At 57.9% G+C, this 57,671-nt stretch carries 41 protein-coding genes (1 of these 41 running past the window's edge); 25 read left to right on the forward strand and 16 right to left on the reverse strand.

Annotated features, from left to right (window positions below; genetic code table 11):
- Nucleotides 1–575: 575 nt before the first annotated feature.
- Nucleotides 576–1,475 carry a LysR family transcriptional regulator gene (locus KMP13_RS08380; RefSeq protein WP_215265408.1) on the reverse strand — a complete coding sequence of 300 codons (900 nt, stop codon included), beginning with the start codon at nucleotides 1,473–1,475 and terminating at the stop codon, nucleotides 576–578.
- 125 nt (nucleotides 1,476–1,600) lie between these two features.
- Between KMP13_RS08380 and KMP13_RS08385 the strand changes: the two genes are divergently transcribed.
- Nucleotides 1,601–1,879 carry a DUF1330 domain-containing protein gene (locus KMP13_RS08385; protein ID WP_215265409.1) on the forward strand — a complete coding sequence of 93 codons (279 nt, stop codon included), beginning with the start codon at nucleotides 1,601–1,603 and terminating at the stop codon, nucleotides 1,877–1,879.
- A gap of 267 nt (nucleotides 1,880–2,146) precedes the next feature.
- Here the strand turns inward: KMP13_RS08385 and fdhF are convergent, their stop codons facing one another.
- The 4 genes from fdhF to KMP13_RS08405 form a co-directional block, all read right to left on the reverse strand.
- Nucleotides 2,147–4,921: a formate dehydrogenase subunit alpha gene (gene fdhF / locus KMP13_RS08390; protein WP_215265410.1), complete on the reverse strand. Its 2,775-nt coding sequence runs from the start codon at nucleotides 4,919–4,921 to the stop codon at nucleotides 2,147–2,149.
- Nucleotides 4,922–4,924: 3 nt separating this feature from the next.
- Nucleotides 4,925–6,613, reverse strand: coding sequence for an NAD(P)H-dependent oxidoreductase subunit E (locus KMP13_RS08395; protein WP_215265411.1), 1,689 nt, complete (start codon nucleotides 6,611–6,613; stop codon nucleotides 4,925–4,927).
- Between the two features lie 97 nt (nucleotides 6,614–6,710).
- Nucleotides 6,711–7,595 (reverse strand): LysR family transcriptional regulator, encoded by an 885-nt coding sequence (locus KMP13_RS08400; RefSeq protein WP_215265520.1) that lies wholly within the window; start codon nucleotides 7,593–7,595, stop codon nucleotides 6,711–6,713.
- A gap of 93 nt (nucleotides 7,596–7,688) precedes the next feature.
- Nucleotides 7,689–8,210: a winged helix DNA-binding protein gene (locus KMP13_RS08405; RefSeq protein ID WP_215265412.1), complete on the reverse strand. Its 522-nt coding sequence runs from the start codon at nucleotides 8,208–8,210 to the stop codon at nucleotides 7,689–7,691.
- A 1,020-nt stretch (nucleotides 8,211–9,230) separates the two neighbouring features.
- On the opposite strand from KMP13_RS08405, the gene KMP13_RS08410 reads away from it, so the two are divergent.
- Entirely contained in the window at nucleotides 9,231–10,823 is a 1,593-nt protein-coding gene (locus KMP13_RS08410) for a methyl-accepting chemotaxis protein (protein ID WP_251363742.1), read from the forward strand.
- A 48-nt stretch (nucleotides 10,824–10,871) separates the two neighbouring features.
- Here KMP13_RS08410 and KMP13_RS08415 read toward each other — a convergent pair whose 3' ends face one another.
- Nucleotides 10,872–11,429 (reverse strand): hypothetical protein, encoded by a 558-nt coding sequence (locus KMP13_RS08415; protein ID WP_215265414.1) that lies wholly within the window; start codon nucleotides 11,427–11,429, stop codon nucleotides 10,872–10,874.
- 27 nt (nucleotides 11,430–11,456) lie between these two features.
- Nucleotides 11,457–15,014: an apolipoprotein A1/A4/E family protein gene (locus KMP13_RS08420; protein ID WP_215265415.1), complete on the reverse strand. Its 3,558-nt coding sequence runs from the start codon at nucleotides 15,012–15,014 to the stop codon at nucleotides 11,457–11,459.
- Nucleotides 15,015–15,395: 381 nt separating this feature from the next.
- Here KMP13_RS08420 and nadA point away from each other — a divergent pair, with 381 nt between their 5' ends.
- From nadA to KMP13_RS08470, 10 genes are all read left to right on the forward strand, one after another.
- On the forward strand, nucleotides 15,396–16,448 hold the full coding sequence (nadA, locus tag KMP13_RS08425) for a quinolinate synthase NadA (RefSeq protein ID WP_215265416.1): 1,053 nt from the start codon (nucleotides 15,396–15,398) through the stop codon (nucleotides 16,446–16,448).
- An 8-nt stretch (nucleotides 16,449–16,456) separates the two neighbouring features.
- Nucleotides 16,457–18,028, forward strand: coding sequence for an L-aspartate oxidase (locus KMP13_RS08430; RefSeq protein WP_215265417.1), 1,572 nt, complete (start codon nucleotides 16,457–16,459; stop codon nucleotides 18,026–18,028).
- Complete coding sequence (gene nadC, locus KMP13_RS08435) at nucleotides 18,025–18,870, forward strand: carboxylating nicotinate-nucleotide diphosphorylase (RefSeq protein WP_215265418.1); 846 nt, start codon at nucleotides 18,025–18,027, stop codon at nucleotides 18,868–18,870. The genes KMP13_RS08430 and nadC overlap by 4 nt, the downstream gene beginning before the upstream one ends.
- 396 nt (nucleotides 18,871–19,266) lie before the next feature.
- Entirely contained in the window at nucleotides 19,267–20,322 is a 1,056-nt protein-coding gene (locus KMP13_RS08440; protein ID WP_435370348.1) for a UDP-glucuronic acid decarboxylase family protein, read from the forward strand.
- The gene (gene galE / locus KMP13_RS08445) at nucleotides 20,322–21,314 is read left to right on the forward strand and encodes a UDP-glucose 4-epimerase GalE (RefSeq protein WP_215265419.1); all 993 of its coding nucleotides are present in this window, start codon (nucleotides 20,322–20,324) and stop codon (nucleotides 21,312–21,314) included. Before KMP13_RS08440 ends, galE begins: the two co-directional genes overlap by 1 nt.
- Nucleotides 21,304–23,178, forward strand: coding sequence for a glycosyltransferase family 2 protein (locus KMP13_RS08450; RefSeq protein WP_215265420.1), 1,875 nt, complete (start codon nucleotides 21,304–21,306; stop codon nucleotides 23,176–23,178). Before galE ends, KMP13_RS08450 begins: the two co-directional genes overlap by 11 nt.
- The gene (locus KMP13_RS08455) at nucleotides 23,165–24,091 is read left to right on the forward strand and encodes a glycoside hydrolase family 26 protein (RefSeq protein ID WP_215265421.1); all 927 of its coding nucleotides are present in this window, start codon (nucleotides 23,165–23,167) and stop codon (nucleotides 24,089–24,091) included. Before KMP13_RS08450 ends, KMP13_RS08455 begins: the two co-directional genes overlap by 14 nt.
- A 291-nt stretch (nucleotides 24,092–24,382) precedes the next feature.
- Nucleotides 24,383–24,709, forward strand: a complete 327-nt coding sequence (locus KMP13_RS08460) for a hypothetical protein (RefSeq protein WP_215265422.1) — start codon at nucleotides 24,383–24,385, stop codon at nucleotides 24,707–24,709.
- A 19-nt stretch (nucleotides 24,710–24,728) separates the two neighbouring features.
- On the forward strand, nucleotides 24,729–25,595 hold the full coding sequence (locus KMP13_RS08465) for a glycosyl hydrolase (protein ID WP_215265423.1): 867 nt from the start codon (nucleotides 24,729–24,731) through the stop codon (nucleotides 25,593–25,595).
- Between the two features lie 260 nt (nucleotides 25,596–25,855).
- A complete protein-coding gene (locus tag KMP13_RS08470) occupies nucleotides 25,856–26,377 on the forward strand; it encodes a DUF995 domain-containing protein (protein ID WP_215265424.1) in 522 nt (173 codons plus the stop codon).
- A 79-nt stretch (nucleotides 26,378–26,456) separates the two neighbouring features.
- Here the strand turns inward: KMP13_RS08470 and KMP13_RS08475 are convergent, their stop codons facing one another.
- Nucleotides 26,457–30,767: a choice-of-anchor I family protein gene (locus tag KMP13_RS08475; RefSeq protein ID WP_215265425.1), complete on the reverse strand. Its 4,311-nt coding sequence runs from the start codon at nucleotides 30,765–30,767 to the stop codon at nucleotides 26,457–26,459.
- Between the two features lie 185 nt (nucleotides 30,768–30,952).
- Here KMP13_RS08475 and KMP13_RS08480 point away from each other — a divergent pair, with 185 nt between their 5' ends.
- A complete protein-coding gene (locus tag KMP13_RS08480; protein WP_215265426.1) occupies nucleotides 30,953–31,363 on the forward strand; it encodes a group III truncated hemoglobin in 411 nt (136 codons plus the stop codon).
- Between the two features lie 120 nt (nucleotides 31,364–31,483).
- Here the strand turns inward: KMP13_RS08480 and KMP13_RS08485 are convergent, their stop codons facing one another.
- The 3 genes from KMP13_RS08485 to KMP13_RS08495 are packed head-to-tail and all read right to left on the reverse strand — an operon-like array spanning nucleotide 31,484 to nucleotide 34,412.
- Nucleotides 31,484–32,500, reverse strand: a complete 1,017-nt coding sequence (locus KMP13_RS08485) for a YcjF family protein (protein ID WP_215265427.1) — start codon at nucleotides 32,498–32,500, stop codon at nucleotides 31,484–31,486.
- Nucleotides 32,497–33,003, reverse strand: a complete 507-nt coding sequence (locus KMP13_RS08490; RefSeq protein ID WP_215265428.1) for a GNAT family N-acetyltransferase — start codon at nucleotides 33,001–33,003, stop codon at nucleotides 32,497–32,499. The genes KMP13_RS08485 and KMP13_RS08490 overlap by 4 nt, the downstream gene beginning before the upstream one ends.
- A complete protein-coding gene (locus tag KMP13_RS08495; RefSeq protein WP_215265429.1) occupies nucleotides 33,000–34,412 on the reverse strand; it encodes a YcjX family protein in 1,413 nt (470 codons plus the stop codon). Before KMP13_RS08495 ends, KMP13_RS08490 begins: the two co-directional genes overlap by 4 nt.
- A gap of 132 nt (nucleotides 34,413–34,544) precedes the next feature.
- Here KMP13_RS08495 and truA point away from each other — a divergent pair, with 132 nt between their 5' ends.
- The 5 genes from truA to KMP13_RS08520 all read left to right on the forward strand — a co-directional run bounded on the left by truA (nucleotide 34,545) and on the right by KMP13_RS08520 (nucleotide 38,752).
- Entirely contained in the window at nucleotides 34,545–35,318 is a 774-nt protein-coding gene (gene truA, locus KMP13_RS08500; RefSeq protein WP_215265430.1) for a tRNA pseudouridine(38-40) synthase TruA, read from the forward strand.
- A 153-nt stretch (nucleotides 35,319–35,471) separates the two neighbouring features.
- A complete protein-coding gene (locus KMP13_RS08505) occupies nucleotides 35,472–36,263 on the forward strand; it encodes an IclR family transcriptional regulator (protein ID WP_215265431.1) in 792 nt (263 codons plus the stop codon).
- Between the two features lie 121 nt (nucleotides 36,264–36,384).
- Nucleotides 36,385–37,215, forward strand: coding sequence for a bifunctional allantoicase/(S)-ureidoglycine aminohydrolase (locus KMP13_RS08510; protein ID WP_215265432.1), 831 nt, complete (start codon nucleotides 36,385–36,387; stop codon nucleotides 37,213–37,215).
- Nucleotides 37,216–37,325: 110 nt separating this feature from the next.
- The gene (locus tag KMP13_RS08515) at nucleotides 37,326–37,643 is read left to right on the forward strand and encodes a hypothetical protein (protein ID WP_215265433.1); all 318 of its coding nucleotides are present in this window, start codon (nucleotides 37,326–37,328) and stop codon (nucleotides 37,641–37,643) included.
- A 125-nt stretch (nucleotides 37,644–37,768) separates the two neighbouring features.
- The gene (locus KMP13_RS08520; RefSeq protein WP_215265434.1) at nucleotides 37,769–38,752 is read left to right on the forward strand and encodes a type I glyceraldehyde-3-phosphate dehydrogenase; all 984 of its coding nucleotides are present in this window, start codon (nucleotides 37,769–37,771) and stop codon (nucleotides 38,750–38,752) included.
- Nucleotides 38,753–38,863: 111 nt separating this feature from the next.
- On the opposite strand, the gene KMP13_RS08525 is transcribed toward KMP13_RS08520, so the two are convergent.
- The 3 genes from KMP13_RS08525 to puuE form a co-directional block, all read right to left on the reverse strand.
- A complete protein-coding gene (locus KMP13_RS08525) occupies nucleotides 38,864–40,222 on the reverse strand; it encodes a uracil-xanthine permease family protein (protein WP_215265435.1) in 1,359 nt (452 codons plus the stop codon).
- 82 nt (nucleotides 40,223–40,304) lie between these two features.
- Nucleotides 40,305–40,799, reverse strand: a complete 495-nt coding sequence (locus tag KMP13_RS08530) for an ureidoglycolate lyase (protein WP_215265436.1) — start codon at nucleotides 40,797–40,799, stop codon at nucleotides 40,305–40,307.
- The gene (puuE, locus tag KMP13_RS08535; protein ID WP_215265437.1) at nucleotides 40,796–42,229 is read right to left on the reverse strand and encodes an allantoinase PuuE; all 1,434 of its coding nucleotides are present in this window, start codon (nucleotides 42,227–42,229) and stop codon (nucleotides 40,796–40,798) included. Before puuE ends, KMP13_RS08530 begins: the two co-directional genes overlap by 4 nt.
- Nucleotides 42,230–42,393: 164 nt before the next feature.
- On the opposite strand from puuE, the gene uraH reads away from it, so the two are divergent.
- The gene (gene uraH, locus KMP13_RS08540) at nucleotides 42,394–42,750 is read left to right on the forward strand and encodes a hydroxyisourate hydrolase (protein ID WP_215265438.1); all 357 of its coding nucleotides are present in this window, start codon (nucleotides 42,394–42,396) and stop codon (nucleotides 42,748–42,750) included.
- 65 nt (nucleotides 42,751–42,815) lie between these two features.
- Here the strand turns inward: uraH and KMP13_RS08545 are convergent, their stop codons facing one another.
- Nucleotides 42,816–43,760, reverse strand: a complete 945-nt coding sequence (locus tag KMP13_RS08545; RefSeq protein ID WP_215265439.1) for a LysR family transcriptional regulator — start codon at nucleotides 43,758–43,760, stop codon at nucleotides 42,816–42,818.
- A gap of 131 nt (nucleotides 43,761–43,891) precedes the next feature.
- Between KMP13_RS08545 and KMP13_RS08550 the strand changes: the two genes are divergently transcribed.
- The 4 genes from KMP13_RS08550 to KMP13_RS08565 all read left to right on the forward strand — a co-directional run bounded on the left by KMP13_RS08550 (nucleotide 43,892) and on the right by KMP13_RS08565 (nucleotide 51,457).
- A complete protein-coding gene (locus KMP13_RS08550) occupies nucleotides 43,892–45,127 on the forward strand; it encodes a urate hydroxylase PuuD (protein WP_215265440.1) in 1,236 nt (411 codons plus the stop codon).
- A gap of 112 nt (nucleotides 45,128–45,239) precedes the next feature.
- Nucleotides 45,240–47,048, forward strand: a complete 1,809-nt coding sequence (locus KMP13_RS08555) for an autotransporter assembly complex protein TamA (RefSeq protein ID WP_215265441.1) — start codon at nucleotides 45,240–45,242, stop codon at nucleotides 47,046–47,048.
- Nucleotides 47,045–50,491, forward strand: coding sequence for a translocation/assembly module TamB domain-containing protein (locus KMP13_RS08560; protein WP_251363743.1), 3,447 nt, complete (start codon nucleotides 47,045–47,047; stop codon nucleotides 50,489–50,491). The genes KMP13_RS08555 and KMP13_RS08560 overlap by 4 nt, the downstream gene beginning before the upstream one ends.
- A 9-nt stretch (nucleotides 50,492–50,500) precedes the next feature.
- Entirely contained in the window at nucleotides 50,501–51,457 is a 957-nt protein-coding gene (locus tag KMP13_RS08565) for a glycosyltransferase (RefSeq protein ID WP_215265442.1), read from the forward strand.
- Here the strand turns inward: KMP13_RS08565 and KMP13_RS08570 are convergent.
- Nucleotides 51,427–52,209, reverse strand: a complete 783-nt coding sequence (locus tag KMP13_RS08570) for a WecB/TagA/CpsF family glycosyltransferase (protein ID WP_435370349.1) — start codon at nucleotides 52,207–52,209, stop codon at nucleotides 51,427–51,429. The two genes, KMP13_RS08565 and KMP13_RS08570, sit on opposite strands and share 31 nt — an antisense overlap.
- A gap of 302 nt (nucleotides 52,210–52,511) precedes the next feature.
- Between KMP13_RS08570 and KMP13_RS08575 the strand changes: the two genes are divergently transcribed.
- Together KMP13_RS08575 and KMP13_RS08580 are read left to right on the forward strand one after the other, a co-directional pair.
- Entirely contained in the window at nucleotides 52,512–53,855 is a 1,344-nt protein-coding gene (locus tag KMP13_RS08575) for a hypothetical protein (RefSeq protein ID WP_251363745.1), read from the forward strand.
- 251 nt (nucleotides 53,856–54,106) lie between these two features.
- Nucleotides 54,107–57,671, forward strand: the 5' portion of a protein-coding gene (locus KMP13_RS08580) for a type I polyketide synthase (RefSeq protein WP_215265445.1). The gene runs 2,882 nt beyond the window's last position; the window shows 3,565 of its 6,447 coding nt (coding positions 1–3,565); the start codon lies at nucleotides 54,107–54,109; its stop codon lies beyond the right edge, outside the window.

The raw sequence follows: 57,671 nt of genomic DNA on the forward strand, positions 1-57,671 counted from the left end.
ACATGTAAAAGAGGACGACTGAGAATTCCAAGACCAGAGGCCAAAAACAAGACCGTTGCGCAAAATCTTCCTGCGCCACCGCCTCAGTCTTTATCCAAATGCCCCTGTCTCTCCAGAGCGTCCCTCAGTCTTTCCTAAGCGTCACCCCAGTCTATCCTGAGCGTCAAAGCCGTCTTTCCGACCCGTCACAACCGTCTCTCCGGTGTGTCCCGCAGCGTCTCCGCCGCGCCCCGTAGCGCCTCAGCGCCGCCGGTGAAGGGGGTTCTAGTCCCAACCCAATATACCCGCAACCCCTAAATCACAAAAACATAAAAGAAATCACACAAAACATAAAAAAATAAACAACATCAATGACTTAACCGTAATAAGTTTCGCAGAAATACACAAAACCAACAGGCCAAACCACCGTGAGGCCAAACCAACGAAACCCCCAAATCACCGAAGAACAACATAAAACAAACATACCAACATACTTATCCACAAAACAGACGGGAAAGCGCAGGAATCAAACCAAACGCCCGAGTCAAAAAGCGTCCAATCCGGTCAGCATCGGCAAAGGACTGCGGAATCGCCCTCTACTCCTCGCCCCCTACGTCTTTGCCTCCTTGGAATTGATGACGGTGAGCTCGAAACCAGGGGATCAATGTCTCTTTCAGGGCGACGACCTTTGGATTGCGCTGGAGGTCTCGGTGATTCAACAACCAGACCGGCGCATAGGGCGTGGCCGGAAGATCGGGCAGCCGCACGATGCCATCTGTTATATGCCCTAGGTACAAAGGCATCCGTAACACGCCCATGCCAGCACGTGCCGCCGCGACGAGCGTGCTCATGTCATCAAAGCGGGCGCGGATGCGGATGTTGGGGTGCACAGCCTGCGCGATTTCAGGGACATTTGGTTGATGGGCGAACAAGAGCCACTCTATCGGAGCTTCGGGATTGTCAGACGCGGCCTGGGCGATCTCGGGCGTGGCAAAAAATGCGCTGCGCTGATCGCACAGCCGACGCCCGACCAGTGCGCTTTGTGGTTCGTGGCTGATACGCAGGGCAAGGTCGGCCTCGCGGCGGCTGAGGTCCAAGATGTCATAGCTCGCCTTCACCGTCAGATCGATATCCGAGTAACGGGCCGTGAAATCGGCAAGGACGGGGGCGAGATGGGACTGGATCAGCAATTGCGGCGCCGTAAAGGTGAGCGGGCCGGCGAGATCGGGTTGTTTTCCCGCCAGGCGTCGCATCAGGCTGAGCTCTTCTTGCTCCATCCGTTCTGCGGTGCGTGCAATCTCATGCGCTTCGGGCAAGGGCACATAGCCATCGGGGTGGCGCTCAAACAGGGGGTGACCGATTGCATCCTCGGCGCGTTGGATCCGGCGTGCGACTGTTGTGTAGTTCAGGCCGAGACGCGCCCCCGCTTTGGAGAGGCTGCCAGATTGCACCAGTGCCAGGATGGATCGGATATCGTCCCAATTGAGATGTGCCATGCAAATTTCCAGTTATCAAAACACTCCACATGCACAAACGCACAAATGATCTGCGAAATCACGTATTTTCGCATGTGGCTGCCTTGGGTCATAGAGAATGCATCTTTCATACGCGGAGTTATCCAATGGCCTTTGCTTACGTAAACCTGATCGTCACCAACCCTGAAAGCTTTGCAGCTTATCGTGAAAAAGCAGGCGAAGCTCTCGCCCGTCACGGTGGCAAAGTTGCCGCTGCATCGCCAAACCAGACCGTTCTGGAAGGCGAAGCAGAAACAGGTCTGGGCGTGATCCTGGATTTTGAAACGGTTGAAGGCGCAAAAGCATGGATTGCTGACCCTGATCTGGCCGATGTGCATGCGCTGCGCACCGGTGCCGGCAGCAGCACCATCACCTTGATCGGTTAACTGGCCACAGCAGGCGGCTCCCGCCCGCTGCACCAGTTTTGAAAAACTGCCCCATCCGTTGGGCCAAGCGGCGCGCTCCCGAAGGGAGCGCGCCGCCGGTCGTTTTGAGCTCTGCCCAAAACGAAATCCCTCATCGCACGGCCTGCACTCTAGAACGCCCTTCGGGCACCCACGACCGCGCCGCGCGTCAGCGTGGCGCTACGAGAGGAAACGGGCGCGCAGACAAGTGTCTGCGCGCCCGCCCTACCCGTGAATTTCAGAAAACACCTATTCTGCGGCGATCTGGTCATGCACTTTCTCGACCCGGACTGCCGCAAACTTGAACTCTGGGATTTTCCCGTATGGATCCAGCGCCGGATTGGTCAGGATATTGGCCGCCGCTTCGACATAGGCAAAGGGTACAAACACCATATCCTCTGCCACAGCACGGTCTGCCCGCGCCATAATCTCTATCGTGCCGCGTCGGGTCGACAGGCGGACACGCTCACCGGGCGCAACACCCAGCGCGCGCAGGGTTTTGGGGTGAAGTGAGCAGTTAGCTTCTGGCTCCACCGCATCCAGTACCCGCGAGCGTCGTGTCATGGAGCCCGTGTGCCAATGTTCCAACTGGCGCCCAGTGGTCATCACCATCGGGAACTCTGCATCCGGTGCTTCGTCCGGTGCAATCACGCTGGCGGGCGTGAACCTCGCCACACCGCCCTCGCGCGGGAACCCGTCGCCAAAGACGATGGATTGCCCCATATCGTCCTCATCCAGCGCAGGATAGGTCACGGTCTGGGTCTCCAGCCGCGCCCAAGTGATGTTGTCGAGCGACGGCATGGTGCGCGCCATCTCGTCATAAACCTCGGACACCGCGTGGTAGGTCCAGGGCAGACCGATCCGCTTGGCAAGCTCTATCGTGATCGACCAATCCTCACGCGCTTCACCGGGAGGCGCCACAGCCGGGCGCACCCGCTGGACCTGGCGGTTGGTATTGGTGACCGTGCCGTCCTTTTCATAGAGAGCAGAGGCCGGCAGGATGATATCGGCGTAGTTCGCGGTTTCCGTGAGGAAGATGTCCTGCACCACCATCAGGTCCAGATTGGCAAAGGCCGCACGGGCGTGATCGGCGTCGGGATCCGACATCGCCGGGTTCTCACCCATGATATACATGCCGCGGATCTTACCCGCGTAGGCTTCATCGACAATCTCGGTCACGGTGAGGCCTTTTTCAGCCGAGAAGTCTTCGCTGCCCCATAGATCGGTAAAGCTCTTTCGAACCTCATCCGATGTCACTGTTTGGTAGTCGGGCAAGAACATCGGGATCAGCCCCGCATCCGAGGCACCTTGCACATTATTCTGTCCCCGCAGCGGGTGCAGACCTGTGCCCGGGCGCCCAACATTGCCGGTCATCAGCGCCAGCGAAATCAGGCAGCGGGAATTATCTGTGCCGTGAATATGCTGGCTGACGCCCATGCCCCAGAAAATCATCCCCGCATCCGCAGTGGCAAACAGGCGCGCAACTCGGCGCAGCTGTTCGGCGGAGACACCGCAGATCTCGCTCATTGCTTCGGGGGAGAACTGGCGCAGGTGATCTTTTTCCGCCTGCCAGTTTTCGGTCCAGCGGTGGATATATTGGCTGTCATAAAGCTCTTCTTCGACGATCACATGCATGATCGCGTTCAGCATCGCCACATCGGCGCCGGGACGGAATTGCAGCATTTCGTCGGCAAAGCGGCGTAGGCCCACGCCGCGCGGGTCCATCACGATCAGCTTGCCGCCGCGTTTGGTGAACTGTTTGAAATAGGTCGCCGCGACCGGATGGTTTTCAATCGGGTTGGCCCCGATGATGATCGCCACATCCGCATCCTTGATGTCATTAAAGCTGGCCGTCACCCCGCCCGAGCCGATGTTTTCGATCAAAGCCGTCACAGAGGACGCGTGGCACAGTCGCGTGCAGTGATCCACATTGTTATGGCCAAAGCCTTGGCGGATGAATTTCTGAAACAGATAGGCCTCTTCGTTGGTGCATTTGGCCGAACCAAAGCCTGCCACGGCTTTTGGGTCGTCTGCGCGCAGATCCATAAACCCTTTGGCCGCAAGATCGAGCGCCTCGTCCCAGGTGGCTTCGCGGAAATGTGTGTCCAGATTGCCGGGATCCACATTCAACCCTTTGGGCGGCGCATCTGCGCGGCGGATCAGCGGTTTGGTCAGACGGTGCGGGTGGTGGATATAGTCAAAGCCAAAGCGACCCTTGACGCACAGACGCCCTTCATTGGCGGGGCCGTTGATGCCCTCGACATATTTGACCTTGCCGTCTTTGACTTTCAGGCTGACCTTGCAGCCCACACCGCAGAACGGGCAGACGCTTTCGGTGACGCTGTCATAGTCTTTGCTGTCGCCGCGTTGATCGGCGTCCACCACAGTTGCGGGCAACAAGGCCCCGGTTGGGCAGGCCTGCACGCATTCACCGCAGGCCACACAGGATGACGCGCCCATGGGGTCGGCAATATCAAAGGTCGGATAGGCATCATGCCCCCGGCCCGCCATGCCGATCACATCATTGACCTGCACTTCACGACAGGCCCGAACACAGAGATTACACGAAATACAGGCGTCCAAATTGACGCTCATCGCGACATGGCTGTCATCCAGCAGCGGGATACGGCCCTTGTCCAACGTGGGAAAGCGCGATTCCGAAACCCCGTTCAGATCCGCCATCTCCCACAAATGCGAGGACTTGTCGTGGGCATCCTCTTGTGCGGGCTGATCCGTGACCAGCAGTTCCATCACCATTTTGCGCGCGCCTTCCGCACGGGCGGAATTGGTGGTGACCACCATGCCCTCAGCCGGTTCGCGAATACAGGAGGCCGCCAGCGTGCGCTCTCCCTCGATCTCAACCATACAGGCGCGGCAATTGCCGTCGGGGCGATAGCCCGGTGCAGGTTTGTGACACAGATGCGGGATCTTTAGCCCGCGCCCATTGGCGACTTCCCAGATGGTCAGGCCGGCTTCGGCGGTGACCTCTTTCCCGTCCAGGGTGAAGGTAATGATCTCGGACATCGTTTAAACCTCCTCGGGGAAATGTTTGATCGTCAGGCGAATGGGGTTCGGCGCGGCTTGGCCCAGACCGCAGATGGAGGCGTCAATCATCACGGTGCTCAACTCCTCCAGCAGATCTTGGTTCCAGGTCTCGGCCTGCATCAGCTTGACCGCTTTTTCACAACCCACCCGGCAAGGGGTGCATTGGCCGCAGCTCTCATCTTCAAAAAACCGCAGCATATTGAGCGCGGCGTCGCGGGCGCTGTCGTGTTCGGACAGAACAACAACCGCCGCCGAACCGATAAAGGTGCCATGGGGTTGCAGCGTGTCGAAATCGAGCGGGATGTCATTCATATGGGCCGGCAACAGACCAGAGGACGGACCGCCCGGCTGATAAGCCTTGAACACATGGCCGTCCAACATACCGCCGGCAGCCTCGATCACATCGAGGATGGTTGACCCGGCAGGCAGCAGATGCACGCCCGGCTGTTTGACCCGACCAGAGACCGAATAAGAACGCAGCCCGGTGCGACCGTTCTTTTCAACCGTGTTCAGACATTCCGGCCCTTCGCGGTTGATCTTGGCGACCCAATACAGCGTCTCGACATTGTGAACCAAGGTTGGACGGCCAAAGATGCCGACCTGCGCCACAAACGGCGGGCGATGGCGGGGCTCGCCGCGCTTGCCCTCGATGCTTTCAATCATCGCGCTTTCTTCGCCACAGATATAGGCCCCTGCCCCACGGCGCAGATCGATGTAACCGGGTGCGACCAGACCTGTGGTTTCCAGCGCGGCAATTTCACGGCGCAAAATTTCCAGCACCGCCGGATATTCATCACGCATATAGATAAAGGCTTTTTCCGCCTCTACCGCCCAAGCGGCGATCAGCATCCCTTCGAGGAAGAGATGCGGTGTACGCTCCAGGTAATAGCGGTCTTTGAAGGTGCCCGGCTCGCCCTCGTCGCCGTTCACCGCAAGATAGCGCGGGCCGTCGTTCATCCGAACAAAGCCCCATTTCTTGCCCGACGGGAAGCCCGCCCCGCCAAGTCCGCGCAGGCCAGCGGTCAGCACTTTGTCCTGAACCGCTTCCCAGTCTCCATCCGCGCGCAGCGCTTTCAACGTGTCATAGCCACCACCTGCGACATAGGCGTCATAGGTTTCATAGTCGGGCACATGGGCGTGGGTGTCACCGGCGGCAATCGCCGCCTCGACCTTTTCCACGGTGGCGTGGTCAATATGGTTGTGGCCGATCTCCAACACCGGGGCCGTATCACAACGGCCCATGCAAGGCGCGCGCAGCACCCGGACGTCGGCCGGATCCATGCCCTGTTCCAACGCGGATTTCAGCTGTTCGGCACCGGCAAGCTCACACGACAGGCTGTCACACACCCGAATAGTCAGCGCAGGCGGCGGCACCTCCCCTTCGCGCACCACATCAAAATGGGCGTAGAAACTGGCGACCTCATAAACCTCGGCCTGCCCGACGCGCATCACCTCCGCAAGAGCGCGCATATGGGCGGCGCTCAGATGACCGTAAGCGTCTTGGATCAGATGTAGGAATTCGATCAGAAGATCCCGGTCACGGCGCCGATCGCCAAGCAGCGCAAGAACCTCGGAATGGGCCTGGTCATCCAATTGACGACCCTTAGGGGTTTTACGCCCTTTGCCACGGGCGGATTTCCAAACGCCTTTGTCCTGATCCAATGGTGCCACAAGCGCCTCCTGATACTACGGTGCCTTTATCAGGAAATGTCATCACCAAATCAGATCGTCAAATCGCTAATGTGAATTACACGATAAGGTTTCGTGATCAAGCAAGGCTCTCGATGGCCGCGCGCAGGACTTTTACGGTGGTCAGATCCGGCGTGCGGTGCAATGTCGCCAGACAAATGGGACGCGTCGGCTCCGGATCCACCAACCGCAAGACACGCGTGCCTTCGATGGGGCCCAAGGCCTCAACCAAGGCGCGCGGCAGGATCGTCGCAACCGAGCCTTCGCGCGCCATGATCATCGCCGACATAAAGCCGCTGGATTCGGACATGACGGTGGGCCGTATCCCCTGCTCCTCCAACAGCCGATCGAGGATCCGCCGGTTCTGCATCTGAGGCTCCAACAGGCTCAGCGGCAGCGGTTCCAGCTCGACCCAGGAGATGGTATCTTTGAAATCGCGCACCATGGCTTCGGGCGCCATCAGCACATAGCCTTCGTCATAAAGCGAAAGCACATCCACCAACTCGCGACCAATGCTGTCGGCATAGGTGATGCCCGCATCCAGTGAACCATCGTAAAGCTGCTGCTGGATGGCTTGGGCGTTTGTCACCTCAAGCCGTGTCAACAAACGGGGATGGGTTTCATGGAGCGCATTCACCACCTTGGCGGCAAAGGCCGTCGCCGTGGGCACCACCCCAATGGTCAAGACACCGGTTACCTGCCCCTTGAAGGCAGAGATTTCCTGTTCAAGCGCGCGCGATTCATCCAGCAGACGCCGTGCGCGGCGCACGATCATCTCGCCCTCTTCGGTCAAACCTTGAAAGCGATTGCCGCGCCGCACCAAAGACAGCCCCAAGCGTTCCTCAAGATTGCGAATACGCATCGAGAACGCAGGCTGAGACATATTGCACTCCTGCGCGGCCCGCGCGAAATGGCGATGTCGTGCCAGAGCCGACAAAATGCTGAGGTCGCGCAGTTCAATCATATCACAGACAGTGCCCACATTCCGTTGGAGCACCCATTGTGTCCGAATTCCACGCGGTTGGCACGCCCAAAAGCGTACCAGACCCTTTGTGGTCTACCGCCGTGCTGCGATGTCGCGCACGGTGTCTTCAAAGGCGCTGGTCAAACGGTTCAAAACCGACTGAGACGCGTCCAGCTCGCCGCTGAAGCCACCAAACTCCAACAGTGCTGAAATCAACTGCTCGCGCCGGTTCGCAGACAGCTCATCCGTCAACTTCACGCCGTCAGGTGTAGTGGCATAGCTTACCCCAGTCCGTCCGGACCCGGATTTGCTGATCAGTCCAGCCGCTGCAAGTTTGCGCAACGAATACTGAATATTGGGAATGTCATCCCGGTTGGTGAGCCGCGCCAGCTCTTTGATTGATTTTGGGCGGTCATGCATGCGGATAATGCGCAGCAAAGCCCCCTCAGCACCCGACAAAGGCGTTTCACTTGCAAAAGCGACGCTTTGCTGCTGCCAGCGATCCAAGCCATTATAGGCGCGAATGAGCGCCAACTCGAACTCGTTCAATGATGCTTCGACAGTCTCTTGGGCGGTCACGGATTGTAATGTCTTAAGTGTATGATCGTCAGTCATGGCAATAGAGTTCAAGAAAACTTCTCCAAGGGATGGATCTATCTGCCCCATAGGCCGCCGCAGCAAACAGGACAAATTCGCATGCAAATTTGCGTTGTATTGCGACGCGATGTCAACTTACTAGTTGTAGATAGGCGTCTTGCAAACGTTGTATGCGCCTCTTGCGGTATCGTGTGACCGAAATGTTGTTCGGACAATCGAATCACACCAGCTTTGGTTTATTCAAATCCAAGAGCCCTGCGAAACCTCAAAGAGCGATGGGTATCGCAGGCGTGGAATTCATCAAAGTTTCCTTAAATCACAACACTTGAGCGCTGAAATCACGCCAAAAATTGCACAGCATTGATTTTTGCTGCCTTTTTAGATCGTAAAGTCACCTAATCACTCGCCCGCAGATTAAGGAAAAAGAAAACATTCCCCCCTCTTAATGACTGCCATATAGCGCATCATCTTGGGTTCAAAATGCTCCAATTCATTCACGAAAAATTTGATTTTGCCGCTCGAATTGTAGCCGCGTTTTGCTCCCACAGGCTGCACCACAACGTTTCGGCATCAAAAACCCGTCCAGATCGTAAAAACGAGTGGTGCCCCCAAAAATTCCTCAGCGCTTCACTGCTTATCTTAGGTTTAAATGAGTGGGATCGCGCCGTACCCGCAGGCGGAAGAAACGACAGAATATCTTGCCGATTATGGCTCAGATGATCTCCTCCAGCATCTCAGATTCTCACTCACAACGGTCTGCACAGACCAACGCTAGAAAGTACGACCACCATGATTAATCGTATGTCGCGTGGCCAAAATGGGTTCTCGCTCTTCACAAAATGTCTCACACTGATCGTAGCGAGCACTCTGACACTCGCAGCCTTGATGTTTGTGTCCTCGGAATCGTTGCTCAACAAATCGGTGGTAAATGGTGTGAACAACCTCGGCCGGAGCGTGACCTTTACTGTCGCATCACGCAGCGGAGGCGCCATCCGATTTGGAGATGCCAACCGCCTGGGCCGCGATATGGAGGAGATCATGTCGCTTACGGAAGACCGCGCAGTCTATGGCGCGGCCTTCAATCAGGAGGGCGAAATTGTTGCAGAAGCCGGGGAAGCGACGGACGCACAGAGAGAGTCCCTGCGTGCGGCATCCGCAAGCGCCGTTGAAACCAAGGTCATGACCGAAGCTTTGGATGGCTTGGCAACAATCGCACCCGCTTTGGCAGGCGCGGACAAAGACGTTGCTATTGGCTCCGTCGCCTTTATCTGGTCGCCCGAGAAAGACTTGGCGCATGTGGCAAATGACAAGCTTTTGGCGCTGGCGATTGCGGCCGCAGCCTTTTTGGCGATGGCGGGTGGCTCCGCGTTTATGCTGCGCCGCTTGATGGGCGTCCCCCTGGCGAAAGTCGCGACGGAACTTTCGACCATCGCGGCGGGGAATTACCAATCGGACGTACTCTACCCCACGCGTCGCGACGACATCGGCCTGATCTGCCGCAATATCGACTCGTTGAAAGAGAAACTTCTGGACGGTCAAAAAGCAGAAGCCGAACGCCTGGCAGCCCAGGAGCAACAGAGCGACGTTGTGACCAAACTGTCCGATGGGCTCAAAAACCTGTCCGACGGCGACCTTACACAACGGATCGACCAACCATTTACGGATGAATACGAAGGTCTGCGCAGCAACTTCAACAATACAGTGGACAAGATGACCACCATCATCGGCTCCGTTGTGGAAAATGCCTCCCGTATCCGGTCAGGCGCAACCGAGATCAGCCAGTCTTCTGATGATCTGTCGCGCCGCACCGAGAGCCAGGCGGCCACCCTGGAAGAAACGGCTGCTGCCATGGAAGAGCTGACCGTCAGTGTTCGTTCGGCCGCTGACAGTGCGCGCTCGGTCGAAACCATTGTGAAAGACGCCAAAACTACTGCGGAAAACAGCGACACAGTTGTGACCGACGCCGTCTCGGCCATGGGCAAGATCGAAACCTCCTCCAGCCAGATCTCACAGATCATCACTGTGATCGACGATATCTCGTTCCAGACCAACCTGTTGGCGCTGAATGCCGGGGTTGAGGCGGCGCGCGCGGGTGAGGCCGGTCGTGGGTTTGCGGTTGTGGCCTCTGAGGTCCGCGCCCTGGCGCAAAGATCCTCGGATGCCGCGGGTGAGATCAAAGGCTTGATCTCGGAAAGCGCGCAGCACGTGCATCACGGTGTGGATCTGGTGGGGCGTGCAGGTGGCGAGCTGAAAAAGATCACCGAGCGTGTGAGCGAAATCTCCGACCACATCTCGGGCATTGCGGCGGGAGCCGCCGAACAGGCGACAACCTTGGCCGAGATCAACACCGGCGTGTCGCAATTGGATCAGGTCACGCAGCAAAACGCGGCCATGGTCGAACAAGCGACCGCTGCCAGCCAGCTGTTGAACAATGACGCGGTCTCGCTTGCGCAGCATGTCTCGGTCTTCAAAACAGACGGGGCTGCCATTGCCGCCCCATCCGCTCCAAAGGATTGTTTTGATGAACCTGCGGACAACGGCTTTGACAGCGAGATTAACGCCTTTGGGGAAGCCGCTGCCGCACCTATGGAGTCCCCGCTGAAAGCCGCTGTTGGCTGGGACGACTTCTAGTCTCCCCAGCACGCAACCCATACTACACAGATCGATCGCAACCGGCCCCTAATCGGGGTCGGTTGTTGTCTCTAGGCTCTCATAAAAAGCTTTGTCCTCGGCCGACATCTCTTCTTCGGCAAATGGATCCTCGTCCTCGCCAATCGCTTCCAGGTCGAGCGCTTTGTAGTCCCCTTCCCCAACTGATGTTGTGGAATTGAGCGCGACTTCGACACGGTAGGGTAACCCGGTGAAACCATCGCGCGCAAAGAAGACCAGCGTTTCACCAGTCAGCGTTGGCACCGTGATCTCGGCAAAATCCGGAACCCCAAAATCGGTGAGGCGAATGACGCCTTCCTGCCAGGGGGCGTTTGGATCTTCTTTGGCGAGCTGCGCTTGGTAAGCCGTCGCAAACGCCTCTGGGTCATCGATCACCGAAAACCCATGTCCTTGTGCAATGTGGTTCACGGCTTGCGCCAGAACCAAGGCCGCCTCGGGATCCATCAACCCCGGCGCCAAGGACAAAAGCTGTTTCAGATCAGACGCTTTTTGTGCGTCATCGACCACGACCACATACTCAGAGCCCGCGCCCAAAGCCAGATCGATATTTGGAAGTTCATCAGCCATCTGATTTCTCCTTATTGAAGCGCGTCATCATTGAATTGCCGCCCATTCGGCCTTGGCCCAGTCATCTGTCGCAGGACGCAGCGATCCGGGTGGCACCGTTTTCATCCACAATTGCGGCTCGCCCGTTGTGGGATCTGGTGAAACCACAAAGAACGTATGATCCTCGGCACTGCCCCAGTTGCTGTCGGCGATCACGAACTCAGGCGCGCCGAGGTCTTTCATCATATCCGATTTCGCCCCGCCTGCGGCCTTATTCTTGAACCAAGCGGCAGCTGCGGCAACATCCGTGTATCCTTTGGCCTTTTCGTCGATGTAGTCTTCGACCGCATCGTCCACAGCCTTGGCCAATTTGGCCGGCGTGATGTCAGCCCCTGTGGGACGGTGGGCCACCGCGCCTGCATCCAAAAGCCCAATCAGATTTGCGTCTGTCAGCTCCTTGCGATGTTCTGCAATCTGCTTGTCGAACAGATACTGCGCGCGCCCTTCGTCAATATTCATGTCCTTAAGCGCTTTGCCTGCATCCAGCAGATGCGCCTTAACATTGGCTTCAATCTCGGCCTTGTCCTTGCCCTTCAACTTGTCGAGCGACGGATCATTTGGCAACGCATTGAACCCGTGCATACCAACCGTTCGGATGGTGACCATTTCTTCGGGCGAGCCGGTGAAATTGTCCAACATGCTGGTCAACACCTCTTCGGTGCGATCCCCCATGTCAATGGCACCGGTGACTTCGGCGCTCATCTGTTCCTGGTTCAGGTCATCGCCAAAGAGCGTACGCGTTGCCTCTCCGGTCTGTCCGCCCGAGCTTTGTTGCCAAGGCAGATACTGGTTCTTACCGGTGCCGGGCGTGACCTTGTCGATAAAGGCATCACTGCCCACATAATCGCGCACGTCATCTGCTGCATCCGAGGTCGGATCCAAATTCAGGAACTCAATCGCGACAGAGCTGACTTCACGCGCAAAATCCGCCCTGGTGCGAATTTCGTTCCCGTTGGATTTGCGCACCATAATGAACCGCCCCGTAGACGAGCTGCCATCGCTGGAATCGGTAATCTCAGAGGTCGGGTCATAGGTGAATTGGAACGCGCCCTTGATGGCTTCGCGCAGTTTGTCAGTCTTGAACAGGCCGACGAACTTTTTCTTCAGTTTGGTGAAGAGGCCTTTGACCACCCCTTCATCGTCGGCTTTGTCGAGCAGGATCTCGTTCAGCTCGTCCGACAGATCCTCCATCCCGCGGTCCATGACCTTGCCAAGCGTGTCAGCACGGTCGCTGCCCTCTTTGCGCGACATTGAGGTCGCCAACGAATATTCCCAGCTGCGCATCAGCGGGTCTTCGTGTTTGGGCAAATTGGTGACCGCCGCCACTTCCGGACCAAAGGGAGGTTTGTACTTCCCTTCACCCGCGATCGAGGCATAGGCATCCATCGCTTTCAACGGCTCAGTCTCACGCAGACGGCGGGCTGGAGCGGTTGCGAAACAGGACCCAACCGGCCCCTGATCCAGCGGTTTCAGCATCGATGCCATGACCGCCTGCTGGGCATCGCCCTTGTCGACGGCTTCAGAACTGCGCTTGCCAAGCGCTTTGCGCACCAGTTTCCGGCTGGACTTGGTGTTGGTGTCCGGGATGTCATCCAGGATGTCATTGGCCTTGGCCGCATTGGCCGGATCGCCCAAGAAATCGAGCGTTTTGACCACATGCTCATTCATCGCAGGCATGGGATTGCGCAGCGAATAGGGGCTGAACAGCATGTCGCCAACGGTATCTTTGGCGTCTTGGCTGTTCAGATCCAAGGCACCGTCTTTCAGCAGCGCACCGCCCAAAGCAACCGAACGTTTCTGTGCTTTGGCCGTGTCGTTCGCAATCCGCGCATCCCCAAGCGGGTTGCGTTTGTGCTGACGCCCGGACGCCATATAGTCGTCCATGCGGCCAAAGAATTCGGGCCCCACATCTGCACCCATCTTCAGCAGATCTTCGGCATATTTCTCAGCCGTTTCAGGCTTGCTAAAGGCCTTGCCACTGGCGTCTTTGAACCCGGTGTCGCGCTGATCCATCACTTTGGTCAGACCCTGCGCCACCGCATCCGGGTATTTGCCACTTGATGCGGCTTCAACCGCGACCTGGGTCAGATCGGGGTCGCGCGCGAAGCCTTCGATCAGAGCTTTGGCAGCCTCATCCGAGAAGCTTTGGCCGGAATTGGCCGACAATGGACCATAGGTCAGCGCTGCGGTCAGGGCTTTCTTGCCACGTGCGGCTTTGACGAAATCCTTGGCCCCTGTCACCCGGTCTTTCATCCCGTCGACATCCAACTGCGCCAGCCTGATCGCTTCGGCCTTGTTCGGCCCATCGCCCATGTCTTGCGCTTTTTTCAGACGCGCCTCGGCGTCTTTCAGGCGTTGTTCTGCCTGTTCAATGCCTTTCTGGGCTTCGGCCATCAGCTCAGGCGTAATCTCTTGATCGCCGAGAACGGCGGCAAAACCGTCCATCACGTCTTTGGCCGCCCCCGATGCACCGGGATATTTAGCCTGAATGGAGCCGGATTTTGCGTATCTCTCCGCCGGGGCTGGTTGCCCTTGGGCGGCTTGCACTGCGAGCTTGGCCTTATCGGCCGCACTGATTGGCGGCAAAGCGGCAAGCTGTGCCTCTACAAACTTCTTGAGCGTTGAGACGATCTTGCCGGCCTTGGCAAGGTCGCTGTCAATGGTCGCACCAAAGGCATCATGAAGCTGTTTTGCTTTGCCTGTCAGAGACTTGTCGCCACGCACCATGAAGGCTTTGTAGTCATCTTGCAGCGCTGCAAACGCGACTTTCAGGCGTTCGCGCAGGGCATCTTCGTCCACTTCTGGCGCAGGATCTGGGCCATCGCCCGGCGGTGGGGGCGGCGGTGGCGGTGCCTTGGCCTTTGAATCAGCGACAGCCTTGGCGATCTTGTCCGCAATGGCATCCGCAACCTCGACTTTGCCTGCCTTTAAGGCCTCGACAACTTTTTCAAAGGCTTGCACCAGTTTTTTATCGATAGGTTTGGACTGGGCCTGAAGCTCCGCCTTGGTGGCAGCCAGCTTCTTCATCACCTTCTTCTTAGGGTCCTCGTCAGGCTTGGCCTCGGGTTCGCTTGTCTTTTGCTTGGCTTCTTCTTCCCTGGCCTCTGGCGCCTCTTCTTTTGGTGCGCTGGCCGGTGTGTCTTTTACCTCGGCTGCGGGCGCATCCGCGAATTCCGGATCGTCAGGAATGTCATCGGAGATATCGGAGTCGACCACAGTGCCGGTCGCATCCATGATCTGGACGTTCAACGGCACCTTCTGTTTGCGCAGGTATTTCTTGAGCGTCTTGGCCAGAGCCGGAATCAGCTTGTCGCATTTCAGCGTCAGCACTTTGCCTTCCAGCGTCGCGGTGCCAAACGCGAACTTAGCGCCATCGCCTTCCTTCTTGGCTTCTTGCCCCAGCATCTTGGGAGGCTTGCGCCGGTCCAGACCAAAATACTGGTCATCGCCGCCCTTGCCAGGATTGTAAGAAAAAGAGATCGGTTGTTTCTTAGCTACCTTCAGTAGCTTTTTGATCTCCAGGCCCTCGACCTTGAAGCCACTCATAAAAACTCCCCCCGCACCGCACAAAAAGGTGAAAATATAATTGGGAACCAATTAACCTGGCCAACTGTAGCGGGGCATCCAAAGCTGTCCACTGATTCGAGGGAAAAACCGTGGCAAGGCCTCAAGTCTTCACAAATTCATGGTTTTTCGAATCACAGGCGTCGCCAGATGCAAAACTTGTTTTTACACCAATAATTCAAAGCCCTACCCAGACAGATTCGAAAGCACGAATTTTCGCCAACTTGTGTCTGAACACACAAAATCAGAAAAAATTTCACGAAAAGCGCCCTGATTGGAAGATTATTCCAACCTAGAACATGGCGTTTTGATGACGGACCGCTTATCTACGTGCCATCTTTAACTGGCAGAGCATCTAGAACAGTGTTCGACCTTCCCGCCTTGCGCGCAGAACTTTCCGAGAAATACGACCTTGCTCCCTCGCCCGAACTGGCGACGGAGATGAGCGATATTTATGACCGCATGTCCCGGGTGATCACACCTGCGGATTGGGCCATTTATGCGCCCTATGTCAAAGCCATCAACGAGCTGAAGATCAAACGCAACGCGGTGATCCTGGGTCATAACTATATGACGCCCGAGATCTTCCATGGGGTGTCGGACTTTGTCGGCGACAGCCTGCAGCTGGCGATCAAAGCCACCGAGGTTGAGGCGGATGTGATCGTACAATGCGGCGTCCACTTTATGGCCGAGACGTCCAAGATCCTGAGCCCGCATAAAACAGTGCTGATGCCGGATATGGAAGCCGGTTGCTCGCTGGCGGAATCGATCACCGCCGAAGGTGTCGAGGAAATGCGCCGTCGTTATCCCGGCGCGCCGGTGGTGTCCTATGTGAACACCACGGCTGAGGTGAAAGCCGCCTCTGACATTTGTTGCACCTCCTCCAACGCGGCCCAGATCGTCGGCGCCATGGAGAGCGACACCGTTATTATGACGCCCGACCAATATCTGGCGCAGAACGTGGCCCGCGATGTTCCACATAAGAATGTGGTCTGGTGGGAAGGCTCCTGCATCGTGCACGAGCAATACACCGCCCAGGACCTGCGCGAGTTCCGTGAATGGAACCCCGGCACGCGCCTGATTGCGCACCCCGAATGCCCGCCCGAAGTGGTGGATGAGGCTGACTTCTCAGGCTCGACCAGCGGCATCATCAAATATGTCACCGACGAAAAACCCGAAAAGGCGATGTTGATCACCGAATGTTCGATGGCCTCGAACATCGCGGATGAACTGCCCGAGGTGGATTTTGTCGGCCCCTGCAACATGTGCCCCTACATGAAAAAGATCACGCTGGAGAAGGTGCTTTATGCGCTTGATACCATGACCGGTCAGGTCGAGGTTGATCCAACCATGGCCGAAAAAGCACGCCTGTCTGTGCAGCGGATGATCGATCTGTCCCGCAAGCTGGGGATCTGAAGGCTCTTATGCAGTTAATCCAGACCGACCGCGTGGTGATCGTCGGGGCCGGGCTGGCCGCGCTTTATGCTGCGCTGAAACTTGCGCCGCGCCCCGTTGTGATGATCTCACCTGACGATCTGGGCTTTGGCGCCAGTTCCGCTTGGGCGCAGGGCGGTGTTGCCGCCGCGATGGATCAAACCGACAGCCCCGCCGCACATGCCAACGACACGCAAAAGGCGGGTGCAGGGACTGTGGTTCCCGAAGTCGCGGAGTTTGTGACACTAGCGGCGCGCGATCACATTCTGGATCTGACCGAAATTGGCACCGCCTTTGATCGCACCACCGACGGTGGCTATGTTCTGTCCCGCGAGGCAGCGCACAGTGCCGCGCGTGTGGTGCGTGTTCTGGGCGACCAGGCCGGGGCCGAGATCATGCGCGCCTTGATTGCCGAGGTAGAGGCGACCCCCAGCATCCAGGTTCTGGAAGGTGTTCAGGCCGTTGCATTGGACGTCACCGACGGCATGGTCAGCGGTGTGAAATTGACAGCCTCAACCAGCAAAGGCTCCAAACCGATCCTGCTGCAAGGGGCGGCGCATTTGCTGGCCGGTGGTGGCTCTGGCGGACTTTATGCGCTGACCACCAACCCGGCCCGTATTCGCGGTCAGGTCATTGGCATGGCAGCCCGCGCCGGTGCGGTGATTGCGGATGCGGAATTCGTGCAGTTCCACCCCACCGCGATTGATGTGGATGAAGACCCTGCCCCGCTGGCCACCGAGGCCCTGCGCGGCGAAGGCGCTGTTCTGATCAACAAGGACGGCACCCGGTTTATGACCGACGCCCATCCAGATGTTGAACTGGCCCCCCGCGATATTGTCGCGCGCGAGATCTACAAACAGACACAAGCCGGCAATCAACCGATGCTGGATACGCGGGACGCATTAGGAGAAGAGGTCAAAACCCTGTTCCCATCCGTGGCCGCAGCCTGTGCGCGACATGGCATCGATCCGGCCACCACGGCGATCCCGGTTGCCGCCGCTGCCCATTATCATATGGGCGGTGTTGCAACAGACATGAGCGGCCGCTGCTCCCTGCCCGGTCTTTGGGTCTGTGGTGAGGCGGCCTCAACCGGTCTGCACGGTGCCAATCGCCTGGCCTCAAACGGTTTACTGGAAGCTTTGGTCTTTGCCCGCGCCTGCGCAGTTGATATTGACGCCTGCCTGATGGGTGAGGCACAGCCCGATCAGATCACATTGCAATTCGAGGACGGAGCGTCCCTTGCCCCACAAGAGGCCATAACCGCCCTGCGCAAAACCATGACCGATTGTGTGGGTGTTGTCCGGGATCAAGACGGGCTGGAAGATGCGCTCTTTATGATTGATTTCCTCGAACAGAATCATGCGGCGGACGAAGGCTTTGCCAATATGTGCGCCACGGCGACGCTGATCGCAGCCGCTGCCCTGGCCCGTCAGGAAAGCCGCGGTGCGCATTTCCGGTCAGACTATCCAGCCCCTGATGAGGGGAACGGCCAGCGTTCCCGCATGACCTATGAGACCGCGCGCAGCATTCGCAATGCCATCGTAAAGGACACGACCCAATGACCGGCTCCATTCCCGATTTGATCCTGGAACCCATGGTGCGCGCTGCATTGATGGAGGATCTTGGCAGCTACGGTGACATTACCACCCGCACGGTCATTCCGGCTGGGACGACCTATGCTGCCCGTATCAATGCGCGCGAAGACGCCGTGGTCTCGGGCATGCAGGTTGCCGCGCTGGCCTTTCGTCTGGTGGACGCGGGCCTTGAGGTCAAAACCGTGATTGCCGATGGGGCGCCCTGCAAAAAGGGTGACACATTGATGGAAATCACTGGCGATGCGGCCTCAATCCTGACCGGTGAACGTGTGGCGCTGAACTTTGCCGGTCGTTTGACCGGGATCGCCACCCTGACCGCGCAGATGGTCGCCGAGACCAAAGGCACCAAGGCGCGCATCACCTGCACCCGCAAGACCACGCCCGGCCTGCGGATTGTTGAGAAACAAGCGGTGATCCACGGCGGCGGCTTCAACCACCGTTACTCTCTGTCTGACGCGATCCTGATCAAGGATAACCATATCGCCGCCGCAGGCGGTGTACGTCAGGTGCTGGAGGCCACCAAAGCGCAAGCCTCGCACATGATGAAAGTCGAGATTGAGGTCGACAACCTGGATCAACTCAAAGAGGTTTTGGCTGTTGGCGGAGCCGATGTTGTCCTGCTCGACAATATGGATAACGCCACTTTGGCCCAGGCCGTGGCCATGGTTGACGGCAAAATCGCGACCGAAGCATCCGGCAACGTCAAGCGCGAAACCGTGGCAGGGATTGCCGCAACGGGTGTGGACTATATTTCATCTGGTGCGCTGACCCACTCCTATCGGACAGTGGATCTCGGCCTCGACTTCTGATCCAGCGTGTTGAAACGGCTTTTCGGCCATGGGCAAATCTTTGCGCAGGCCATTTGACAGGCAATGATTCGCTTACTATTCCTACGCTAACGGCTGCGGCTGAAACTGCATTTCACCCTAAAAATCAATTAAAAATTGACGTGCCCCGCTTGAATTCCCGGTCAGGTGGCAAAATTTGGCCAAAAAATGGGCGGGCTATTGACGAAACTTCGACAATTTTATGAAGATTGGAATATCTGATTTTCATTTTCAGACCAAAAGCAACTGGGCGAGACAAATAATAAGAGGGGATACATCCCCCGCATGCGGCCAGGCATAGCGCAGAAAACGCATTGAGTACCGGCCATTTCGAGTAGTGCATGACAATCCACGCCCTCGTTTCGAGGAGCAAGCGTTGTGAACTATTTGACTAATCTTTTTTCGGACAAGGATCCAGCCGAAGATTACAAAACGAAGCGGGTCGCGGGAAAGCAACACTCCATTTTGATCACGGGAGGCGCCGGGTTTCTAGGGTCGCGCCTGTGTAGCCGTTACATTGATCTGGGCTATCGAGTCATCTGCCTTGATAATCTGTCCACCGGGCGCATGACCAATATTGCGCGCCTGCTCAACCATCCTCGATTTTCTTTTGTCAAACACGACGTTACGCGCCCGGTACAGCTGCCGCGCCGTGTGTCGATGATTTTCAACATGGCCTGTCCGGCTTCACCGCCCAAGTATCAGGCCGATCCGATCCATACGATGAAAACCAATGTCCAGGGGGCCTTGAACCTGTTGGATCTGGCGATGGAACATGGTGCGCGCATCCTGCAGGCCTCCACATCCGAGGTCTATGGCGACCCGGAAATGTCACCACAGCAAGAGAGCTACCACGGCAACGTAAACACTGTAGGTCCGCGGTCCTGCTACGACGAAGGCAAACGCGCGGCCGAGACGATTTTTCACGACTATCGCGACTATCACGGCGCAGACATTCGCATCGCCCGGATCTTCAACGCTTATGGGCCGGGAATGGATCCCACGGATGGCCGGGTGGTCTCCAATTTCATCACGCAGGCTTTGCAAAATAAACCAATTACGGTGTACGGCGACGGCTCGCAGACACGGTCCTTCTGTTTTCTCGATGACATGGTCGATGGGCTGATGTCGCTGATGCATTGCGAGGAAGATCGCGGCGATCCCATCAACATTGGCAACCCGGATGAGTTCACGGTGGCTGAACTGGCAGGGCTGGTTTTGTCGCAAACGGGATCCTGCTCGGACCTGTCATTCCGCGCCCTACCCCAGGATGACCCACGGCGCAGACGGCCCGACATCTCAACCGCGAGGCGCGCACTTGGCTGGTCGCCAAAGGTATCTTTGCGTCAGGGATTGATGGAAACCATCCCCTATTTCGAGGCTGAGATCTCCAGCGTGTCCGCCAATAGTTTTGCACCACAGATGGTTCAATAATGACGGAACCTGCAATCATAGTTACCGGAGGGGCCGGGTTTATCGGCAGCCACGCCTGCAAGGCACTGGCCGCTGCGGGTTACATGCCGGTGGCGGTCGACAATCTGCGCACCGGCCACCGCGATGCGGTCAAATGGGGCCCGTTGGAGCGCGCGGATATTCGCGAAACCACCAAGTTGAGCGAGATCATTCAACGCCATCAGGCCAAAGTGGTGATGCATTTTGCCGCCGCAGCCTATGTCGGGGAATCCGTAAGTGACCCTGGCCTCTATTATGAAAACAACGTCGGCGGCACCATGTCTTTGCTCGCGGCGATGCGTCTGACGGGGGTGCGGCAGATCATATTCTCATCAAGCTGTGCGACATATGGCATTCCCGATCACTTGCCGATCAACGAGCAAACGCCGCAAGTCCCGATCAACCCCTATGGCCGTACCAAGCTGATCTGCGAACAGATGATCCGCGATACGGCGGCCACCGGACAGCTGCATTTTGCAATGCTGCGCTACTTCAATGCCTGTGGCGCGGACCCCGACGGAGACTTGCGTGAACGTCACGACCCGGAAACCCACCTGATCCCGCTCGCCCTTCAGGCCGCTGCGGGCACGCGGCCGCCGCTGCAGGTCTTTGGCACCAATTACGACACCGCCGATGGGACCTGCGTACGTGATTACATCCATGTGACCGACCTGGCGCGCGCCCACGTAATGGCCCTGGATTGGCTGCTGAGTGGGCGTGAGGATCTGGTTGCGAACCTCGGCAGCGGCTTTGGCTTTTCGATCCTCGACATTCTGAACGCGATTGAGGATGTCACGGGCATTCGCACGCCTTGGGTGCCCGCCACGCGCCGCCCGGGCGACCCGCCGGAACTGGTGGCGGATGTGGCTTTGGCGCGCAATACGCTGGGGTTTAGACCCGAATACTCGGACCTGAAAATGATTTTGCGCCATGCCGCGCCGACCTTTGGGTTGGAGGTGCGCAATGCAGCCTAGCCCCGAACAGGACGTGCTGAAATTGATGGGGGACGGGCGCGATCGCTACTTGCGCCCCTTGTGGACCAAGGGACAACGGCGGCGCAATCTGGTGCTAGCCGTTCTGTGGGCCGCCTGCGCGCTCTTCTTCTGGCAATGGTGGCTGCAGCCTACCCATATGACCACCGGCCTGCAATATTGGGTTGCCACTGTGGCGCTGGCCTGGCTGTTTTATCTGCAACTGTTTTTCATCATCGTTTTCCGCCGGGCCAAAGTCCCCGCCTTTGATCCGCCCAAACCGGGCAGCGTGCGGGTGGCAATGATCGTCACCAAAACGCCGTCGGAACCTCTGTCCGTTTTGATCCCCACGCTAGAGGCGATGCTGGCGCAGAGCTATCCACATGACACCTGGCTGGCGGATGAAGCCCCGGATGCGGCCACCCTCAAATGGTGCAAACGTCGCGGTGTGCGCATTTCCACCCGCCAAGGGGTAGAAGCGTATCACCGCACGGAATGGCCACGCCGCACCCGCTGCAAGGAAGGCAACCTCGCCTATTTCTATGACACTTACGGCTATGAAGCGTATGATTTTGTCGCACAGCTGGATGCGGACCATGTACCCACCCCGACCTATCTAGCAGAGATCTTGCGCGGGTTTGCTGACCCGAATGTGGGTTACGTCTCAGCCCCCAGCATTTGCGCGGCCAATGCCTCCCAAAGCTGGGCCGCACGCACGCGGCTTTATACCGAGGCCGCTTTTCACGGCGTCTTTCAAGCGGGCTACACCGCGTCACTGGCACCTATGTGCATCGGCTCCCACTACGCGGTGCGCGCCAAAGCTTTGAAAGACATCGGCGGCCTTGGACCCGAACTCGCCGAAGATCACAGCACCACCATGTTGATGAACGCAGGCGGTTGGCGCGGGGTGCATGCCTTGGACGCCATTGCCTATGGCGATGGTCCGGCGAACATTGCGGATCTGTGCACGCAAGAGTTTCAATGGTCGCGCAGCCTAGTGACCGTGTTGCTGCAACACACGCCGCGCTACCTCAGAACCTTGTCGCCGCGGCTGAAATTCCTGTTCCTCTTTTGCCAGCTGTTTTATCCGCTGTTTGCAGGCTTCATGACCCTGTTCTTTCTGTTGCCGGTTGCCGCGCTGGTTCTGGACATTCGCTATGCCAATGTGACCTTCCCGGATTTTCTGGTGCATATGATGCCGCAGATTGTGATGCTGACGGCCATCGCCTATCGGATCAAAGCTGACGGCCATATGCGCCCCTTTGATGCCAAGGTCATCTCTTGGGAAAAAGCCCTGTTTCTTGCCTTGCAATGGCCCTGGGCGCTTTGGGGATGTGTTATGGCATTCCGGGATCGGTTTGGCGGTGGCTTTGTGGATTTCCGCATCACCCCAAAAGGCGAAGCCGCACAAGCGCAATTGCCGATTAAAATCCTGGCACCTTATGCGACCCTGGCATTTGCCTGCCTATTACCCGTGCTATTTATCTCACATGTAGAAAATGCACGGGGCTTCTATCTTTTTTCTGCAATTAATGGTATTCTGTTTTCATCAATAGTTGTCGTGATTTTATTTCACCACTACTGCGACCGTGGTGCATTTTCAAATCGCTGGCGGGCATATGACGCAGTAAAAATTTCACTCGCGCCATTATTAATTGCAACGACATTTTTTGCAATTAGCGAGCGCGGGACAGAAGGGCTTTATGCTCTTTCAAAAGGGGCCGAACCCTTTCAAATCATCAGAGAAGAATATGCGGTTGCCGGAGCAGGCATGGGCACGCCGGGAAATGTAATCTTGATTTTTGATCCGGGTATCAAACGCTCGGTTTCAGATCACCATCGGGAGGAGAGACATGGCTCAGACTGATCGCCGTCAACCTATCAAACGGGGGCTGGTCCCACTCGCCGGCCTTTGCACCCTCATCGCCGGAAGCGTGCTGGCCGCGCCCCCAGGCACACTGCCCTTTGGCGTCTATGATCCCGGAGGAAACTTCTCCGAAGATACCGACGTGCAAATCGAACATCTCTTCCTGCCCTGGGAAGACGTGTTTCTCCCCTCGCTCCTGCAGGCCGATGAATATGCCAAGGAACGCAATCGCGCGGTTCTGGTAACGGTCGAGCCCTGGACCTGGACCCGCAGCGAACGAAACACTGCAACCGTCCTGACAAATGGGATTTTCAGCGGCGAATATGACGCCAATATCCGGGCGATCTGTGACACGCTTGCCCAGTTCGAAAGCCCCGTTACAATTCGCTGGGCCCAAGAGATGGAAGACCAGTCCGGTCAGTTCATCTGGGCGCAATGGGAGCCGGAAACCTATGTGGATGCCTATCAACGGGTGGTCGACATCTGCCGCGAAAGCTCGGAAGATTTTGACTTCATGTGGTCGCCGCTGGGCTATGAAAGCCTGGATGAATATTTCCCCGGCGAAGACTATGTGGATGTCATTGGCCTGTCGGTCTTTGGCCTGCAACCCTGGGAACAACAGGTCCTGGGTGGCGCGCAAAGCTTCCGCGAGATCCTGACACCACGTTATGAACGCGCCCTTGAGTTCGACCTGCCGATCGTGGTTGCCGAGCTTGGTTATGTGGGAGACAGCGCCTATGTCGACACATGGGAGCAGGATGTGCGTCAGGACATCGCTGATTTTCCGGAACTGCAGGCGGTGATCTACTTCAACCAACAGGAAGTCTACCCATGGCCGGATGATTTTGGCCTGCCGGATTGGCGGGTGCCCAACCGGGTTTTGGATCAGCTCCAAGCCGAGCTGGGTGACTGAACCGGCCGGATTGGCCAAAAGTCGCTTATCAAAGTAACATAAGACTGTATATGGTGGCTGGCCGATACTTCGGCTTAGCCATCAAGTGCTTAGTAAGCACGGTCATTGATCCAGCGCATTCACCACATCCCGTGAACAGTGCCAGGATGTGGTGCATTAGCGCTTCGTTATCCTTGAAAGTCTATATTGGTTTTGCCGACCGCGCCCCGGTTTGCTAATGTCCGGGCACGGAATGAGAGTAGTAACAGTGACACATCCTCTGGCAAACAGGGGAGTAACGAGGCAGTTCAAATGGCAAAACGACCCACCGCGCAGGCGGTCTTTCCTGCATGTTCCCCCCTTACTTTGTTCACACGTATCGCAGCTACAATCACGTTGAGCGTTGCGGCTTTGACCCTTGCGCCCGTCGCAGCCTCTGCGCATGAAACGGTCATTCGGGTCAATGCAAACACCACCACCCAGGCTCCAGTTTACACGGCCAAAGCAAACCTGAACCTTCTGCGCCGCACCACAAGCGACAATCGCAGCAGCAAACGCCGCACCTCTAGCGTTGGGCGCGGCAGCTATATCTGCTCTCCTGCAGGCTTTGGTCAGCGTTCGCGCTGCTACTCTAACTGACCCGAATTCGGCAGCAGCTATGGCACCGCTTTTGGGTGGCCTTTTGCGTGCGGTTCCGCTTTGGTCATTGTTGGTCTGGCTGTTGGTAAGCCTGCCCGCAATGGCACAGCAAACCGGCCTGGGCCTTTGGGAAGATCCGCATTTCAAAATGCTGCGCTGGGTCGAGGCGCAACCAGATCTGCAATGGTATTACAATTGGCGCTCTGACCACCTGTGGCATCAGGGAAACCATCGTCGTTCGGTGGAATTTGTGCCAATGATCCACAGCGCCAAAAACATTGGCGACAAAATCAAAAGTCGGCGTAAACCCCAGGCTTTGTTGGCTTTTAACGAACCAGACGGGCGCAGCGGCCCCCATCAAGCCACCATGTCCGTGTCCAAGGCCATCCGCCTTTGGCCGCAGCTCGAAGCACATGATCTGCGCCTGTCCAGCCCAGCAACAACGATGGGCAACACATTGGGCGCGGCCTCCTGGCAACGTCGCTTCATGGATGAGGTCGCGGCGCGCGGGTTGCGCGTCGATTTCATGGCGGTGCATTACTATTCTACCGACGGCGATATCAGAGCCTTCCGACGCTGGCTTCAGGCCGTCCACGCCGAATATAAACGCCCGGTTTGGGTCACTGAATTTGCCATGATAGACTGGCAAAATCCGGACCGTGTCACCTATGCTCAAAACGCGCGTTTCGCACAGGAGGCCATTGCCATGATGGACAACCTGCCCTTTGTCGAGCGTCACGCCTGGTTTGCCGCCAACCCCTATCCCTGGCGCGGGGCAGTGCCGCAGATCAATTTGCTGCACGATGATCTGAGCCTTACAGAATTGGGTGTTTCGTTCATGGATACATTGAAAAGACGCCGCGCCCGGCTTGCCCGTATAAATTAAATTCACAGGAAAACGGGGCCACCTGAAGAACCCGTTCCATCCGAGAAATAGCTGGGAACTCAATTTCGAATTTGTGTGGTTATTCTTGATAATTAATTAAAAATATGGCACGATTCTAAATTAAGGGGATTATAGATCCAGCCGTTTGTCTGGCCCCAATCATGCCGCGCGCGTATATGAGCAGATAACGCGCATTGGGACAAACTCCCTATCGGTCAATATCTTTTGTAAATTTGCAGGCGATGTTTGGAGGAGTATTAATGCGTTTTCCTAAATCTTTGCGCCGCCTATCTCTTGCGGTGACAGTTCTCGGGACTTTTGCCGGGGCTGCTTTGGCCCAACAAACTTATTTTGGCTCTCCCATACCAATGGATTCTGCCGCACCTGAACCGGAATCGCTGTATCGCGTCTTTGCCGGTCACAGTGCTGATTGGGGTGCGGGCTCTTACGCCTACTTCGGATCCGATGGGACGTTTCGCGCGGTGAACGCAGCAGAGCAAAGCATCGGCGAAGGTCGCTGGTACGTCACCACCAACAGCAAGATGTGCTATGATGCCAATTGGATGTGGCGTCAGGATTTTACCGCCGAAAGCAGCCAAGTGCTGACCTGCGCCCGATTCCGCGTCGACAACAGAGGCGAGATGTGGTCCACGACAGGCTCTGTTGCAGGCCCGTGGTTTCCTTTCTCAAGCGCCAATTTGAAACGCGGTGATTTTGTCACACGGCAGTTCAACACGTTCTACAGCTCGTTCGGCATTGCACCCGGCAACGTAAAAAACTGACAAACGCGAGAAGCGCCCGTCGGCCTGGCGCGCGCTCCCTGTGTGAAGATGCCCGGCAACATGTGCCGGGCGAAAGTGTCTACGCGAAGATGAAATCGTCCTCGGTGAATGTGCTCAGACGGAGGTTGATGCCGTTGACAACCAATGTCTCTTCTTCATGAGACACAGTCACGCTGGTAGTGCCATCAAAGGCAACTTCCAGCTTATCAAAGGCTTCAACACCCCATGCAGAAACATCGATGAAGTCTTCACCGGCATCGAAGTCCGTGATCAGATCCTCTTCAGCATCCGCAACGAATTGGAACGTATCCGCACCTGCGCCACCGGTCAGAATGTCCACGCCCCTACCGTCGTTTAATACGTCAACACCGCGACCACCTGAGAGGGTATCATTGCTCAGACCACCAAACAGGCTGTCGTTCCCAAAACCACCCTGCAAATTGTCGTCGCCGATAAAGCCGCGCAGCACGTCATTGCCGCTCTGGCCACGAATGAGGTCATCACCGAGGCCCCCGTTGGCAAGATCGTTGCCAAAGCCAGCTTCGATCGTATCGTCGCCGCGACCGCCGCGTACTTCGTCCTGACCGGCGCCGCCACGAACCAGATCGTCGCCAAACCCGCCGAGAACTGTGTCGTCGCCATTTGCGCCGCGCACGGTGTCATCGCCTGCATCACCTCGGACCAAGTCATTGCCGTTGCCGCCTTTGACCTCATCGTCGCCTGAGCCACCACGTACAGTGTCGTTGCCGTTTGCACCGCCAACTACATCCGCACCGGCATTGCCGTGTACAAAGTCATCGTCGCGGCCGCCATTTACGGTGTCACGACCAGCGTTGCCAAAAACTTCATCTTCGCCAGCACCGCCGCGCAGGCTATCGTCACCAGATAGACCGGTGATTTCTTCGCCTGCAATAGTACCGACAAGCGTATCGGCCTCTTTGGTTCCCTCGATGGACTGCTCCAGACCCAGCGCCAGATCATAGGCGACTGTCGTGCCGTCAACTTCATAGGCAACGACCAGCTGTGGCAGGCCGCTGCTGCTGTCTTCTGCGGAGACAAACGCCATGCCTTCCGGGCTGATGCCAACGTTGCCGGGCGCGATGTACTCCACGAAGAGTGAATGCGCAGGATCCGTGACGTCGTAGATTACGATGCCGCTGTCACGCTCAAGACCAACAAACACATAGGTACGACCGCCATGCTTGCCGACGGTGATCGCCTCGGGTTCGGTACCTTTGTTGTCGGACCGACCGTCCACAAAACCATTCGGGTTCAATGCCGCTGTAATGCGCGCGAAATCCGAACCACTGTCAAAGATCAGAGTGCCTTCTTCATCAAAGATGGAGAAAGAACGCCCCCCCAGAGCATGCAGCACATCGATGTCGCCGTCGCCATCTGTGTCGCCGTCAATCGCTGTGATCTCAAGACGTTCCAGACCGGTTGTATCAACGCTTTCGTCGATGGTAACGATCTCTTCATCTCCGTCGCCGTCGATGTCGTAGGACACTTCACCTGCGAGGAAATCTTCGACGCGGAAGTCTTCGTCGCGGGCATCGCCTTCGTTCGCAGTTACGATGTAGTTGGTGCCGTCTACCGCAAAAGAAGAGATCGTGTCGGGCTGGCGCAGACTGACAACATTCTCGAACGTCTGTGGGTTATAAACACCGTCTTCGTCGTTCACATCCGTGGCGATTTCAGATAGATCCTGTGTCCCTGCGGAGAACAGTCGAGTGACTGTGCCGGTCGCTACGTCGATAACCGCAATCGCATTGTTCTCTTGCAGCGAAACATAGGCCGTTTCACCATCTTCCGAGAATGCCGCAACCTCTGGCTCCAGATCACGTGCAACGGAAACGCCTGGGAAGATGCGGATACCTGCGTCACGCAGCGCATCTGCCTGTGAGTTGAACGATGCGAAGTTGATACCAACCCGAGAGGCGTTTTCTGCCCCCTCGCTGACATTGATCAATGTGACCGTGCCGCGCGCGTTCAATTCATCACCCGGCTCACCTTCGTTGGACACGATGATGGTATTGCCATTTGGAGAGAATTTCACTGCATCTGGCAGGTTGCCAACAGAGACAGTATTCAGGAGTTCTCCGTCCGTGCTGAACAAAGCGACCAGACCGAAGGTATTGTCGCCCGTCTCTGCATTCTCACGGTTGATCGCAACTGCAACCAGACCGTTTTTCACGGAGACAGACTGAACCCCCTCGTATCCTTCAACAGCCGTCAGATCGATTGCATCAACCAGTTCGGCCGCTTCGATGTCGAAAATGTCGATGGTGTCTTCTTCACCATTGGTGACATAGGCGCGACCGGCTTCAACGTCGACGATCTCTGCGCGACCCTCATCGTCATCCTCGTTTGGCGCACCTTCGCCTGAGAACAACAGGGTGGAGCGTACCACCTGAGCGTCCGTTTCGACCGAGAAGTTGATGCCGCCCTGGTCCAACTGAACGATGCGTGTGTCCAAACCAGAGCCCAGGTCTTCTTCGTCGAAAGCGTTGGCTGATTCGCCGAAGTTTTCGGCCAGATATTCGGCCAGCGCGTCCTGCTCGGTGCCGTCCTCAGCGAATGTTGCAACGCCTGTCAAACGCTCGTCGCCTTCGCCGTCGCCATCCAGATCGTCCAGATCAACACGATTGGCCGCATCACCTATTGGGAAAGGATAGCCATCGCCACCGCCCGCAAGGAAGCCAAGGGTCACAATGCGGAAGCTCTCGGAAGCGTCGCCTGCCAATTCACCGTTCACGACCAGCTGCGCAATGATGGAGCCATCTTCTTCGTCGACAATCGCCGCATTCACGATGCGAGAGCCTGCGTCTTGGGTCTCATCAATGGACAGGCGGATGCCCGAGATCTGTGGGAAGCGACCATCAACGCCTGGCAAGGCGCCAACACCATGTTCCAGAACCTCAACCAGTTCTTCACGTGTGAGGGTCAACAGGGTCAAGTTGTTGTTGAACGCTAGAGTTGTCTGGATGTCATTCTGGCTGATGCCGCCTTCGGGCTTCACCAGGTTGCCTTCGCTGTCGATAACCTCTTCGTTGGCAGAGCGTACAGCTTCGGTGCCGCCAGCCGGAACGATGGTTTCACCGATGTTTGCGCGAATACCGCCACCGTTTTTGATGGAGACAACAACGGCGTCGTCATAATCCTTTGCAACAGCTAGGTTGGCGTCTGCGGTCAGGTTGCCAAGGTTGGTTTCCTGAGTACGTACACCATCGGTATCGGTGACTTCACCGGTGCCCGAGCGGTTGCCGTTCAAGAAGACGTTGGAAACGCCAAACACGTTCGATTCGCTGGCAACAATCTGAGCTTCGATTGCGTCAACGATCTCTTCGATTTCCGCGTCTGCCAGGTCTTCGGCACCGAGATCCGCCACGCCTTGTTCATCCGTCGCATATGCACCGGACACTTCGGCGTCATAGCTATCGGCGATGATATTGCCCGCGTCATCAAATTCGATGACCAGACGGCCAACATATTTGTAGCTGCCGTCAGTGTTCACAACCACAGTGTCCGTCCCGCCTGCATTGGTCACGAACTGCGGGTACTCACCCTGTGAGGTGTCACCGTCGCGCAGACGGTCATTTTCGTCGGTCAGACGTGTGTTCGAACCACCTGCAACGATGATATCAACGTTTTCCAAACGTTCAGCCAGCGACAGTTCGATGTCAATTCGCTGCATGTGCGCCAAAAGGACAACTTTGTTCAGCGACGGGTTGTCAGCCAGCAAAGTGTCAACTTCAGCTTGAATTTCAGCTGCCAGCGCGTCGAGCTGATCGTCAGTCGGGACACCGTCGAAATCCGCAGGCAGGACCGAAACGTCACCAGGAGAGGAGATCGACCCCAAAGTAGGCGTGGTCGCACCAACAACACCGATCAGCTCGCCATTTTCTTCGAGCACAACAGAGGTTGTGATGGTGTTTGCCTGAGGCGCTTCGCCGCCTTCAACAAACAGGTCCGCCAGATTGGCATCGGTGGTTACGTCCAGGTTGGCCGACAGATAGGCAAAATCTGCGCCGCCAAAATCTGCGCCAAGGATCTCAGCTTCCGCGTCACCGCGGATCAGGCCACCCAGAACTTCGGTGCCGAAATCGAACTCGTGGTTACCCAGCGCAATTGCTTCAATGCCCAGCTCGTTCTGGATCTGAATGTCAGCAATACCAACCGAACCAAAGGCTTCGGCGGAGGCGTCAAAGAACAGACCAGGAATAAACGCATCGCCGGAAGACAGGGTGATTGTGTTGTCGACTTCACCGTCATCGCCCAAATCCTGAGCACGCAGGCCATTCAAAACAGCTGACAAATTCAGCGCATCTACAACAGCCGCGCTTCCGGCCTCTTGGTCCGCAATATGTAAAAGTTCTAGGGTGTAAGCCACGGTTCTCTCCAATGAGCTACAAAATCGAGAGCGGCCTACGTGAGACTGGGAACAAAATTTTATCGTCTTTGTAACGGGGAACTAAAACATGGCCACAAGCGATCACGAATGCGTCACGTTGACTTTGCGTCGCGTTGGCTACACCACCACTTTCACCGGCCGGCGAGCAATCTGAGGACACATACATGCAAGACACCAGCCTAGCGCGATTTGAAATCGGCGCTGACGATATCAAGCGAGTGGTCCGGCTGTTTTACGCTGCGGTTCGCCAAGACCCGACGCTGGGGCCGGTGTTTGCAGCGCATGTGACGGATTGGCCGGAACATGAGGAAAAGATCGCCGCGTTTTGGCGCAATGCGATCCTGCGGGAGAAATGCTACTCTGGCAATCCGATGCGGGTGCATGTCTCGCGCCCGGATGTGAAGGCTGAACATTTCCCGATCTGGCTGGGGCTGTTCCACAAGACTTTGAACAAAGAGCTTTCTCCGCTTCAGGTGCAACAATGGGGTGCATTGGCGGATCGGATCGGCGAAGGGTTTCGCACCGGCATCGTCGCCATGCGCCAGCCCAAAGACGCCCCACCTAAATTGTTTTGAAGGCCCCGCTGCAAATACGTAGCAAGGGCAAAGGCTCCCGCGCAGGCAGGATCGGCATGCCGATCCTTGGCCCCCTTGGGCCTGGCGCTTTGTACGGGGGCACAAAGCGCGCTCGCTATCTCAACTGTTTCGGCCGATGATGCCTTTGAGCGCTTTTTGAATAACCGTGCGCGTTTTGGGGCGACGTGCGCCCGAGAAAGGCATCGGGCGGCACAGGTCTATAGCAGCAAGCCCCACGCGCGCCGAAAGTGCGCCATTCACCAGACCTTCGCCAAATCGGCGGGAAAGCTTTGACAGGATCGAGCCGCCCAACACCGGTTCAAGCAGGTCATCCCCCACAGCCATGGCACCGGTTGCGACGAGATGGGCAAAAACACGACGTGTCAGGCGCCAGGATGCCAAGCCGCCGGAGCGGCCGCCATAGATCTCTCCCACCCGGCGGATCATCCGCAAGGAGGCGACCAGAGCCACAACCACATCCGCCAGCGCCAAGGGCACCAATGCGGTCACTGTCGCGACTTGCCTCGCGGCGGCCTCAACCTCGGCCAGGGCTTGGCTGTCAAGCGGGGCCAAAAGCTCACCCTCGGTCAGGTTCAAAACCGCATCGGCGTCCATGACATCTGGCAGGTGTTCCGTCAGATTTTGCTGCGCCCAGGCGAGTTCCGTGCGCCCCTTGTAGAAAGCCGACAGGTCCTGTGCGAACTGCCGCGCGGCCTTCAGATCATCCCCAACATTTTTTGCAGACCGGCGCAGGCCATCCACCCGGCGCAGCCGCACAAGGCCCGCAAGTTCGCGTAGCGCAAACAGCAAAGCCAGAGCCAATAGAAGCACGACACCGGCCGACATCGCCCAGCCCAAAACCGGAAACCGGCCTATCAGTCCGGTCAAAAAATCCCATGCCCAGATTGAGAGCATGGCCCCCGAAAGCGCGGCTAAAACGCTCCAGAACACGCGACCCAGACGCGAGGGTTTGCGTGATAGCCGTGTGGCAATCGGGGAGAGCGCGCTGGCGTCGCCCGCTGTGTCAGAACCAGCCTGGAGGGTTGCGCCGTCGAGGTCGGGCACAGGTGCGGCGTCGGCAACCGTTGGTGTTGCCGCGTCGTCCTCGAGATCAAAGAGGATTGGTTTCTGGCTCATGCGCCGTGTTCCTTTTCCCTATGCGCTTCGCCGACTGGCTCAGACCCGTCAGCCAATGCGGGCGCGACCTTGGTCCAGACATAGGCAATGTCGGAGAGGTTTTCAGCGTTTCCCTGACCATCGGTACGCGTGGTTTCGACAAAACCGTGGCGGAGGTAAAACCGTTGCGCGCCGACATTGACCTGAAATGTCCACAGCATGATCTGGACCACCTGTGTCATGGCCTCGTTCAACAGCGCGGAGCCGATACCCTGACCTTGTGCCTCGGGCGCGACATACAGCGCGCAGATCTCATCCCCGTCCCGTGCCAGAAAGCCCAAGATCTGCTGGGCGCGTTCGGCCACGGTAACCCAACCGCGATCGATCATAGTGCCGCAAAACGAAATTGCCTCCGCTCCGGAGTGTTCCTTGGGCATCCACGAGGTGTCTGTTTCGAACCGGTGCAGGATGTCTCCGATCTTTCCGGCATCTGTGGGCTGCCCAGGACGTAGAGTTACTGTCACAAGCGATCTCCCAACAAAAACTCTGCGGCGCGATCCAGCCGAATATGCGGCGGGCCGTCACCTGGTTTCAGCGACAAAGGTGCCGGGGCAAAAGCCATGGACTGGAATTCGCCATCCAGCCAATCCTGGGCGCCTTGCCGCGCCGGGGCTAGGAGCTGGCCTGGGTCTTCGGGCAATGCGCCGGGGTAAAAGGCTGCTGACTTGCCGGTGTTCAAAAGCTGCCCGCGCACGCAAGGGAGATCTTGCCCCGCGTGGGCGCGCATCTCTTCGGTTGTGGTGCGCAGCGAGGCCAGGGAGAGTGCTGCGGTTTCTGCCCCCACAAATTGCGCCCGGTCCCGTGCATCCCGGGTCAGCGCATCAATGATACCAGTCAGTTGCGGATGTTGCGCGTGATGCAGGTGATCGGCTTTAGTCGCCGCAAACAGGATCTTTTCCACCCGTTTGCCGCGCAGGAGCCGCGACAAGAAATCGTTTCGTCCCGGGCGAAAAGCCGACAGGATATCGGTCAGCCCTTGGCGTATGTCCTCAACCGCTTGCGGGCCCGCGTGTATTGCCGACAAGGCGTCGACCAAGACCACCTGCCGGTCGATACGGGCAAAATGGTCGCGAAAGAAGGGTTTCACAACTTTGGCCTTATAGGCTTCGTACCGGCGTTGCAGTTCCGCCCCCAAACTGCCGCGTTTGGTCGCGTTGGGTGGCAAGGGTGCAAAGGTCAAAGCGGGGGAGCCTTCGAGGTCACCAGGCAACAAAAACCGGCCCGGGGTGCAATCCGAAAACCCCGCTGCGCGGGCCGCGTTGAGGTAACTGGTAAAGGCAGCCGCGAGATTTTGCGCCACAGGCTCGTCGTGCCGGGCATCGCCATCCGCACTTTGTAGTGCAGCCAAAAATGGCGCGGCCTCGGGCCGATTGGCAAGCCGCTGCAAAACTTCGCTGGACCATTGGTCAAATGACTTATCAAGAAGCGCCAGATCCAACAGCCACTCGCCAGGGTAGTCGACGATATCAAGGTGCAGGGTCTGCGGCCCCTGAAGGCTCGACAGAAAACCGGTTGGACGCACGCGCAACGACAGGCGCAGCTCGGATATGGCGCGGGTGCTGTCGGGCCAATGCGGCGCGGGACCAGTTAGAGCCGCGAGGTGGTTTTCATAATCAAACCGTGGCACCGTATCGTCGGGTTGGGGTTGCAAATATGCCGTCTCGATCCGGCCATCGCGCGCCGCTGCCAGCTGCACCATCCGGCCCCGGTTCATAAGACCCGCAACAAGGGACGTGATAAATACCGTCTTTCCGGATCGCGCAAGCCCCGTCACCCCCAGGCGCAAGGTGTTGTCAAACAAACCAGAACTGACGCGTGCGCCCATCGAGTCCACCGTGCGGGCGACCTCATCAATTACCGTGCCGATGACCACTCTTTACCCTCTGGCGTTGTTGTTTTTCTCAAAATAGGGTGCGCGGCCTCCGCTTACCAGTGTTTCCCGCCCCAGTCGCAAAAGCAGCAAAAGCGCTTGCCAATCCGGCACAGGCCGCGCTAGGGGACCGCCATGCCCAGATACGCCCTGAAAGTCGAATACCACGGCGCGCCCTTTGCCGGGTGGCAACGCCAAAAAGACCAGCCCTCGGTTCAAGGCGCGATAGAGGCTGCCTTGGCCAAGTTGGAGCGGCGCGACCACACCATCGCGGCCGCCGGGCGGACGGACACGGGCGTGCATGGCCTTGGGCAAGTGGCCCATTGCGACATGGAAAAAAACTGGGATCCCTTTCGCCTGTCCGAAGCGCTGAATTTCCACCTGAAGCCCAACCCGGTGTCGATTGTGGATTGCGCGCAGGTGGACGGCGATTGGCACGCCCGGTTTTCCGCGATCGAGCGGCAGTATCTGTTCCGCATTCTGATGCGACGGGCCCCTGCAACCCATGACGCAGGCCAGGTCTGGCAGATCAATCACCAGCTGGACATCGACGCGATGCAGGACGCGGCCAACCACCTGTTGGGGCTGCATGATTTTACCACCTTCAGGTCGTCCATATGCCAGGCGCAAAGCCCGGTTAAGACGCTGGATGAGCTGCGCATCGAATCCGTGGATGGGTTTTCAGGACCCGAGGTTCACTTTCACGTGCGCGCCCGCTCTTTCCTCCACAACCAGGTCCGCAGTTTTGTCGGCACTTTGGAACGTGTTGGCGCCGGCACCTGGTCGCCATTGGATGTAAAAGAGGCGCTTGAGGCCTGCGATCGTGCGGCCTGCGGGCCTGTCTGTCCGGGCCACGGTCTGTATCTTGCGCGTGTTGGATACCCAGATCCGGTCTTTCCCGCTCGTTAAACGGGTTGTTTTTTGTCGCACTCGCCGGTTATCACTTTATTTACGCCGTTCAAATAGGGTCCAATCACGTGAATATGATTGTAGCGGTTAAACGGTGTAGGAGCCTCTGGCGGGAACATACACAGTTTTGCTGCGCGAACTCCGAAGGCGCCTATGCAGCAGAACGACCCGACCTTTGCAGAGCCAAGTGGTTTTGCCTCCAATAGCTTTGCTAAAGGACTGGCTGTGTTAGAGGCTTTTGATGCTGACTCCCCTTGCCTGTCCATGGCCGAAATTGCGCGTCGCACCGGACAGGATCGCGCAACTGCCAGACGCGGTGTGCTCACGCTGGAGGCGTTGGGCTTTTTGGAACGGAAGGGACGGCTGTTTGCCCTGTCGCCCAAGGTGCTGATCCTTGCCGGGAATTTCCTGCAAGCCAGCCGATTGCGCAGCGAAACCCTCCCGATCCTGAACCATTACGCAGCACTGCTGGACACTGACCTGCATCTGACGACCCTGTTCGATAATCAAGTGCTGCAGCTTTGTCATACGGACCAGAAATCCGCCGAAGGGCATAACGCGCCCGAGGTGGGGGCAACCTGCCTGCCATACAATTGCTCCATGGGCCGGGTGCTGTTGTCGTCATTGCCAGATGAGGATCTTGTACAGCTGTTAGACACGGCAGATATTCCACGCCGCACCCCGCATTCGCTGAACAGTCCGTCGGTGGTTTTGGAACGCATTCAGACCGCGCGGCAGGCGGGTTACGCCTTTGAGTATGGCGAATACACGGCCGGTGAACTTGGCTATGCTGTACCTATCAAGGTGGAGAGCAAGCGCCCGCTGGCCTTGGGGCTTCGCCGGTCTATTGACCACGCCCCCAACAAACCAGTTGAAGCCTATCTCGAGGCGTTGTGGAATTGCGCCCGTGAATTGTGCGTTTTGCCAGCCCTCAGCGCGTTCTAAGGTTCGCCGCGACAGCGCTTTCAAATAAAACCAAAGACTGCTTTTCCTCCCGCTTGGCTTTCCGATACGGTGCAACCCCGGCATAGTCGGTATCTCACGCAGTCAAACGGAGGCTTCGGCCATGACAGGACAGCCCTATTTCACCCCCAAGGGCGGGCTGCCCGAACAGACCCAACTTCTAACGGATCGTGCCGTCTTTACAGACGCTTATGCAGTGATCCCAAAAGGGACGATGCGCGATATTGTGACGTCCCTTTTGCCGGGGTGGACCGGGATGCGCATGTGGGTTCTGGCGCGTCCGCTGAGCGGGTTTGCTGAGACCTTCTCGCAGTATATTGTTGAGCTGCAACCGGGCGGTGGCTCTGCACAGCCCGAAACAGATCCCGCCGCGCAAGCAGCTCTGTTTGTCACCGAAGGCACCGTGTCCGTCACAATCGCAGGCACCACGCACACCCTGATCGCAGGCGGTTTTGCTTATATCCCGCCAGGGACCGAGTGGTCCGTGACCAACAGCGACCAGCACCCCTGCAGCTTTCACTGGATCCGCAAAGCTTGGCAAGCGGCGCCGGGCGTCACGCCCCCTGCCCCCTTTGTCGCGCAGGAACAAGACATCGCCCTGATCCAAATGCCCGGCACCGATGGCACATGGGCCACCACCCGGTTCATGGATCCCAACGACATGTCTCACGACATGCATGTCACCGTAGTCACCTTTGAACCCGGCGGCGTCATCCCATTTGCCGAGACCCATGTGATGGAACATGGGCTGTATGTGCTAGAGGGCAAAGCGGTCTATCGGCTCAACCAGGACTGGGTTGAAGTCGAAGCCGGTGATTTCATGTGGCTGCGCGCCTTTTGCCCACAGGCCTGTTACGCCGGCGGCCCCGGTCGGTTCCGCTATCTTTTGTACAAGGATGTGAACCGCCATATGCCCTTGGCACCGCTACGTTAAATCACGCGCCCCTTGCCCAAATCTTCCTTTTGGTCGTAGGCTGGATTTATTCCATTTTGCACTACACTCAAATTTAAGACCGAGACATTCGGACAAGGGGGAGAGAGAAGATGCGCGTTACCTATATTGCTGCGGCCTTGATGTTAGGCTGTGCAACCATGGCTCAGGCAGAAGAGCCACGCGGTGAGCTCAAACAAGTCAACATTCTGGGGCGAGACTGGCTGATCTGGGCCTCTCATCGGGTGCCCGGCGAACATGTAGCACGTCGCCAAAACGTCGAATTGCTGCCATCGCGCGCACCATCGCTGTTGACCGTGCGCCAGGCCATGCGTGCCTATCGCGGCGCAACGGGTTGTACGGCGAACTACGATACGATGTATCGCACAGATAATGGCGACTATCACTCCACGCTGATCTGCCCGAGGTAGGCCGCACATCGCCATTGTCGTGGATACAATTGTGTTCTTGCTCTCCGAATAGACGCGCTGCATTGATATGATCAAAATGTGCAGGAGGCTGCGTGCCTGCGCGCCCTGGGTCAAGGAGAGCACCCATGAAAATCGCGATCAACGGGTTTGGCCGCATCGGTCGGGCCATTTTGCGCCAACTGCTGACAACCGCGCGCGGTGACGGGGTCGAGGTGGTGATGATCAACGACATCGCAACGCCAGAGATCTGCGCCTATCTCTTCCAATACGACAGCACCTTTGGCCCCTTTCCGCATGAGGTCACTTTGGAAGACGGCGCGCTGCAGGTGATGGAGAAGCGCATCCCGCTCAGCCAGGCTGCTAATCTGACGGAACTGGATCTGCGCGGTGTGGATGTTGTTCTGGAATGCACCGGTATTGCGCGCTCCTCTGATGTGGCGCGGCGCGGCTTGACCGCCGGGGCTGCCAAGGTTTTGATTTCCGGCCCTTCTCCTGCGGCGGAATTCACCTGTGTATTGGGCGCAAATGATGGTGACCTTGGCGCGGCGCAGGTCGTGTCCAACGCATCCTGTACCACAAATGGGCTGGCTCCGCTGGCCCGCCTGGTGGATGAGATCGCGGGCATCGAACGCGCCCATATGACAACCATCCACTGTTATACAAATTCGCAGCCCATGGTGGATGCGCCGCGCGGCGATTTTGCGCGCTCCCGTGCGGGCGCACTGTCGATGGTGCCCACAACCACCTCCGCCACCCATATGATCGAAGAGGTTCTCCCCCACCTCAAAGGGCGCATATCCGGCGCTGCGGTGCGGGTGCCCACGGCTTCGGTCTCTGCGGTGGATCTGGTGGTACAGCTCAAACAGCCGAGGACGGTTGATGCCATTGCGCGGGACTTGAAAGCGCGCGTTGCGGCCTCGCCAGTCTTGGGATGGACCGATCTGCCGCTGGTGTCCGCAGATCTGCGCGCCCGGCCTGAATCTCTGGTGATTGCAGGGCCAGAGACGCGGATGGTCGACGACCGCCAACTGCGGGTTTTTGGCTGGTACGATAATGAATGGGGGTTTTCCGCCCGCATGATCGACGTCGCCCGTCGCATGGCTGGATAACGCAACGCCTCCACACGCGCACGCCGCGCATCGCGCGGCGCTTGGCACAACGGGAGGGAGCAATATCTCATTGTTCCCGACGGGCGAGAGCACCACGCCCGCCAAAAGCGATTAGAATTCCTCTGGCAAGACCAGATTCAAAACAATCGCAATCACTGCAGCAGGCAGCAGGCCGCTGGTCATCAGAATACGCACGGACCCGGACAGGTATTGCACTGCGTTTGGCTCCAATTGCAGACCGAGGCCCACCGATAGGGCAATGGCAAAAATCACCATATTGCGGCGGCTCCAAGCCACCTCGGACAGCATGGAAACACCCGCGGCCGCAACCATGCCAAACATCACAATGACGCCGCCGCCCAACACTTCGATGGGGAACGTGCGGATCAACGCGCCCACTTTTGGCACAAGCCCGCACAGGATCAGGAACAAGGCACCAATGGTCACCACATGGCGGCTCATCACACCGGTCATCGCGATCAGACCGACGTTCTGGCTAAAGGATGTATTCGGCAACCCGCCAAACAACCCGGCCAAAGCCGAGCCAAACCCATCCGCATAGGTCGCGCCTTCGATTTCCTTGTCGGTTGCTTCGCGCCCGGCTCCGCCTTTGGTGATTCCGCTGACGTCGCCAACCGTCTCAACCGCCGAGACAAAAGCCATCAAACAAAAGCCAAGCACCGCTGCAAAAGACAGCTCGAACCCGTACTTAAACGGCACCGGCAGCGCAAAGCTCGCAGCGCGCGACCAGCTGGTACCAATCGCTTCAAACGTGATCATGCCGACCATCAGCGCATAGACATATCCGGCAATCAGCCCGACCAGGACAGCAGCCACCGACAACATGCCCTTGGTGTAAAACTTCAGACCCAAGGTCACAAAGATCACAACCCCCGCCGCAGACCAATTCAACAGCGAACCATATTCAGGCTGGTTCATCGCCGGAACGCCGCCCGCTGCATATTGGATGCCGACCTTGACCAGCGATAGACCAATCATGGTCACCACCAGACCAGTCACCAACGGCGGCAAGGCAAAGCGGATCTTGCCAATCACCAGACCCAGCACCGCGTGAAACAAGCCGCCAATCACCACACCACCATACAGGGCGGCCAACGCATCAACGCCTTTGCCAGCAACCAGCGGGATCATAATCGGCAGAAACGCAAAACTGGTCCCCTGCACGATCGGCAATGCCGCCCCGACCGGTCCCACGGTCAAGGTCTGAAGCAGCGTGGCGATACCGGCAAACAGCATCGACATCTGGATCATGTACAAAAGCTCTGGAAAATCTGGTGAGTTCGAGCCGAACCCAAACCCGGCGGCGCCTGCAATGATGATCGCAGGTGTCACATTGGACACAAACATCGCCAGGACATGTTGGATCCCCAACGGGATGGCCTGCCCAAGCGGGGGCATGTAATTCGGGTCGCGCAGATCCTCTGCGGCGCCGAGCGTGCTGTCTGACATTAGGACTGTACCTCTCTGTTATACAAAACAAAGGGCAGCCTCTTGCCGGGCTGTCCCTTCTTACAAAAACGATCTCAGCACCTTAGGGGCGCTGCACTTCAAACGGCTGTTCAAACCAATATTCTTCGAGGTTCTCACCCGCACCGATCCGATCAACCACCGCAAAGACCCCCGGCGCGTGAAGCGGCGTCAGCACCCCGTGCCAGGTGCCGCGATGAAAATTCATGGCCTGACCTGGCTGGGTCTCAAACGCCAGCGGATGGCCCGGCGCGCCGTCCATGTCAGGAGCTACAATCACCAAGAAACCATGCGCGCTCATCGGGATAAAGGCCTGGCTGCCCGCTGGATGACGCTCCACCATCTCAAGGCGATAGGGCAGCGCGCGCGGCTCCGCCTGAAACAGGCTGATGCCCGCGCAACCATCCGTGAAATCCAGATCCGCCCGGTCATGGAAGCGGCCACAGAACCCCTGGTTGATGATCTTGTCCGGCTCTCCAGAAAAGTCGAGCAGATCGCCATAAGGCGCAAATCCCGTTGCCGTGATCGGCTCAATTGTCAAAACATGCGACACGCTCATGGCAGCAGCTCCTTAAGCCGGTACAAGGCGATGCGCTCTACCTGTCGGCAAGCCTCGGCGAATTCTTCGGCGCGCGTGTTTTCAACGCGCCGCGCAAAGGTAGCCAGAATGGACGCTTTGTCATGGTCGCGCACGGCGATGATAAAGGGAAAGCCGAATTTGGCGGTGTAGTCCGTATTAAGCTGTGTGAAGATCGCACGTTCCGCATCGGTCAACGCATCCAACCCGGCTGAGGCCTGTTCAGATGTGCTTTCAGCGGTCAGGCGTTTTGCGGCGGCCAGCCTTCCGGCTAGATCGGGGTGGGCCAGAAGAACCGCTTTTCGCTCCGCTTCTGTGGCACGTCGAAAGCTGCGGCACAACGCATTGTGCAAACCCGTGGCCGTGTCATGCGCGGGGCCAAGCTCAAGATCCTGGGCGCGTTCGGCCACCCATTGGCTATGTTCGAAAATGCCACCGTAGGCCGCGACAAATTCGCCCCGCCCCATCTGATGCGGTCGCGCAAACCGGTGTGGGGGATGGGTCTTGTGCCAGTGCTCGGCGATATCAATGCGCCGCGGACACCAAACCCCTTCAAACCCCTGAATATAGTCAATAAACCTCTGCAGCCCTGCCGCTTTTCCCGGTCGGCCAATCAACCGACAATGAAACCCGATGGACATCATTTTGGGCGCGCCCGCTGCCCCTTCGGCATAGAGCACATCAAAGGCATCTTTGAGATACTGAAAGAACTGTTCCCCGGTTGTGTACCCCGGCGCCGTGGCAAAGCGCATGTCATTGGCTTCCAGCGTGTAGGGGATGATCAACTGATCCCGGTCGTCGACCTCAATCCAATGGGGCAGATCATCGTCATAGGTGTCCGAGATATAGTCAAACCCACCTTCTTCGGCGACCAGACGCACGGTGTTGACGCTACAGCGCCCCGTGTACCAACCGCGCGGGCGCGTGCCGGTGACCTCGGTATGCAGGCGGATCGCCTCGGCAATGGCGGCGCGTTCTTCGTCGGGCGACATATCCTTGTGCTCGACCCATTTCAGGCCGTGCGAGGCGATTTCCCACTCCGCCTCCAACATGGCAGCAACCTGCTCCGGCGCGCGGGCCAGAGCTGTCGCAACCCCGTAAATCGTGATCGGGATGCCAGCCCCGGTGAACATGCGATGCAGCCGCCAGAACCCGGCACGGGCACCGTATTCGTAGATCGACTCCATGTTCCAATGGCGCTGCTCTGGCCAGGGGGCGGCCCCCGGAATGTCGGACAAAAACGCCTCAGACGCGGCATCCCCATGCAGGATGTTGTTCTCGCCACCTTCCTCATAGTTCAGCACAAATTGCACCGCGACTTTTGCACCGCCCGGCCACTGGGCATCGGGCGGCGTCGCCCCATAGCCGATCATGTTACGAGGGTAGCGCGGGGGCATGTCTGTTGCCGTCATCGGACTCACTGCTGCTCTTCCTAGGGGTGATGTTGAATTATTATGCCAGAAACTCAGCCGGGTTTTTCAAATTTTCCCGAAAGCTGTTGAGGTGGCAGGGAATTTGCTATGTGCAGCGCCTTGGGGCAGAGTTCTGCTGAAGGCTTAAGCAAGGAGCGCGCGCAATGAGCGGATATCTGTCGACACATGTGCTGGACACGGCACGGGGCTGCCCGGCACAGGACTTGCTGATCGCGCTTTATAAAGTCAGCGGCAATTCTCATCGCAAGCTGCTCGAGATGCGCACCAATGCCGATGGGCGCACGGATACCCCGATCCTGCCCCAGGAGACGTTCAAAACTGGCACGTATGAGCTGGTATTCTTTGCCGGTGATTATCTGCGTGCCACGGGTCAGGCGGGCGAGGATCCGATGTTTCTGGATCAAATCCCGATCCGCTTTGGCATGAGCGAGGCTGACGCCCATTACCATGTGCCCCTCCTGCTGTCGCCTTATGCCTATTCCACCTACCGCGGCAGCTAAACGCCCCTGCGCCGCGCCAGCGGCGCCATGCCCAAGGCTGTAATGCAGCCGCTTTAGCGGTGTATTCAGGCGCGGGAGCCCACCGAATGTTCGGCTTCCTGTTCCGCATGACGCACCGCTTCGCCTATTTTACTGGCCATGAACTCCAGAAACAGCCGGGTCTTGGGATCCTGGTGACGCCGATGGGCATAAAGACAACCGAGCTGCACCGAAACAGGCGGCGTCTGCACCGCAACCGGAACCAAAGCGCCAGATGACAGCAGGGGCGCGACTTCAAAAATCGGTTTCAAGGCAATGCCTTCCCCAGCCACCGCCCAATCCGTCAGAACATCCCCGTCATCACATTCATGGCGCCCTGCCACTGCAAAACGGCGTGCTCCCTCGCCTGTTTCCAGCTGCCACTGAAACTCGCTAGCTCCGGGGTATCTGAGGTTCAGACAATTGTGCCCTTGATCCAGCAAATCATCCCCTTGCTGTGGCATCCCATGTTTGGCGACATAATCCGGCGCCGCGCACAGCACCCGGTGACATTCCGCAATCTTGCGCATTTTCAACGTGCTATCGGCAGGTTGGCCCAGGAAGAATGCCAGATCCAGCCCCTCGGTCGTCAGATCAACCGCCCGGTCCGACAGGCGCAGTCGCACCGAAATCTCTGGGTAGTTTTTCAAAAACTCCGGAACCGCAGGCGCAATCAACCGCCGCCCGATCCCCAATGGAGCTGCCACAAACAAGGTCCCGCGCGGCGTATCTGTCAGGTGCATGACCTGCGCTTCGGCGTCCTCCACGGCCTCCAGCACCGCAACAGCGCCCGGATAAAAGGCACGCCCCTGTTCGGTTGCCGTCAGATTGCGGGTGGTGCGTTGAAACAGGCGCACGCGCAGATAGTCTTCCAATTGGGATATACGAGCAGAGGTCACCGCAGGCGAAATCCGCAGATCGCGCCCCGCGGCTGACATAGAGCCAAGCTCATACACCCGGACAAAGGTGCGTATGTTATCGAGGTAGGACATTTTACCGATTTTTTTGATACTCTTGGCCAATACATAGGAATACCGAAAAAATGCAACTCTGGCTAGGCTCACACAGGCAAGCGGCGCAGGCGTTGCGCAAAATAACAGCACGAAAGACAGGAGCGGAATAAATGTGGGATCTGACCCTATGGTGGGAGTGGCTCAGCTTTGCGGCCAGATGGACACATGTGATCACTGCAATTGCTTGGATCGGTTCGTCTTTTTACTTCATCGCGCTGGATCTCGGCCTCAACCGTGACATTCCCGGCCCTGCCGACGGAGAAGAATGGCAGGTGCATGGGGGTGGGTTTTACCACATCCAAAAATACCTCGTGGCCCCTGCTCGCATGCCCGAACATCTGACTTGGTTCAAATGGGAAAGCTATGCGACCTGGCTGTCGGGGTTTGCCCTGTTGATGGTGGTCTATTGGGCAGGAGGTGAGTTGTACCTGATTGACCAGTCCAAAGCCGATCTAGACGTCTACGAAGGCGTGGTTCTGTCGGCCGCAGTTCTGGGCGGTGGATGGTTGTTTTACAACGGGTTGTGCACCTCACCACTGGCGGAACGACCAACGCTTTTGATGGTGATCCTGTTTCTGTTTCTGGTGGTGCTGGGCTGGGGGTTGAACCAGGTTTTCACTGGCCGGGCCATGATGCTGCACCTTGGCGCCTTTACCGCGACAATCATGAGCGCCAACGTCTTTTTCATCATCATTCCGAACCAAAAGATCGTGGTGGCGGATCTGCAAGCCGGGCACAAACCGGACCCGAAGTACGGCAAGATCGCCAAGCTGCGCTCGACCCATAACAACTACCTCACCCTTCCGGTGATTTTCCTGATGCTGTCCAACCACTACCCGCTGGCCTTTGCCAGCCAGTACAACTGGTTGATCGCGGCGCTGGTGTTCTTGATGGGGGTTACGATCCGCCATTACTTCAACACGATGCATGCCAAAGCGGGCGATCCGCGCTGGACCTGGATTGTCACGGTCCTGTTGTTCATCTCGGCGGTGCTCTTGTCGATGGCCGGCCGTGAACGCGAAGGTGATCAGGCGTTCGCCCTCAAAGGCGCGGCGCAAACCCTGGCGCAGACCCAAGGTTTCGCCGATGTGCATGAGATCGTGTCAACCAATTGCAGCATGTGCCATGCGCGCGCGCCGTCCTATGATGGGATCGGCCGCGCACCCAAAGGCATCCTGCTGGAAACGCCTGAAGACGTGGCGCGAAACGGACGCGCGATCTTTTTACAAGCCGGTGTCACGCAGGCCATGCCACCGGCCAATCTGACCTATATGGACGCCGAAGCACGGGCCGCGATCCGCGCCTGGTATCGCGCAGCGGATCTACAAGGGTTGGGCCGTCTGTAATTTGCAAGACGGGAAAGCAATTTCCCCGTTCCGCCACGCGCAAACTCCGTGCTAGGTCTGGTCTGTCCCAATTGGGGCCACGACGAACTCCAAGGCGCAAGGCGGAGACGACATGAATTCACGAAGCGATCTGTCCCGGTTTTCGCGCGGATTAGCTGGATGCCTGACGCTTGTTGCTTTGTTGTTCTCAGCCCCCGCGCAGGCGGTTCCAACGGAATTCAACACAGCCGACGCGGATGACGGGCTGCGGGATCGACTGCAGGCGACGTCCGCGACTTGGCGCGCGCGTGGATCGGACAGCGGATCCGTTCAGGATATCCTTGCAGCTGCCCTTTCCGATTATCGCAGCCTTGTGCAGGTCTTGTACGATCAAGGGCATTTTTCGCCGGTGGTCTCGATCAAGCTTGATGGGCGAGAGGCGGCAACGCTGAACCCGTTATCCCTGCCCGCGCAGGTCAACGCGGTCGTTGTATCAGTGGACGCAGGCCCCGCTTTTAGGCTCGGCCAAGTCGCGATCGCCCCACTGCCAGATGATCCCGAAACGCCCATCCCCGACGGTTTTCGCACAGGCGCAGCGGCCAACACCGGGATCTTGCGCGATGCAGCTGCGGCGGGTGTCACCGCTTGGCGCCAGGAAGGTCATGCCAAGGCGCGGGTTGCCGGGCAATCCATCAGCGCCGACCATCGCAGCCAACGCTTGAACGCGGATATCCGCTTAGCTCCTGGTCAGCGCCTGCGCTTTGGCAACTTGACGGTTAAAGGGCCAAGCGATGTGCGCGACGCCGCCATCAAACGGATCGCAGGCCTGCCCAGCGGTGAGGTCTACCACCCTGATCTGGTGGCAAAATCCGCCGCACGCCTGCGCCGAACCGGGACCTTTTCCTCGGTTGTGGTGCGCGAAGCAGAAAACGCCAACCCAGACCAGACGCTTGATTTCACCGCAGAAGTGGTCGACCAGCCCAAACGGCGGTTTACCTTTGGCGGCGAGCTGACATCCGATGGCGCAGAGATCAGCACCACTTGGACCCATCGCAACCTGTTTGGCGGGGCTGAGCAGTTCCAGTTTGAAACCCGCCTGTCGGGGATCGGCGGCAGTTCAGACATCGACGGGCGCATCGGGGTGCGGCTGGAACGCCCGGCAACCTTTGGCCCCGATGACAGTACATTCTACCTGCTTGAATTGGAGCGCCTGGACGAGGAGCACTACTCAGCGCTGCGTGCCCTTGGCGCGGTGGGCGTGCGGCGGATCTATTCTGATACGCTCGAAGGACAGGTCGCCGTGGGGGGCTCCACCAACCTGGTGACCGACGCCTTTGGCAAACGTCGCTTTCGCTATGTTCTGGCGAACGTGAAACTGGAACAGGACCTGCGCAACAGCAGCGTCAATGCAACAGACGGGCATTTTCTAGCGGCCGAAGCCACGCCGTTTCTGGGCCTGCGCGGCGCAGATTCCGGTGTGCAGTTAAAAGGTGACGCGCGGATCTATCACCCGGTCGGCTCCCGCCTTGTGCTGGCAGGACGTGTGCAAGTTGGCTCTGTCGTGGGGCCAAGCCTGTCCAATGTATCCCCAACGCTTGGATTTTTCTCCGGTGGGGCCGGCAGCGTGCGTGGGCATGAATATCAGGCCTTTGGCGTCGACATCGGCGATGACACCGCGGCTGGGCGCGGGTTCGTCGCGATCTCAGCAGAACTGCGCGGCCAAATCACCGACGCGCTGTCTGTTGTTGGGTTTTACGACGTGGGCTTTGTCTCAGCAGACAGTTTTCCAACCTCGGGCTCAAATCAGCATGCCGGAGCTGGCATCGGTTTGCGCTATGATATCGCAGGTATCGGCCCCTTGCGGCTGGACTTGGCCTTCCCGGTCAGCGGCGGCACCGAGGACGGGTTGCAATTCTATATTGGCGTGGGGCAAGCGTTTTGAGAATCAAGCCATTTCATATCGCGGCGCTCACGCTGGCGAGTTTCACCCCGCTTGCGGCACAGGAAAAAGTCTCGACCGAGGACAGCGGCGGCTTTGTTGTCGACTTTCTTGAAGACAGCCTGTCTGGCGACAATCGTTCAGTCAATGTTGTGGGGTTGAGCGGGACGTTTTCCTCGCGGGCTGAGATTGAGCGCCTGACCATCTCTGACGACCAAGGGATCTGGCTGGAGCTTGAGGGCGCTGAACTGGACTGGAACCGCACCGCCTTGCTGCGCGGAAACCTGTCGATCAACCAGCTGTCGGCCAAACGGATCGCGGTGCTGCGCGCGCCGCAACCGGGTGCGACGGATCCCAACATCCCCGCACCGGAAGCAACCCCGTTAAAGGTCCCGGAGCTGCCCATTGCCATCACGCTCGGCAGTCTCAAGGCGGATCGGATCGAGTTGGGCGCGCCTCTGGTCGGGCAGGACAGTATCTGGTCTTTGACGGGGGGCTTGTCCCTTGTGGATGGCGCATTAGACACGGCGCTGGATCTGGCACGTCTGGATCGTGACGGCGATGCACTGCGGTTGCGGGTTGATATCGGCGCAGGATCTGACAGCGCCAGTATCGAGTTGGTCGCAAGCGAAGCGCCGGGCGGTATAATTGGCGCTCTCCTGCCGCTGCAGGATGCGCCTCGGCTAGATCTGACGCTCAACGGATCGGGGCCACTGACCGACTTTCATGCAGATCTGGACTTTACCGCCCAAGATCTGGCGCAGGTCGCCGGTGAGGTTGTGATTGCTGCGGATGCGGTTGATAGCGATAGTGACTCTGAAACCCCGAAGAGCCTGGGATTTTCCGCCGATCTCAATGGTGATATCGACGCGCTGATCCCTGCCACCTATCGCCCGTTCTTTGGCCCCGGCCTGCGACTACGAGTCAAAGGGGAGCAGTTTGAAAACACCGATGGCGTCCAAGGGATCGCGCTGCACTCCCTCGCGATTTCCAGCCGTGCGCTGCGACTGAGCGGTGCAGCAATGGTCAAGGGCGGCCAGCTCGAGACCGCCAATCTACGCGCCAACGTCACCCCAACCGACGGGCAAAGCCGCGTGATTCTGCCCGTGGCGGGTGGTGAGACATCGGTGTCCGCACTGTCACTGACAGCCCAAAAATCGACCGGCCCCTACTGGCGCCTGCGTGCGGATATGCAGGATCTGGTGACGACATCGGCCCAGGTTGAAACCGCAACCCTGACCCTGGATGGGCAGTTGCAACAGGCTCCGTTCCTGCTTGAGGCGCAGACACGTGCCGCGCTGGCGGGACTGCAATTGGATGACCCGAACTTGACCGCCGCCATTGGCGAGGCGCTGCAGCTTGAAACCACATTGATCGCAGATGGTGAAAGACTGGACGCCTCCAATCTGCGCCTGCGTTCAGACGGCTATGCAGTGGCCGGAAAAATCGCGATTGCGAGCTGGGATGACGGTTTGGAAATCTCGCCAGATATCGAGGCTGAGATTGCAGATCTGGCGCGCCTGGCACCCCTTGCCGGTATCGATCTGAAAGGGTCTGCCGCGGCCAAGGTTTCTGGGACATACACCCCGCTCAGCGGTGCGTTTCACGCGAATCTTTCGGCGCAGGCCGATGACCTGGTCACGGGCGTCGCGCAGTTGGATCCGATGATCGCAGGCACCAGCACGCTGAACCTGATCGCAAGCCGGGATGAAACAGGTGTGACAATTGACACCTTCACCCTTGCGGCACCCGGTCTGAACGGCACCGCGTCGGGAGAGTTGACAAGCCAAGACGGCACCCTCGACATCGCAGCCGAAATTGCCGACCTCGCCCCATTGGTGCCCCAGGCGCCGGGGCCGTTGAATGTCACGGGGACGATTGGGCGGGACGGGCAAGCATTCGACGCACAGCTTGCGTTGAAAGGCCCCAATAGCTCGGATCTGACCCTCAACGGGACGGCGGATCTGGAGGGCAACGCCGATCTGTCTCTCACCGCGCGATTTGCGCGGTTGGAGCGGTTTGTGCCGCAACTGACCGGAACCGCCACCGCCTCGGGCACGGCCCAACGTCGTGGCGGGATATGGCAGGTCAACCTGGATGCCGATGGCCCGGCAGGCACCACTGCCGCGATTGCCGGCAGTTGGGACGAAGCACGCGCGGCGGCGGATCTGACGGCCAAGGGGAACCTGCGGCTGGACGTTGCCAATCTGTTTATTGCGCCCAACCTGCTGAGCGGCGCGGCCAGCTTTGACCTAGCCCTGCGGGGTACACCGGGGCTAGAGGCGTTGTCAGGAACCATCCGCACCCAAGGCAGCCGCTTGGTTCTGCCAGACATTCCCCAACAGATCGAAGACATAACCGGACAGGTGCAAATCGCCAATGCCCACGCGCGGTTGGACATCTCGGCGCGTCCGCGTGATGGCGGGCAGATCCGTATTGCGGGGCCCGTTGGGATGACGGCGCCATATGTTGGCGATCTCGGGATATCCCTCGGCAATGTGGTGCTCACCGACAATCTGATCTACAAGACCGAGCTTGGTGGCAATCTGCGACTCAGCGGTCCATTGGTTCAAGGTGGCGCGCTGACCGGTCAGATTGATGTGGCGGAAACCAATATCAATATCGCCAGTGCAGGCGGCGCAATCGATGCCGCCCCTATTCCAGACATCCGCCATATTGGTGAACCCGCTGCGGTTTACAAAACCCGCGCCCGCGCAGGTCTGATCGACAGCCAAAGCGGCGGCAGCACCAGCGATCTTGCGCTGGATATACAAGTGAACGCCCCCAATCGCATCTTTGCTCGCGGGCGCGGATTGCGATCTGAACTCGGCGGCAGTTTACGGGTGCGTGGCACAGCCAGCGCGCCGGAACCTGCCGGTCAAATCAATCTGATACGCGGCAGTTTTGACATTTTAGGGCGGCGGCTTGAACTGGACAGCGGGCAGATCGCGCTTGTTGGCAACCTGACGCCTTACCTGGATTTTTCGGCCTCCAGCAATACGTCCGAGGGCACCGCAACGTTGAGCATTACCGGCCCCGTAAACGCGCCCCAAATCGAAGTGAGCGCCGACCCCAATCGCCCCAGCGAGGAAGCCTTAGCGCTTTTGTTGTTCGGCGACAATGTACAGGACCTCTCACCCCTGGCGCTGGCACGTCTGGCGGCGTCTGCGGCCAAGTTGAGCGGGCGTGGATTGGGTGCGGAGGAAAAACTGGCGAATGAAACGGGTGTCGATGATGTTGACGTGGGCTTTGACAACCTTGGCACCGGTGAATTGGGGCTTGGCGGATACGCGGCTGAGAGCGTCTACACGGATTTCAATATCAATACCCGTGGCGAAAGCGAGCTGTCGCTCAACCTCGATCTCAACCCGAACCTGTCGGTTACCGGCACCGTCGACAGCACCGGTGAGACCGGTGTTGGTCTGTTTTTCAAGCGGGATTACTAGGGGCGTTTTATGACGCAAACGAGCGCAACCAGAATCGACGCGGTGATCATCGGACGCAATGAGGGCGCGCGGTTGATCACCTGTCTCGCGTCGTTGCAGGGCATGGTCGCGCGGATGATCTATGTGGACAGCGACTCCAGCGATGGATCGGTGGAGGCGGCGCGTGCCTTGGGGGCAGATGTGGTCACATTGGACATGAGCCAGCCTTTTACCGCTGCCCGTGCGCGCAATGCGGGGCTCGCGCGTCTGGACGGGGACGGGTTTGTGCAATTTGTGGACGGCGACTGCGAGGTTGTTGCCGACTGGATCACAAAGGCGCGCCAGTTTTTGATGGACCGACCTGACGTGGCAATGGTCTGCGGCCGTCGCCGTGAACGCCACCCGGATGCGTCGATCTATAACCGTCTGTGCGACGGGGAATGGGACACGCCGGTAGGAGAGGCCAAGGCATGCGGTGGCGATGCCCTTATGCGGATCTCAGCCTTAAAAGCGGTCGGCGGATATCGCGATGACCTGATTGCTGGCGAAGAGCCCGAGATGTGCGTTCGTCTGCGTGCAAAGGGTTGGCGCATCTGGCGTCTTGAGGCGGAAATGACCCTGCATGACGCGCAGATGATGCGGTTTGGCCAATGGTGGAACCGCAGCCGCCGCGCCGGGCATGCCTTTGCCGAAGGGGCCGCCCTGCACGGTCATGCGCCAGAATTTCACTGGGTCAAGGAAACGCGCCGCGCCCTGATTTGGGGGGCGGTACTGCCCGGCGCGATTATTGTCGCCACAGCAGTATACCCACCCATGGTTGCCTTGTTGGCAATCTATCCGCTGCAAATCCTGCGCCTTAGTCGCAAAATGAAACGTCCCGAGGCCATTTTCAGCGTGATCGGGAAGTTTGCAGAAGCTTTAGGCGCGCTGGAATTTTACAAAAACCGCCTGCGCGGTCAGCGCCGCGGCATTTTGGAATACAAATGAGCCGGCTGCAGGCGCAAGCGCAAAGCATCCAACACTTGGCGCGGTAAAATAGAAAAGCACTTCATGTATCGTGGCCCCAACCGCAACGGGTCGCTCAGCGCGCGCCACAGCCATTCCAGAGCCAGATCACGCACCCATTTTGGCGCGCGGCGTTGATGCCCCCCAAGAAAATCCAAACCCGCACCGACCGAGGCAAAGCCAACATTCGGAGCCAGCTCCCGCCCGCGTTGGGCAATACGCTCCTGTTTCGGTGCACCAAGCGCCAGAAAGCACAGGCCGATGCTTTTTTCCTGAAGGGTTTCGAGGATCCACTCGGCCTCTTCCCCTTCGGGATCCAGAATACCCGGCGCATAGGTCCAGGCAACATCCAAACCCGGTATCTTGTTCTGTAGATTTTCGGCCGCATCATCCAAGGCCTCGCGGGTGCTGCCAACCAACGCCACCGGCGCCTTGGCCTCAGCCGCCCAGTGGCACAATGGATCAACCATATCCGAGCCCGGAATCAGGGACACCGGGCGCCCTGCAAGCTGGGACAACCATACAATCGGGCGCCCATCCGCCACGACAATATCATGCGCCTGATATGATTTCAGGTACTTGACGCATCGCGAAAGCTTGACCAAGTGGTCCATATTGATTGTCGCCAGCGCAAACCCCGTGCGTGCAACAAGACGCCGTGTGACCTCCTGTCGCAAACCGTCCTGCGTCGGTACATTAACTCTGATAAACTGTTCACCAAACCGAAACTTCAAACCCCATCCCCCGTAGTGTTCGCAACGAATGTCACGTTGCAAACCTCAAGACGCCTCATTGAGGCCATAACACTGAAGCAAAAAGCAAGAGGCTTTCCAACTCTGCAAATGATTAGGTCAGTTTTGCAAATTGGGTTAGTCGGTCATAGACCAATGGGTATTTGCACAGGAAAAGGGCTCGAATGCCGAATTCGATAGCCTCAGTAATGTTATTAGCTTGGCCTGTGGTCAGTATTATCCTGTTTCAGAGGCTGCCACTGGAACGAGCGGTTCTGTGGTGCTTGGTTGCAGGATACTTAATTTTGCCACCTGTTGCAGAATTTGACCTTCCATTGGTTCCAGATCTGAACAAATCGACCATGCCGTCCCTTGTTGTCTTTGTTCTTTGTGCTTTTGTCCTCAAAAAACGAATCTCTTTTTGGCCCAAGCCACTGATTGCCCGCGCATTAGTTGTGCTCTTTGTTTTGGGGGTTATCCCGACGGTTTTGACCAATCGCGACACGTTAATTTTTCAGTCCGTGCAAAATGCGGCCCCAACTGTGTTCTTCAACGGCGCGGTTCCTGGACTGCGTTTGATCGACCTAGCGTCCGTGATTGCAAACCAATTGATCGTCTTGATCCCGTTTTTTGTAGGTCGGCGGTTCTTTTCGTCCCCTGAAGGCCAAAGAGAGATCGCAATCGCATTGGTCATTGCGGTTCTGTTTTATTCCATCCCCGGATTGATCGAAATACGCCTAAGCCCGCAGGTGAACATTTGGGTCTATGGCTTCTTTCAGCATGATTTCACCCAAACCATCCGCCAGGGCGGTTACCGCCCCTTGGTGTTTTTGGAACACCCGCTCTGGTACTCTCTGTTTGTGACATACGCGCTCTTAAGTGCTGCGATCCTGTTCAAATTTTCCAAAGACAAGACACGCCTACGCTACGGTATAGCGCTGTTCTATCTGTTTATCTTTTTGTTCCTTTGCAAAAGCCTCGCCACACAACTTTATGCCATATGTTTTATACCTTTGCTCCTGTGGTTCCCGCTCAGGACGCAGCTTAAAATCTGTGTCATCCTAGGAGTTGTGGCCATCGTGTACCCTATGTTGCGAAATTTCGAAGTCATTCCGCTTGATGCGATTATGGCGCAGGCGCAGGCGTTCAGCCCCGAACGCGCGCAATCGCTTGGGTATCGCTTTGACAACGAAGAAATGATGCTGGGCCGCGCCGCAGAAAAACCGCTGTTTGGCTGGGGCGGATGGGGGCGCAATCTTGTGCGCGACATTGAGACCGCAGAAATCATCTCAATTCCCGACGGTCGCTGGATTATCGTCTTTGGCACCTTTGGCTGGTTTGGCTATATCGCCGAAATGGGCCTCTTGACCCTGCCTCTCTTCTATTTTTGGGTGCAAATGCGGCAGCAAAACCCAAAAGAAGTATCGCCCTATATTGGCGTCCTGATTATTGTTTTGACGGTGACCCTGGTTGATATGCTCCTGAACGCCACACTTATTCCGTTCACATGGCTCTGTGCAGGCGCGATCCTTGGCTATGGGGAACGGCTGAAAAACCCGGAAATGTATTCGGAACCAAAACGGCTCTTTGAGGGTCGGCTTGTTATGAGCCCAAAAGAAGGCGCCAAAGAGAAGCGGACTATTATGTGATGCGTTTTTTTTCCAAACGTTTGCCGCCAAGCTCACAAATCCTCCTCATGAAGGTCTAATATGTTGCATACTGCCCGTATTCAAAGCGCCGAAATGTTTGAGCATCAGGGGATGTTGATCATCAGACGTATCTTAAGGTCCGTCGCTTACGGCAGAATGGCTGCGCAGAGGCCAACGACTGAAACAAGGTGTCCTTCCTTGGTAAAATCGAATGTTGACCCGTTGACTGTTTGTTTTGGGACTAACGCGTAATGAAGACTGAAGAGAACCCTTCGACGGATCACAATATGGCAAGTGACATTGCTATTGTCGGCATGTCGGTTTCATTGCCGGGCGCACAGTCTGCGCAGCAATATTGGGAAAACCTCAAATCGGGCATCTGCTCGATCCAACCGCTTGAGGAGGCAGAAATCCTTGCCGCTGGGGAGCGTCCTGCCCTGTTATCGGACCCCAATTACGTAAAAGCAGCGGCGAAACTTGACGGGTATGACCAGTTTGACGCGGAATTCTTCGGTTTCTCGCCAAAAGAAGCCGCCATATTGGACCCCCAGCACCGCAAGTTTCTGGAAGTCGCCTGGGAGGCCATGGAACAGGCCGGGCATGTTCCCGAAACCACAGATGGCCCAATCGGCGTCTATGCGGGCTGCGGGATGGGCAGCTATTTCTATTTCAACATCTGCTCGAACCCTGGCTTGGTGGATGATGTGGGCATGTTCCTGCTGCGCCACACGGGCAATGACAAAGATTTCCTGACCACGCGCGCAAGCCATGTCTTTGACCTCAAAGGACCCTCGGTCAATATTCAGACGGCCTGCTCGACCTCATTAGTGGCGGTGCATTACGCCTGCGAGGCATTGCGTAAAGGCGAGTGCGGCATGGCACTTGCGGGTGGCGTTACAATCGAGCTGCCGCAGGGGCGCGGCTATCTGTTCAAGGAAAACGAAATCCTGTCGCCAGATGGCCTGTGCCATGCGTTTGACCACCGCGCGCAAGGCACGGTCTTTGGCTCCGGTGCCGGGGCCGTTGCACTGCGCCGCTTGGAGGATGCGATTGCGGATGGCGACCACATTTGGGCGGTGATCAAAGGCTCTGCCATCAACAACGACGGCGCTGACAAGGCCGGGTATCTGGCACCATCTGTCGGCGGCCAATCCGCCGCCGTGCGCAAAGCATTGGACGCGGCACAGGTCGAGGCCGACACGATCGATTACGTCGAATGTCACGGCACTGGCACCTATCTCGGTGACCCGATCGAGGTTGCGGCTTTGTCAGAGGCTTTCCGTGACACAACACAGGACGTCGGATTCTGCCGCCTTGGCTCGGTCAAAACCAATATCGGCCACTTGGACACGGCGGCCGGCATTGCGGGGCTGGCCAAAACCGCACTGGCGCTCAAACACCGGGAAATCCCGCCCTCCCTAGGCTATGAGGCACCAAACCCGGCCATTGATTTTGAGACCTCTCCGTTCAAGGTCGCCAACGTGCTGACACCGTGGACGCCACACAAAGGGCCGCGGCGCGGGGCGATCAATGCGCTGGGTGTGGGCGGCACCAATGCCCATGCGATTTTGGAAGAGGCACCCGAACGCGGAACCTCGGACGAAAGCGATTTCCCCTTCCACGTGCTGTGCATCTCAGGACAGAACAAAGCCGCGCTTGAAGCCAATACCGCCGCGCTGGCCGACCATTTGCGCGACCACCCGGATCTGGATCTCGCCGATGTTGCCTTTACCCTGAAAGAAGGCCGTCGTGGATTTGCCAAACGGCGGGTTGTGGTCGCCGAGACCGCCGCTGGGGCCGCCGAAGCCCTGACCGAGATGAACCCACGCCGGGTGTTCACCCATGATCATCTGGGGACATCGCCCGAGGTTGTGTTCATGTTCCCCGGCGGCGGCGCGCAATATGCAGGCATGGCGCGCGACCTCTACGAGACCGAGCCGGTCTTTGCTGACATTATGGATCAGGGGCTCGACCATCTGCAAAAGAGCCTGGATTACGACATCCGCGCGATCTGGCTTCCCGACGATGGCGACGAAGCGCAAGCCAACGCCAAACTGCAAACACCGTCGATCCAGCTGCCGCTGATCATGATTGTCGAATACGCGCTGGCGCAGTTGTGGATCAGCTGGGGCGTCAAACCCAGCGCTCTGGTCGGCCATTCCATGGGCGAGAACACGGCAGCCTGTTTGGCCGGTGTGTTGTCGTTTGAGGACTGCATTGATCTGGTTCTGTTGCGCGGACGTCTGTTTGATACGGTGCCTGCGGGGGGCATGTTGTCGATTTCCTTACCGCTGAGCGAAGTGGACGCCCTGATCGGCGATGATCTCGATATTGCCAGCGTCAATGCGCCCAACCTTACGGCGGTCTCTGGCCCGCAGGACGCGTTGGATCGCCTGTCGCAAAAACTGACAGCGCAAGATGTTGACCATCAACGCATCCCAATCGATATCGCCGCCCACAGTCGGATGCTCAAAGGCATCCTTGGTGAATATGGAGTCTTTCTGCGGTCGCTCACGTTCAACACGCCGACCTTGCCGATCATGTCCAATCGCACCGGTGTTGCACTGACCACGGAGCAGGCAACGGACCCGGATTACTGGGTTGCCCAGCTGCGCAACACGGTCCGGTTTGCCGATTGTGTGGAGACGCTTGCGACCCAGCCCGGACGTGTGTTCCTGGAAGTTGGGCCGGGCAAGGCGCTCAGCTCATTGGCGCAGATGTCGCCTACGGTTCAGGCCGGACAAGTGCTCAGCTCGCTGCGCCATCCGGACCAGGATATGATGGACGACGCCTATTTCTTTGGTGTGATCGGCCGCCTGTGGGCCTGCGGGGTCGAAGCCGACTGGACGCAGATCTGGGGCGAGGCCAAGCGTCACCGCCTACCCTTGCCGACCTATGCCTTTCAGCGCAGCCGATATTTCATTGAACCGGGACAAGCCGCACAGATCGAAGAGCTGCCACATCCCGCGCGACGCGATGACATCCGCGACTGGGGCTATCGCCCTGCATGGCGTCCACGACTGGCCAATTGCGCCGTCGACGTGGACAGCGATTTGGCCGAGGCGCCGCAAAATTGGCTGATCTTTGAAGATGACGCTGGGGTTGCTGCCCCAGCCATCGCAGCCCTGCGCGCGGCGGGGCATTTTGTTGCAACCGTCAAACCCGGCGACACATTTGCGCGCCTGTCTGAGGATCACTTTATCCTTGCCCCTGAAGAGGGGCGATACGGGTATGAGGCGGTCTTGACCGATCTTGCCGAGGCAGACCGGCTACCCAACCGCGTGGCCCATTTTTGGCTGGTCACACAGGCCGAGACCTTCCGCCCCGGCTCCTCTTTCTTTGATCGCAATCTGGAGATGGGATTTTATTCCCTGACGGCATTGGCGCAGGCGCTTGGCAATGCTGAGCTGGCAGATGCTGTTCAGGTCACGGCCTTTACCACAGGGGCCGCGCAACATCGCGACGAGCCGCTGCCCTATCCTGAAAAAGCAATGATTGCAGGGCCTTTGGGCGTCATGCCACGCGAGATCCCCGGCCTCACCTGCGCGTCGGTTGATATTGAATTGCCCGGCCAAGCACGTTTGATAGATGCGCTGCTTGGCAAAGAGACCCCGGACATCACCCCGCGCGTGCTGGAAGAACTGCTGGCAGAACCGAACAGCGAGACCGCAATTTGGCGCGGCGACAAACGCTACGCCCTTGATTGGCGCAAGATGCCACTTGAGGATGCTGAGACAACGCCGATAACCCAAGGCGGCACCTATGTGATCACCGGTGGGTTCGGCGGTATCGGCCTGACGGTGGCGGCGCATCTGA

The organism is Epibacterium ulvae (assembly GCF_018678075.1).
Classification (GTDB): Bacteria; Pseudomonadota; Alphaproteobacteria; order Rhodobacterales; family Rhodobacteraceae; genus Epibacterium; species Epibacterium ulvae_A.

Bases quoted from the DNA above. Each gene is read 5' to 3' on its own strand.
- KMP13_RS08380 (WP_215265408.1), bottom strand. From the start codon at position 1,475: ATGGCACATCTCAATTGGGACGATATCCGATCCATCCTGGCACTGGTG.
- KMP13_RS08385 (WP_215265409.1), top strand. From the start codon at position 1,601: ATGGCCTTTGCTTACGTAAACCTGATCGTCACCAACCCTGAAAGCTTT.
- fdhF (WP_215265410.1), bottom strand. From the start codon at position 4,921: ATGTCCGAGATCATTACCTTCACCCTGGACGGGAAAGAGGTCACCGCC.
- KMP13_RS08400 (WP_215265520.1), bottom strand. From the start codon at position 7,595: ATGATTGAACTGCGCGACCTCAGCATTTTGTCGGCTCTGGCACGACAT.
- KMP13_RS08405 (WP_215265412.1), bottom strand. From the start codon at position 8,210: ATGACTGACGATCATACACTTAAGACATTACAATCCGTGACCGCCCAA.
- KMP13_RS08410 (WP_251363742.1), top strand. From the start codon at position 9,231: ATGTCGCTTACGGAAGACCGCGCAGTCTATGGCGCGGCCTTCAATCAG.
- KMP13_RS08415 (WP_215265414.1), bottom strand. From the start codon at position 11,429: ATGGCTGATGAACTTCCAAATATCGATCTGGCTTTGGGCGCGGGCTCT.
- KMP13_RS08420 (WP_215265415.1), bottom strand. From the start codon at position 15,014: ATGAGTGGCTTCAAGGTCGAGGGCCTGGAGATCAAAAAGCTACTGAAG.
- KMP13_RS08430 (WP_215265417.1), top strand. From the start codon at position 16,457: ATGCAGTTAATCCAGACCGACCGCGTGGTGATCGTCGGGGCCGGGCTG.
- nadC (WP_215265418.1), top strand. From the start codon at position 18,025: ATGACCGGCTCCATTCCCGATTTGATCCTGGAACCCATGGTGCGCGCT.
- galE (WP_215265419.1), top strand. From the start codon at position 20,322: ATGACGGAACCTGCAATCATAGTTACCGGAGGGGCCGGGTTTATCGGC.
- KMP13_RS08450 (WP_215265420.1), top strand. From the start codon at position 21,304: ATGCAGCCTAGCCCCGAACAGGACGTGCTGAAATTGATGGGGGACGGG.
- KMP13_RS08455 (WP_215265421.1), top strand. From the start codon at position 23,165: ATGGCTCAGACTGATCGCCGTCAACCTATCAAACGGGGGCTGGTCCCA.
- KMP13_RS08460 (WP_215265422.1), top strand. From the start codon at position 24,383: ATGGCAAAACGACCCACCGCGCAGGCGGTCTTTCCTGCATGTTCCCCC.
- KMP13_RS08465 (WP_215265423.1), top strand. From the start codon at position 24,729: ATGGCACCGCTTTTGGGTGGCCTTTTGCGTGCGGTTCCGCTTTGGTCA.
- KMP13_RS08470 (WP_215265424.1), top strand. From the start codon at position 25,856: ATGCGTTTTCCTAAATCTTTGCGCCGCCTATCTCTTGCGGTGACAGTT.
- KMP13_RS08480 (WP_215265426.1), top strand. From the start codon at position 30,953: ATGCAAGACACCAGCCTAGCGCGATTTGAAATCGGCGCTGACGATATC.
- KMP13_RS08485 (WP_215265427.1), bottom strand. From the start codon at position 32,500: ATGAGCCAGAAACCAATCCTCTTTGATCTCGAGGACGACGCGGCAACA.
- truA (WP_215265430.1), top strand. From the start codon at position 34,545: ATGCCCAGATACGCCCTGAAAGTCGAATACCACGGCGCGCCCTTTGCC.
- KMP13_RS08505 (WP_215265431.1), top strand. From the start codon at position 35,472: ATGCAGCAGAACGACCCGACCTTTGCAGAGCCAAGTGGTTTTGCCTCC.
- KMP13_RS08510 (WP_215265432.1), top strand. From the start codon at position 36,385: ATGACAGGACAGCCCTATTTCACCCCCAAGGGCGGGCTGCCCGAACAG.
- KMP13_RS08515 (WP_215265433.1), top strand. From the start codon at position 37,326: ATGCGCGTTACCTATATTGCTGCGGCCTTGATGTTAGGCTGTGCAACC.
- KMP13_RS08520 (WP_215265434.1), top strand. From the start codon at position 37,769: ATGAAAATCGCGATCAACGGGTTTGGCCGCATCGGTCGGGCCATTTTG.
- KMP13_RS08525 (WP_215265435.1), bottom strand. From the start codon at position 40,222: ATGTCAGACAGCACGCTCGGCGCCGCAGAGGATCTGCGCGACCCGAAT.
- KMP13_RS08530 (WP_215265436.1), bottom strand. From the start codon at position 40,799: ATGAGCGTGTCGCATGTTTTGACAATTGAGCCGATCACGGCAACGGGA.
- puuE (WP_215265437.1), bottom strand. From the start codon at position 42,229: ATGACGGCAACAGACATGCCCCCGCGCTACCCTCGTAACATGATCGGC.
- uraH (WP_215265438.1), top strand. From the start codon at position 42,394: ATGAGCGGATATCTGTCGACACATGTGCTGGACACGGCACGGGGCTGC.
- KMP13_RS08545 (WP_215265439.1), bottom strand. From the start codon at position 43,760: ATGTCCTACCTCGATAACATACGCACCTTTGTCCGGGTGTATGAGCTT.
- KMP13_RS08550 (WP_215265440.1), top strand. From the start codon at position 43,892: ATGTGGGATCTGACCCTATGGTGGGAGTGGCTCAGCTTTGCGGCCAGA.
- KMP13_RS08555 (WP_215265441.1), top strand. From the start codon at position 45,240: ATGAATTCACGAAGCGATCTGTCCCGGTTTTCGCGCGGATTAGCTGGA.
- KMP13_RS08565 (WP_215265442.1), top strand. From the start codon at position 50,501: ATGACGCAAACGAGCGCAACCAGAATCGACGCGGTGATCATCGGACGC.